Genomic DNA, 55008 nt, shown 5'->3' on the forward strand with positions numbered 1-55008 from the left:
CCAGGCCATCGGGAACGGCAGGGCGGCCACTCCTTCGGAACCACCCAACGGCAAGAAACCATCAGCCACACCCCACCGTCCCGGGCATCCGGGGCATCAACCCCAGACAATCAACAACCTTATGGAGGATCCATGGAGTTGACGGCCACGACAACCATTCGTAAACCCGCGTCTGAGGTGTACGCGTTCTGGCGCGATCTGGAGAACCTGCCGACGTTCATGGCGCATCTCGAACAGGTCCGCACCACAGGCGACAGGACGAGTCGGTGGACCGCCGCCGCCCCGTTCGGCAAGGACGTCGGGTGGGACGCGGAGATCGTCGACGAGACGCCCGGCGAGAAGATCGCGTGGCGCTCGACCGGCAACGCCGACGTGCCGAACGCCGGCACGGTCCGGTTCCTGCCGGCCCCGGACGGGGTGAGCACCGAGGTACACGTCCTGCTGACCTACGAGATTCCGGGCGGCGCGGTCGGCAAGGCGGTCGCGAAGTATTTCGGTGAGGAGCCGCATCAGCAGCTCGACGACGACCTGCGCCGGCTCAAGCAGGTCCTGGAGACCGGGGAGGTGGTCCGCTCCGACGGCGCCCCGTGGGGCAAACGGGCCCGCAAGGAGTTCCCGCAGCGCCCGGCGCAACCGCTGTCGGACGCCGACCTCGCGAAGGGAGCCGACCAGTGAGAGCGAACACCTGGGCCGGCCGCAACAAGGTCGAGGTCCGTGACGTGCCGGACCCGAAGATCCTCAACAAGCGAGATGCCATCGTACGGATCACCTCCACCGCGATCTGCGGCTCGGACCTGCACCTGGTCGACGGGTACGTGCCCACGATGCAGGACGGCGACGTCATGGGCCATGAGTTCATGGGCGAGGTGATCGAGGTCGGTTCGGGCGTGGCCGCAGACAGGTTGCGCGTCGGTGACCGGGTGGTCGTGCCGTTCCCGATCGCGTGCGGTGGCTGCGCGGCCTGCGCTGCCGACATGTACTCCTGCTGCGAGAACTCGAACCCCAACGCCGGGATCGCGGAGAAGATGTTCGGCCACCCGGTCGCCGGGATCTTCGGCTATTCGCATCTGACCGGCGGCTTCGCGGGCGGTCAGGCCCAGTACGCGCGGGTGCCGTTCGCCGACGTCGGCCCGCTGAGGATCGAATCCGACCTCACCGACGAGCAGGTGCTGTTCCTGTCCGACATCCTGCCCACCGGCTACATGGGCGCCGAGATGTGCGACATCCAGCCCAGCGACGTGGTCGCGGTATGGGGCGCCGGCCCCGTCGGCCAGTTCGCCATGGACAGTGCCCGGGTGCTCGGCGCCGCGAAGGTCATCGCCATCGACAAGGAACCGTACCGGCTGCAGATGGCCGAGCAGGCCGGCTACATCCCAGTGAACTTCGACGAGGTCGACGTTCGGTCGCGGCTGCTGGAGCTCACCGGCGGCCGGGGGCCGGACAAATGCATCGACGCGGTCGGCATGGAAGCCAGCCACGGCAGCGCCCATATCGCCGCCTACGATCGGATCAAGCAGGCCGTACGGTCCGAGACCGAACGCCCGCACGCCCTACGCCAGGCGATCATGTCGTGCCGCAGCGGCGGCGTGGTCTCGGTCATCGGCGTGTACGGCGGCTTCCTCGACAAGTTCCCGGCCGGCGCCTGGATGAACCGGTCGCTGACCCTGCGCACCGGCCAATGCCACGTCCAGCGCTACATGAAGCCGCTGCTGCAGCGCATCGAACGCGGCGAGATCGACCCGACCCGGATCATCACCCACACCCTGCCGCTCGACCAGGCGGAACACGGCTTCGAGATGTTCAAGAACAAGCAGGACGACTGCGAGAAGGTCGTCCTCAAACCCTGACGGCCGCACGTTTCCGGCCACCGCAGCGGCGGAGGCCGGATACGTGGCCGTAGCGATCAGATCGCACGAGCGTCATGATCGCGCGAACCCGGACCACAGAGGACGGAGGCTGTCCGATCACCGTCTCCGCGTCAGAGCCGTCATCTGACGATCCCGCCCATGCCGGGTCAGCACCCCGCGGCGCCGGCCCACAGGATCCGGAAAGGTTCCGCAGGCGAGCGCAGCGAAAGCGTTGACCGCTCGGCATGCGGTGCTGGTGGCCGCCGGCCGAGATCACGTTCATCGCATGGTGGCGTCCTGCAGGCCGGGGTGCGCCTGGCCGACGACGGCGGCCGTCGTCATGCCGCCGGTTGTGGTGGGCCTTCGGCCGAAATCGGGCTCGGCGAGTGGACGGCTGAAGTGGTAGCCCTGCAGCAGGGTGTAGCCGAGCTGGTGGAGCGCGTCGGCCTGCTCGGCGGTCTCGACGCCTTCGGCGACGGCGGTCATGCCGAGTTCGGTGCTGATCTGAATGAGCGCCTCCGCTATCACGCTGTGCCGGCCGGCCTCCGTGACGTTGTCGACGAACGACTTGTCGACTTTGAGGATGTCGACCGGCACCGTCTGCAACAGGCCGAGTGACGAGTGTCCGGTGCCGAAATCGTCCAGCGCGATCTGTACGCCGATCTTCCGCAGTTCGTGCAGCGTTGTCACAGCCTGGCCGCCCTCGAAGACGGAGGTCTCGGTGACCTCGACGGCGAGGTGGTGTGGAGGAAGTCCCGTCTCGGCCAAGATGTCGGCGACGGTCGTGGCGAATCCGGGCCCGGCGAGTTGACGGGCGGAGACGTTGACGCTGACCTTGTCGGGTGCGCTGCCACCGAGTTCAGCCCGCCACCGTGCCATTCGCCGGCAGGCCGTCCGAAGGATCCACGCACCGAGTTCGATGATGAGGCCGTTCTGTTCGGCCACCGGAACGAATTGTGCGGGGCTGACCGTGCCTCGCTGTGGGTGTTCCCAGCGCACCAGCGCCTCGACGGCGGCGACACGGCCCTCCGGGTAGGCCACGATCGGCTGGTAGACGACCTGGAACTGGCCGGTGTCCAGCGCGATCCGCATCTCGGCGCCGAGCCTGGCGTGCCCCGTCGACTGCTCGTCCAGGGCCGGATCCCAGCGTCGGTACGCCTGCCCGGCCCGCTTGGCGGCATACATCGCCGCCTCGGCCCGGCGCAGCACCTCCATCGGGTCGTCGCGCTCGCCGCCGGCGACACCTATACCGGCGCCCACGAGCAGATCGTGGCCGCACGCGTGAACGGGTTCACGCAGTTGGGCGGCGAGTTGCGTGGCCAGCGATCCGGATTCCGAGGAACTCCTGCCGGGCAGCAGGACAGCGAATTCGTCGCCGCCTATCCGGGCGAGCAGAGCGCCGTCCGGGACCGTCCGCGCCAGTCGCTGGGCAAGAGAGGCGAGGGCATGGTCGCCGACCGGCCGCCCGAGTTCGTCGTTGACGTTCTTGAAGCCGTTCAACCCGAGCAACGCCACCTGTGCTGATCCGCCGGCCATCGCGGTGCGCAATGCGTTCTCGAATCGACGCCGATTGGCCAGACCTGTCATTTCGTCCTGCATGGCGAGCGTTTCCATGTCGTGTGACTGCGTTTTCAGCTGCGTCAGGATCATGGCCATCCGAGCGACGGTGAGCATGATGAGGACGATGGTGCCGTAGGCGATGACCGTGCTGTTCAGGGTGTTCTTCCCGGCGTACGGGGTAAGAAGCAGCGCCGGTCCGAGTAGTGAGCACGCGGCGGGTACGCACAAGCGGGCCACACTGTGCTCGGTGCTCGGGAGCCGTACCACGCCGGTGTCCGCCGCCATCGAAGGGTGCAAGGCGGCCGCAGCCCAGAGCAGGGAGGAGGCGATGAACATCGCGTCCAGAGGAAACGGGTCGGCATTGAAGTAGACGATCGCCACGGAGTAGCTGGTGTCCGCGGCCAGCAGTGTCGCTGCGGCGGCGTTGAGCAGCCTGCTGCTGGGAGTGCGGCCGCGCCGATCGGTGAACATCCACGCCAGCATCACCAGGAGCAACAGGTCCGCCACGGGATACACGGTGCTGATCACACGTTCCAGAGCCGGGGCCGAGCCGTCGGCCACGGTCGGGTGCAGGACGAACGTCCACAGCACCAGGCCGAGCCCAATGGCGGCGATGGCTGCGTCGATCAGGCGGCCGGTCTCGCCGCCCGGCTGCCGGCGGCGCGACAGCAGCAGCAGACCCGTGAATCGCAAAGGGTAGGAGGCAAGGTAGAAGGCATCAGCGATCGAGGGGTACGGCTCGTCGCCCAAGCCGTACAGGTAGTAGTCGTACGTGATGTCGCCGAGCACCGCCAGCACCTGCCCGGCCGCGAACCAGTACCACAAGCCGGGGCGCCGCGGCTGGTACAGCCGCACACCGACGAGGAGGGCCACCGCGGACGCCAAGCCGATCGCGTTGTAGCAGATCCTCGCCGTGATTGATGAGGCAGGCAGCAGGAAGCACCCGGTCGTCGCCAGCACACCGGCCGCGAGCCACCAGCACCATATCCGCGTAAGTCGCACGACCAGCCATCGGCCTTATGACGACGGCATCTGAGCCCGAAAACGAATTATCGCCATTCTGTAGAACAGCTCACTACGGGAAATGGATCGAAGCCTTCGGTATCCGGATAGCCAAATGATCCACGACTTGAAGGTGGCCCCGGCAGCTCATGAGAATCACGATCCGAGCACGGGATACGAAGGTGACGAGGTGATGCCGTGTGTCCGGATACGAAACCGATGACGGAGCCCGCCCTGTCACCCTGCACAGCTCTGATCTGGACGAGACCCGGCTGGTGCTCGCCGAGCACTTCTACTCCAATTTCGTCGACATGCTGGAGCCGGCCCAGAGCCTCGACACCCATCTGAGGGTCACCAACCTCGGCCCGGTCACGATCGGAGACGTGCGTTTCGGTACGGACCTCAAGCTGAGGCTGCACGAGCTCGGCGCGTACCACGTCGACGTGATCCTGTCCGGCCGGCTCGAATGGCAGCAGGGCCGCGATGAACCCCAGGTGGCCACCGACACCTGCGGGGCGTTGTTCCAGCCGGTCGGCGACACGGTCCTTCACCGGTGGACCGGCGACTGCCGGCTGCTGGCAGTGAAGATCGACCGCGGCGCCCTCGAAACGCAGCTGGAACGCATGCTCGACACCCCCGTCCGGTCACCGATTCCGCTCAGCCGTCAGCTGGACCAATCCCACGCACCGGGCCGGACATGGACCGAGATGATCCGTGCGCTCGCCGCGGACGCTCTGGGGGAGAACCGTGGCCTGACACAGAACCCGCTGCTCGCCGAACACCTGCAGGAAGTAATCCTGCGCGGTCTGCTGCTCGCCGGCGACCACCCGTACCGGGAACGGCTGGCCACGCCCGGCGGACCCTATCCAGCGCCCCGCGCGATACGTCAGGCGATCGACCTCCTGCACAGCCATCCCCAGCAGCCGATCACCATCGCTGCACTCGCCGACACCACCGGCGTGAGCGAACGGGCACTGCAGGCGGGCTTCCAGCGATACGTCGGCATGTCGCCCACCGCGTACCTGCGGCAGGTCCGCCTTGACCGCGCCCACGAGGAGCTTCGGCGGGCGGCGCCCGGCCAGACGACGGTGGCGGCCGTCGCGCACCGCTGGGGTTTCACACATCTGGGACGTTTCGCGAATTCCTACCGTGCAAGATTCGGCGTGTCACCGTCCCAGACCCTCAACGCCTCCGCATTACCCGATTTCACAGTCTCTCCGATCTCGGCTTGACCGGGATTTCAATGGTGAAGGTGGCGCCCGGGCCCTCATGGTCGCTGAGGGTAATGGTTCCTTGGTGGCTTTCGATGATGGTGCGGGCGATGACCAGGCCGAGGCCGGTGCCGGGAATACATCGGTCCAGCGCACTGGAGGCGCGGTAGAAACGGCGGAAGAGGCGGGGTCGTTCAGCGGCGGGAATCCCGATACCGGTGTCGGCGACGGACCAGGTGATGGTCCGGCCGGTGTCGTCGAGGGCGGCGGTGATGGTGATCGTGCCGCCGGCCGGCGTGTACTTGACGGCGTTCGACACCAGGTTGTCGGCGACTTGGCGTAGCCGATCCGGGTCGGCGTGCAACTCGAGGTGTTCAGGCAGCTGGGTGGTGATGGTGAGGCCTTTGCCGGCGGCCGGTGAGGCGGCGGCGTCCACCGCTTGCCGGATGATGGCGCCCAGATCGGTGCTGGTGGGGTTGATGGCGAGGTGCCCGGACTCCAGCCGGGCCAGGTCGAGCAGATCGTCGGCCATGACGGACAGCCGTTCGGCGTTACGGGTGACGATGCGCAGATAGTGCCGTTGTTCGTCGTGGGTCAGGTCGTCGAATGCCTCTTGCAGGAGAGTGGCGGTGCCGGTGATCGCGGCGAGCGGGTTGCGTAGTTCGTGGGTGACCATGGCGAGGAACTCGTCCTTGGTGCGGGCCAGTTCGATGGCGAGCTCTTCGGCGCGGCGCCGTTCCACGTACTGCCCGATCTGGGCGGCGAGGCCGCTGAACAGGCCCAACAGGGTGTCTTCCGGATCTTCGACGCGGTCCCCGTAGACGCACAGAGCGCCGATGACACGGCCGGCCGCGCACAACGGGACCCCGACGGCGACACGTAGTCCGATCCGGGCTGCGGCCCGGCTGCGCGGGGACTTGGTGTCGGCGCCCAGGTCGGTGATCCAGTGTGCCGTGCCGTCGGCGCATACCCGGCCGGGCAGCGTGACGCCCGGCTCCACGGTGTCGACGGCGAAGTCGTGCAGCCGCCGGCCGGGTTCGACGTAGCGGGCGGCGCAGGTCAGCAGCTGCCGGTCGTCGTCGACGACCCACAGCTCGGTGACCGGCCAGCCCATCTTGACGCCGAGGGCCTCGACGACCCGGGCTGCGGCGATGGTGCTGGACTCGGCTTCGGCCAGGCCGCGGGCGACGGCGGCTTCGGCTGCGGCGAAGCGGCTGGCCCGCTGGGTGGTGGTGATGTCGTGGGCGAAGACGTGGAACACCCTGCCGGTGGGCTCGTCGGTGGCGGTTATCGTCATCTCGGTCGGGACCTCGTGACCATTGGCGTGCCAGGCGGTCCGCTGCAGCCGCAGGGCCTGCTTCTGCCCGGGCAGGCTGCTGGTCAGTGCCGCGAGTTCGGCCCGGCCGGCGGCCCGCGCTTCGGGAGGCATGATCAACTCCACCACAGACCGGCTGCACGCCTGCGCTGAGGTGTAGCCGAACGTGGTCTCCGCGGCGGGGTTCCAGGCGAGCACCCGCCCGCTGGCGTCGAAGGCGAGATAGGCGTCCAACGCCGCGGCAAGCACCGCCGGGAGGCGGGGCAGCGCGGTATCGGGGTTGCCGGAACATTCGAATTCTGCTGGCATTCGCTTTCCATCTGGTGAATGCGGTGCGATTGAGCTGGCCGCATCGCCGCGTACCAGACCGGGCCGGGCCCGGTAAGGGCTCGTGCCTGGGCGGTATCGGCTGTCGGCTCCCAGTCCGCGCTCGGCCTCTCGGCGTGGCAGCGGTGAAAGAAATCTTGCGGTGATCAAATCTCCGATCCCTATGGTTAGGGGCGACCTTGCCGACCATCGCTTCGAGGGTGCTGAGCAGGGAAGACCCGTATGCCGAATGCCATGACGACAAGTCTTCGCCCGATCGGCCATGATTGACACCGGCAGCGGCGCCATACATCTTCGAAATCCTGCCAACCGCGATAGGCTGCGTCCCATGGTCCGTAACGTGGCCGTGATCGCCCTTCCCGAGGTCGCAGCTTTCGAGTTGGGCGTGCTCTGCGAGTTGTTCGGATATGACCGCAGAGACGAGGGCCTGCCCGGCTACGATTTCGCCGTCTGCTCGCTCGACGGGCGTCCGGTGCCCACCCACACCGGCTTCGACATCAGCGTCCAGAACGACCTATCGCGCGTCGAGGCGGCAGACCTGGTCGCCGTTGCGCGCTATTGCCACAACGGCTACTCGGTGGCCCCCGCGGTGATCGGGGCGCTGCGCCGGGCGCACGAGCGGGGCGCCTGGGTGATGAGCGTGTGCACCGGCGCGTTCGCGCTCGGCGAGGCCGGCCTGCTCGACGGCCGCCGCTGCACCACGCACTGGCGGCACACCGACGAGCTGGCGCTACGTTACCCGGCCGCCAAGGTCGACCCGGATGTGCTCTACGTCCAGGACGGCAAGATCCTGACCAGCGCGGGCACGGCTGCGAGCCTGGACGCGGGGCTGCATCTCGTACGTCAGGAGTACGGCATCGCGATCGCCACCGCCCTCGCACGGCGGCTGGTCGTGCCGCCGCATCGGGACGGCGGCCAGGCGCAGTTCATCGAGACCCCGCTGCAACCGGTTCAGTGCGAGACGCTGCAGCCGGTGCTCACCCAGGTGCTCGGCACGCTGGACCAGCCGCACAGCGTCGACACGATGGCCGGGTTCGCCCACATGGCGCCGCGCACGTTCGCCCGCAAGTTCCGCAAAGAGACCGGCGCCACCCCACACGACTGGCTCACCAACCAGCGGCTGCTTCTCGCCCGCCGGCTGCTCGAGGACTCCGACCTCGGCATGGACGCGATCGCCGCGCGGACTGGCTTCGGCAGCGCGGCCAGCCTGCGGCATCACTTCGCCCAGCGATTGAGCACCACCCCGCAGGCGTACCGCGGAACGTTCCGGTCACACGCGGCGTGAGAGCCCGAGGCCGCTGCCAGGATCTTGCCGACCTTGGTGGCCGTCGGAATTGTAGAAGACGATCTCGCCGGTGGTGCTGCAGTCGACCATGCGCACACACCGAAGTTGATCCAGTACGCGGTGCAGCCGCCGCACGTGGCCGACCCGCCGAACCGTACCGGGTCCACGGGGGTGGTGGTCGCGGAGCTGGTGACCCTCGCGCGCGAACCGCACGTTCAGAGGCCACACTCTATCTCGGGGGTCCTATCGAACCGCCATTTGTCAGGGTATCGAGGCTGATGCAGCCACTCGGCCAATGCCTCGCACTGACCGCGACGCGTCCGGGCCCACGCCGACAACCCCGAAGGCATCACGGCGCGGATTATCGAGGTGGGCCGTCATCGTCGGACAACAGATCCTGCAGCTTCGCATGGCGGAACTGGTGACCCGTGCCCGCCTGCCGAAGAAGCTTGTGCCGAACGGCCGTCTTCGGCAGCGGAGGATGCACCATGCAAATCTGGGGCTTGCCGCGGCTTTGGGTTCTCAACCTGCGCGCCGACGCGCGCCGCGCGCATGGCCCTGGCGACGTCTTCGTCGCGACGTCCTGGCTATGCTCTGCACCCGATGGAAAGCAGCCCTTCGTATCGCCAAGCCAGCCGGGCACGGCTTCGTGACATCCTGATCGGTGCCGCTCGGGATCTCGCTGTGGAGCGCGGCTGGGAGAACGTGCGTATGGCTGACGTGGCTCGCGCCGCCGGAGTCAGCCGGCAGACGGTTTACAACGAGTTCGACGGCCGCGGCGGGCTCGCCGAAGCGCTGGCGCTGCGCGAGATCAATCAATTCGCTGCAGAGGTACGGAGCCGGCTCTTCGACCACGGCGGCGACGTACGCGCCGCCGGACATGCCGCCATTCTGCACACCCTGCAGGAAGCTGCCCGCAATCCGCTGGTCCATGCCATCCTGACCGGCGCGCGAGGCGGAGCCGACGAGTTGCTCCCCTACCTCACCACCCGCTCCGGCGCTGTGCTGGCAACCGCCGGAGCGGTCATTGAGGACTGGGCGGGGGTTCATGTACCTGGCCTCGAACCCACAACGGTCACGCTGGCCGCCGAGTCCATCGTGCGGCTTACCGTCAGCCACATCCTCCTGCCGCTCGCGTCCCCGCCCGAGTCCGCCGACGCGCTCGCTGACGTGTTCGTACGCCTGATGCGCTGACAAACAGTCAAGCAGAGCGGATCGGAAGACGTCCCGGCACAACGGGGGCGATGGGGTGGGACGCCTTCCGATACCGAAGCGGACTGTACATCACCCTAACCCGTGTCAACTATATCGACACCCTTCGAGCCGATGTCAACACTCCCGTGTCGACGCCTCCGGGGTGCTTCATTCACGCTTGACTGGACAACGAACTATGTCCATTTACTTGACACCACAGCCATCAATGTAAAGCATCGAGGCATGGACACCGCCATAACGCCGTGGCGCGACGCCAAACGCCCGCTCTGGCCACTTGCGCTCGTCGTGCCCGCGCTGCCGTTCGCCGCAGTGCTGCTCGCCGTGGTCACCGGCTCCAAGTGGGCCTGGTGGCTGACCCCGATCTTCATCCTCGGTGTCATCCCGCTCATCGACGTCGTCATCGGCGACGACCGGGCGAACCCACCCGACGAGGCGGTGCCCGCGCTGCAGGCCTCGCCGTACTATCGCTGGATCACCTACCTCTTCCTGCCCGCTCAATACGCCGCCCTCGCTGTCACCTGCGCGGCCTGGGCCGCCGGTCCAGGACCGATCGGCGGCATCGGGCTCGTGCTCACCGCGGGACTGGTCAACGGCATCGCCATCAACACCGCCCACGAACTGGGCCACAAGCGGGAGGCGGTGGAACGCTGGCTTTCCAAAATCGCTCTGGCACCGACCGGGTACGGGCACTTCTTCGTCGAACACAACCGCGGGCACCACGTACGCGTCGCCACGCCTGAGGACCCGGCCAGTTCCCGGCTCGGCGAGTCCTTCTGGCGATTCTGGCCGCGTACCGTGCTCGGCGGCCTGCGCTCGTCCTGGCATCTGGAGAGCAACCGCCACCGGCTGCGCGAGCGCAGCCGGTGGCATCCCCGCAACGACATCCTCAACGCCTGGGCGATGACGGTCGTGCTGTTCGCCGCGCTGGCGCTGGCCTTCGGCCCAGCCGTCCTTACCTTCTTGGCCCTGCAGGCCGTGGTCGGATTCTCCGTGCTGGAGGCGGTCAACTACCTCGAACACTACGGGCTGCTCCGGCAGCGTAACGCCGCCGGCCGCTACGAGAAGGTCGATCCGCGGCACAGTTGGAACAGCGACCGGCTCACCACCAATGTGTTCCTCTTCCAGCTTCAGAGGCACAGCGACCATCACGCCAACCCGCTGCGCCGCTATCAGACCCTGCGCTCCTTCGACGTCTCGCCGCAACTGCCCGCCGGGTACGCCGCCATGCTCCTGCTGGCCCTGGTCCCGCCGCTGTGGCGCCGTGTGATGGACCACCGAGTGCTCGCGCACTACGGAGGAGATGCGTCGCTGGCCAACACCGCACCCGGACATCGGCATCGATGACGACGGCCGGGCACACATCAACGCGGTGCGTTCCAGGTCGCCGGCACACGGAACACCTCCAGCGGCGACATGGCCAGCACCCCCGCCCCACCGATTCTGTTCTGCTCGCCGGCGAGCCGCTCAGTTCAACTGGAAGCGCGCAACGATGGCGCGTAGTTCTCCGCCCATGCGGGCCAAATCCGCGGCAGCCTGCTGGGAGTCGCTCACACCGGTCGTGGTGATCTCCGCTGCCTGAGCCACCGCGGCGATCGTGGCCGCGATGTCGCGACTGCTGTCCGCGGCCTCGACGACGCTGCGGCTCATCTCACCCGTGGTAGCTGTTTGCTCCTCCACCGCGGCAGCGATCCGGGTCTGATACTCACTGATCCGCTCGATGATCTCAGTGATCCGTTCGATCGCGCTCACCGCGCTCGCCGTATCGGCCTGGATCGCCTCCACCCGCTGCGAGATGTCGCCGGTCGCCTTCGCGGTCTCCTGTGCAAGATCCTTGACCTCACTGGCGACGACCGCGAAGCCCTTGCCCGCCTCGCCCGCACGGGCAGCCTCGATCGTGGCGTTGAGCGCGAGCAGGTTGGTCTGCTCCGCGATGGCATTGATCAGTTTGACCACGTTGCCGACCTCGGCCGAGGAGGCGCCGAGCTTGCCGACCGTCTCATTGGTCGACTGAGCCACGCTGACCGCCTCGGACGCGACGGCGGCAGCCTCGCTGGCATTCTGCGCGATCTCCCGGATCGCGGCGCCGAGCTCGGTGCTTCCAGCAGCGACGACGTCGACGTTCGACGACACCTGCGCGGCCGCCCGGGTGACCTCCTGAGCCTGTGCGCTCGTCTCGTCGGCCGACGCAGCGATCTGTTCAGCCGTGCGAGACAGATCGTCCGAGGAGCCGGCAAGCGAGTCGGCGTGCCCGGACACCGCACCGACCGTACCCCGTAGGGATTGGACGGTCTCGTTCAACGCCGTCCCCAACTGACCGAGCTGGTCCTCGCGCCTGACATCGACTTCCACGGTCAAGTCTCCCTTGGCAAGCCTGCCGAGCGCGGCGACGACGACCGACAGCGGCCGGACGACGGAGCGCGTGACCACAATGGCGAGCACGACGGCCAGGGCCAGCCCGACGAGCAGAGCACCACCGAGGGCGTACCGGCTCACCCGTTCGGCGTCCTGGCTCTGCTTGCGGGCCTCATCGATCCGCTTGTCCACGGACTTCCCCAGGGCGTCGGCCGTGTCGTAGATCGTGCCGAGGGAATCCGCCGCGGGACCATCGTTGATGGCGTCCATCGCCTTGGCCTTGCCGGCCTTGCTGTCATCCGCGATCCAGTCCATCACCTTGGTGTCCCAGGCGAAGAAGTCGTCCCAGGCTGGCTTCAGCTTCGCGTACAGCGCCCGTTCCGTGGCCGTCATGTGGCCGGTGTGCGCCTTCTCGAAGCTCTCGTACATCTCGTCGCGGGCCTCGAGCTCCGCCGTACGGTTGTAACCATCCTCGCCGAGAGCGAACGTCGCCCCGTACGCCGCGACATCGGAAATGACGAGTCCCTGCCAGCCCGAGATGTCCGCCATCTGATAAAGAGCGAGATCCACATCCTCCTGCACCAACTGCAGGTCGGTGAGCTTCTGCTGGGTCTGCTGCTGCTGGGACATCGCCCACCAGTTCGCTCCCGCAGACACCACCATCAACACCATCAGCACGGAGAACGCACCCCCGAGCCGTCGTCCCACACTAGGCCGACCGAAACCCAACGATTTGTCCCTTGCTCGAAATGATCTGACCTCAGACCTATCGACCGGGACCCGGGCTCAACAAGCCCTGACGTCATGAGACGCCCATCACCGACTTCGCAGCCGCCCGAAACCGATGCGGCAGCCGTCAACCAGCAGACGGCGGGTGAGCAGCGTCCCGCACCGTGGCCGCCAGCCCCATCGGTTGCTCCTCGGCCGAGCCCAACCTCGACTTGGACGTTGCCCCGCCATCCGGGCAGGCCGGAAGCCGAGCGACGTTGGTGGCGAGCCCGCGGGCCTGCCAGGGACTAGTAACCCGGCAAGAAGATGCCGAGCGACGGGAAAGCCCTGGACTACTTCCGGCAGGCCATGCTCATAACCCGGGAGATCGGCGACCAGGCTGGCGAAGCGGTCACTCGGTACAACATCGCGACGATCCACCGGGACGAGGGCAACCTCGCCCTGGCCGTTATCGAACTCGAACACGTCGTCGACCTCGGCCAGCAGGTCGAACACCTCGGCCTGGCCGACGACATCGCCCTGCTTGAGCAGTTACGCCAGGAGCTGGCACAGAGCCACACCGAGTCCTGATCCGTTACCCCGTGGCCAAATTCGGCTCCAGCGCACCCTCCCGCTCCTACTGGCATGATCGCGCGGCGGCTGTCACCAGCTGGCCGGCCTCCACTGCGAACGCCAAGCGGCGCCACGGCCGATGCGTGGCTGGACGTCGCGGGCGCATCCGTTCGTCATCGTCCAAGGCCGGTGACGACCTGCTCCCGAGTGGCCAAGAGGCAGGAACACCGCGAAGGTACCCGCCCCCTCCTGGCGGCTCGCTACCACGTCGGGTAGCCCCCGGCAAAGGTGATCACCATCCCCCTCAACCAGGCCCGCCACAATCTGTCCAATAGGGATCGACGGTGCTCCGACACGCGATCACCACGGTCCCATTAGATGGGATTCTGGGCGGCGAATTTGGGAAAGAAGAACGCCGCTGCCTGCATTTCCACAGGTCACGGCGTTAATCGCCTGTGCGCCCGAAGGGACGAACCCCTGACCTTTTGATCTGTATTCAGATGATCCGGGACCCTCCCTACCACAATTACACTCTTATACCCCGCGCCGACTTCTGGACCGGTACCCGCGGACCAGGGTGCTGCTGACCCGCCGGCTCAACCTCGACCTGATCACGAGCATGTGAGACGACCTGCTGCGCGTCGCCGCGAGTGTGCAGGGTGGGCACGCCACCGCCCGGCCACTGCGCCTACCCGTCGGCGGAGCCGTCGGATAGCGGCGTATCAGCAAGCCGCACACCTCACCGGTGCTGCTTCGGCCGGGTGCGATGCAGGTCACCATGGACGCTCCGTATACCCCTGGGGGTATATTACCTACGCCGTTGGGATACCCCCTGGGGTATATTTCGCGGTGGAGGTGGGTACCCATGGAGATGAGTCCGGTCCTACTCAAGGACGCGCTGACCCGCTTGAAGCGGGCGCAGGGGCAGCTTGGCGCGGTGATCGCCATGATCGAGAACGGTGAGGACTGCAGGCGGGTGCTCACGCAGTTGTCCGCGGTGTCCAGCGCCGTCGATCGGGCAGGCTTCAAGATCATCGCGACCGGGATGCGGGAGTGCCAGACCGCCCGCCAGCGCGGCGAGGAGCCGCCGATGAGCGAGGAAGAGCTCGAGAAGTTGTTCATGTCGCTGTCCTGAGCCTGGGATCGCGCCCCCACGAGGGGGCGCGAGTTCAGCTCTGCTTCATGGCCGAACCGCGTCTTTCATATACCCCCTGGGGTATTTACGTGTTGGAGTTTTGAAATGACTTTTAGTGAGATCTCTGTTGATCGGCTGGGTCGCGGCGGGTTTTCCGGCGCGCTGCTCGACGTGCGCAGTCCAGGAGAGTACGCCGGCGGTCATCTGCCGGGTGCGGTGAATGTGCCGCTCGACGAGGTGGATGCGGTCGCCGCCCGGTATGCCGGGCAGGACGTGGTGACGGTGTGCCACTCCGGTGCCCGCAGTCTCGCCGCCGCCCGGCTGCTGTCCGCCGCGGGCGCCCGGGTGCAGTCGCTGGCCGGCGGCACCGAGGCCTGGCGGCAGGCCGGACATCCGGTCGAGACCAGCCACTGACCAGCCCGAACAAACGAGGAGATGACCAGCGATGACTGAGGTGAGCGTGGAGGTCGTGCAGACTTCGTCCCTGGGTGACCGCAGCTACCTGGCCCACGACGGGCGGGTCGCGATCGTGGTGGACCCGCAACGCGACATCGACCGGATTCTGGCCCTGGCCGGCCGGCTCGGCGTGCGGATCACCCACGTTGCCGAAACCCACGTGCACAACGACTATGTCTCCGGCGGCCTTGCCCTGGCCAGGCTGACCGGCGCCGCCTATCTGGTGGCAGCCGACGACGAGGTCGGATTCGAGCGGCGGCCGGTGACCGACGGCGATGAGATCAGCGTGTCGGCGCGGATACGGCTGCGGGTAGTGGCCACGCCCGGCCACACCTTCCACCACCTGTCCTACGTCCTGGACGACACCGGCGTGCCGGTCGGGGTGTTCACCGGCGGGTCGTTGCTGTTCGGCACCACCGGCCGCACCGACCTGCTCGGCAAGCAGCACGCCCACACCCTGGCCGAGCACCAGCACGCCTCGGTACGGCGCCTCGCCGACCTGCTGCCCGACGGCGCGCAGGTGTGGCCGACCCACGGCTTCGGCAGCTTCTGCTCCGCGACGCAGTCGGACGCTCCGGAGTCGACCATCGGCCGGGAACGCACCGCCAACCCGGCCCTGCGCCTGGAGACCGACGACTTCGTCGAGCAGAACCTCGCCGCCCTGGACGCCTACCCGGCGTACTACGCGCACATGGGCGCCCGCAACACCGCCGGCGCCGACCTGATCGACCTCACCCCGGTCACCGCCGCCGACCCGGCCGAACTCGCGGCCCGGATCGCGGCGGGTGAGTGGGTCGTCGACCTCCGCTCGCGCAAGGCGTTCGCGCACCGGCACCTGACCGGCACGCTCAGCTTCGGCCTGGACGGCCCGATGTCCACCTGGCTGGCGTGGATGGCCCCGTGGGGTGCGCCGATCACTCTGCTCGGCGACAATCCAGAACAGGTGGCGGACGCTCAGCGAGAACTGGCCCGCATCGGCATCGACCGGCCTGCCGCCGCGGCCACCGGCGACCCCGGGCAGTGGGCCGGCGGCCACGAGGCTCGCCTCGCCGCCCTCGCCACCGCTACCTTCGCCGACCTCGCCGCCGCTCGCACCGGTACCCCGCCGCACGGCCTTCCCGCCGTCGACGTGCTGCTCGACGTCCGGATGAGCAACGAGTGGCGCACCGACCACATCGACGGTGCGATCCACATTCCGCTGCCCGACCTACCCGCCCGGCTCGCCGACGTGCCCGCCGGCACGGTCTGGGTGCACTGCGGCTCCGGCTACCGTGCCGCAGCCGCCACCAGCCTGCTGCAACGCGCCGGCCGCCAGGTCGTGCACATCGACGACGCCTACCCGACCGCGGCCGACGCCGGTCTGCCCATCGTTGCCGGAACCTGAAACAGGAGGACCCCGCACCCCATGACCACGCCCACCGGCACCCCCGCCGCGCTCGACGTCCCCGCCCTGCAACACCTGCTTACCACCGGCCACGCGCCACGGCTGATCGACGTGCGCACCCCGGCCGAGTTCGAGACCGCGCACATCCCCGGCTCCTACAACGTGCCCCTCGACCTGCTGCGCGAGCACCGCGACGAACTCCGTGCCCACCTTGACGAGCAGATTGTCCTGGTCTGCCGCTCCGGACAGCGCGCCGCCCAGGCCGAACAAGCCCTGGCCGCGGCCGGGCCGCCGAACCTGCGGGTGCTCACCGGCGGCATCACCGCCTGGCAGACCGCCCATGCACCGGTCACCACCGGCACCCCACGCTGGGACCTGGAACGCCAGGTCCGCCTCGTCGCCGGCAGCATCGTCCTGACCGCGGTGCTCGCCAGCACCCTGCTCGAACCGGTCAAGTGGGTGGCCGCATTCATCGGCGCCGGGCTGACGTTCGCGGCGCTGACCAACACCTGCGCGATGGGCATGCTTCTGGCGAAGCTGTCCTACAACCGCGGCCCGCGCACCGACCTCGACCAGGTCCTCACCGCGCTGACCGGCGATCGGCGGTAGTCCGTGCCGTGTCACCGCTGTATCCGTATCCGGCCCCAGTCATGATCGCCGCGATCGGGTTCGGCGCGCTCATCGGGGTCCTGCTCGGCCTGCTCGGCGGCGGCGGCTCGATCCTCGCCGTCCCCGCTCTGGTCTACGGCGCCGGCCTCACCCTGGCCACCGCCGTGCCCACCTCCCTGTTGGTGGTCGGCATCTCGTCGGCTACCGCCCTGCTCCCGCGGCTGCGGGACGGGCTGGTGCAGCTGCGCATCGCCGCCATCGTCGGCGGCACCGGCGCCGCCGCAGCGTTCGCCGGCGCCGCCGTCAACCGGCTGCTCGACCCGCGTCTGGTCCTGATCGGCTTCGCCGTCCTGATGGTCATCGCCGGGTGGCGGATGCTGCGCGGCACCGACGACTCCGGTGGCGACTGCGCCCTGCCCGGTGGAGGCATCAACTGGCGCGGTTGCCTGCCCAAATCCATCGTCGCCGGCCTCGGCGTCGGCTTCCTTACCGGCCTGTTCGGCGTCGGCGGTGGCTTCCTCATCATCCCCGCCCTCGTCCTGTTGCTCGGCCTGAGCATGCCCGCCGCCGTCGCCACCTCGCTGGTCATCATCGTGGTCAACTCCGCCGCCGGGTTCGCCGCGCACGCCGGCGACGCGAGCATCGGCTATGGCATCGCCGCGGCGTTCACCCTCGCCGCGATCATCGGATCCCTCGCCGCCGGTCGGCTCGCCACCCGGCTGCCCACCCCAAGGCTGCAACGCGCCTTCGCCTGGCTCGTCTTCGCCATCGCCGCGTTCGTCGCCATCCAGGCGATCATCAACCCCGCCACGGCCTGAACAGCCCTCTCGCCGGCCACCCACGACGGCGACACACACCACACCCGCCATACTCATATACCCCCGGGCGTATATGAGCAGAAGAGTGCCGCCTGCGGGCGCGGCCATCACCACACTCAGCCAGGATCAGGGGGAACCAATGGTTGTGAACCAGCAGCTCACCACGCCGTACCACCATGTAGATCCGCAGCAGGCCGTCGCACGGACCGCCGACGGCGCGGTGCTGCTCGACGTTCGGGACCCGGCCGAATGGCACGCCGGGCATGCCCGATGGGCGTGGCGCATCCCTCTCGGACAGCTCGCCGAGGTGCCGACCGACCGGCCCGTGATCACCGCCTGCCGGTCCAGGGCCCGCTCGCGGCAGGCCACCGCCCTACTCGCCCGCGAAGGCCGACAGATCCACGACCTGACCGGCGGTATGCGTGCCTGGACGAGCGCCGCGCTCCCGTTGCACGCCATCGGTGGCCAGCCCGGCCGGGTCTCCTGACTCCTCCCACCGACTCAACCACCGACAAAGGGAAGTAGAAAGCATGCTGTTCACCTTCCCTGAACTCATTTGATCTTGAGCCGAGCGATAATCACCGGCCCGCCGAATGGTTCCGTGCAAGGATCTGGTTCGTCCCTTCAACAGGTGCTCGGCCGGGGCGCCCGAGGTCGCGAGACCGAACTGGTGGAAGTAAGAGGCGGCTCAAGGGGCGGTCGCACGCGTGGCACTCGAACGGTGTCCTGAGTAGACGCCACCGGACCCGGCCTTCATCGGGGCCCCGCGACTCTGGAAGCCCCAGGTTGACCGTTTGTGCCCGGTGCGCCCGTTCGTCGATCTGCGCCAGCTTGTCGTTGGCGCCGGCGAGGCTGATGTGCATTCCTTCGACTTCGCCGAGCCAACCTTCGCGTTCGGTTTCGGCGATGCCGGCGACGAGGTTGTCGCGGATCTCGGCGAGTCGGTCGTGTTGTGTGGGGTCGGACCAGAGCATCGAGCAGCGGCTGCATGCATGTTCGTGGCCTGCGCCGGCGAGGCCGATGGCCAGGACCGGCGGGCTGGCCCGGCGCAGCCACGGTGGTATCCGCCGGTGCGGGATGCGTGGCGCGGTGAACGCGACGAGCGCTGCGCTGGCGGCGATGGGGACGGCCGCGGTAAGGGTGGCTTTGAGGTAGGCCTCGTGGACAGGTCGTTGGCGCTGGCGGATCCGGCGCCGTGAGCACTCGCCGCCGGCACGTTCGCGGCTTTCGCATCGATCGGGATGCCAGACGTCTCGCCCTCCCTCTCTTTGCCGACATGATGTCGGCATAGTTCCCGACACCGTGTCGGCAAGATCTTGGAGGGGTCATGTTCCTGGCGTTGCGTGAGCTGCGGTTCGCGCGTTCGAGGTTCGCGTTGATGGCCGCGGTGGTGGCGCTGATCGCGGTGCTCATGGTGCTGCTGTCCGGTCTGTCGTCCGGGCTGGTCAACGACGGTGTGTCCGGGCTGCGGCGACTGCCGGTCACCGCGTTCGCGTTCGCGGATGGGACCCGGGCGGACGGCGCGTTCTCGCGCAGTGTCATCGATTCCGGGCAGGTGGAGGCCTGGCGTGGACAACCGGGTGTGGAGGCGGCCGAGCCGTTCGGCAACACGCTGGTGAACGCGCACAGCGGCGCCGGTGCGCCGATCGACCTCGCGCTGTTCGGTGTCCGGCCCGGCTCGTTCCTGGACCCGGTGCCCGCCGGTGGGACGCGGCTGGGCGGCGAGGATGGGATCGTCGTGTCCAGCACGCTGCTCGACGCCGGTCTGCGCCTCGGTGACACGGTCACCGTCGACCGGCTCGGCGTCGAACTCACGGTGGTCGGGGCGACCGCCGATCAGCGTACGTTCGGGCACGTAGACGTGGCCTACCTGCCGCTGGACACCTGGCGCCGGATCCACAACGCCGCCGATGGGGAGGCGACCGCGGTCGCGATCAAGGCACGTGCCGGCGCCGCACCGGACCTCGCCGCCGGCGACGCCGCCGCGGGCACGACCAGCATGACGCTCGCCGACGCGTTTGCGACCTCGCCCGGCTACACCGCCGAGACGTCGACCCTCACGCTCATCCAGGTCTTCCTCTACGCCATCTCGGCGCTGGTCGTGGGCGCGTTCTTCACGGTGTGGACCATTCATCGCACTCACGAACTGGCGGTCCTGCGGGCGATCGGCGCGTCCCGGGCGTACCTGCTGCGTGACGGCCTCGCCCAGGCGCTGCTCATTCTGGTGGCCGCTTGCGGCACCGGAGTGCTGGCCGGCGTGGGCGTGGGCGCTCTCGTGGCCGACGGCGACGTCCCGTTCGCCCTGGAGACGCCCGCCGTCCTGACCGCGGCCGGACTGCTGATCACGCTCGGCCTGCTCGGCGCGGCCACCGCCATCGTCCGTATCGCCGCGGTGAACCCGCTGGCCGCCCTGGGAGCACAGCGATGACACTCGACACCACCACCCGCACCGGACTGCACCTGGCCGGCGTGACGCTGCGCCTCGGCGATGGCGACGACACCGTCACGGCGCTAGACGAGGTCAGCCTGACCGTCGCGCCCGGCGAGCTGGTGGCCGTGGTCGGGCCGTCCGGCGCCGGCAAGTCCAGCCTGCTCGCCGTCGCCGGCGGGCTGACCGTGCCGGACGAGGGCAGCAACACCGTCGACGGCAACGATCTGGCCGCCATGAAGCCTGCGGCGCGCACCGCCTACCGGCGTCAGCACATCGGGTTCGTCTTCCAGAGCGGCAACCTCATCCCCGCGCTGACCGCGATCGACCAGCTGCGCCTCATCCACCACCTTCACCGGCGGCGAGCCGAGCCACGCGAGGCCGAGCAGCGGCTCGCCGATGTCGGCATGGCGGGCAAGGCGCACCGACGGCCGCACCAGCTCTCCGGCGGCGAACGCCAGCGCGTCGGCATCGCCCGGGCACTGATGGGCGGCCCGTCGCTGCTGCTGGCCGACGAGCCCACGGCGGCGCTCGACCGGGCCCGCAGCCACGAGGTGGTCGAGCTGCTGGCCCGTGAGACCAGGCGCGCCGGGGTGGCGACCGTGATGGTCACCCACGACACCGACGTGCTGCGGCACTGTGACCGGGTGGTAGAAATGGTCGACGGAAAGCTGTCCGGCTAGCCGACGTGAAGGAGGCACGGTGCCGCGCATCTCGGCGCCCACGGTCGCCGAGCACCGCGCCGCCAAGCATCGCGCGCTGCTCGACGCGGCCCGTGCCATCCTCGCCGAGGAACCGGGCACCGCCCCGTCGCTCGCGGCGGTCGCCGGCCGCGCCGGTCTGGCACGCTCCTCGGCGTACGAGTATTTCCGTTCGAGCCAGAACCTGCTCGAAGCCCTCATCCAGGACGTCTTTCCCCGCTGGTCGGCCCGGGTGACCGACGCGATGACCGCCGCCGGTGCGCCGGCCGCGCAGGTGCTGGCATACGTCGACACCAACCTGGAGCTGGTCGCCGAGGGCGAGCACGCGGTAGCCCGGGCCCTCGCCGCGATCGCACCCGGTCAACAGCTGGACGACAGCAGCCGCGTCATGCACGAGCAACTGTCCCACCCGCTGCTCGACGCGCTCCGGGCGATGGACCTGCCCGACCCCGCCACGACCGCCGAAATGATCAACGCGGTCGTCTACAGCGCGTCCAGCCTCATCGAGACGGGTGGTGACCCCATGGGCATCCGCACCCGCGCCGGTGAGCTGCTCGAGCCCTTTCTTCGCGTCCATGACAAGGGCCGGTGAGCCACGATCCGGCGCACTCACGGATCCGGTGGTCAGGAGATCCAAGCTAGGTAGTACTGCAACGGCACTTGAATCGCCCACCCGGCCCGATGGACCTTCAAGGTCACACCCGCCGATCGGGCCGTGCTCGACAACCCGATGACCCACTGCGTGACGACGTCGCGCAGCGAACTGGTCGCCACCGCCCGGCAACACGCCTACCCGCCGGGACGTAGACCCGGTCGGCCATGTATCGCGGGAACAGATGAGCAGGTGTTCCGCCGTTTGGCGACCGCCTGAGACCGACCGATTCTTCGGAAGCCGGGACCATCCGTCAATGCCGCCCGGGAAGCCGATCCGAAATCCGGTTCGTCCGTATATGTTCTCATTTCTCGTTGCCGCTTCCCTGCTTGAGGTGTTCATGTTGCGCCCGTCCCGGTCCGTCCTTCTGGCGACCACCGCGTCACTGACCATTGGCCTGCTCGCCGCACCCGGTGCCGCGTACGCGACGGACACGACCACGAACCTGTCCAAGGAACAGATGGTCGCCGAGCTCAAGACCGTCGCCGACGCGTCGACCGTCGCGGCCGAGAAGGGCTGGAAAGCCAACATCGTCTTCACCGAGTGGGCGACCGACGCGGCCGCCACCGGCTGGAAGGCAGATGTGGCCGCCGCCGGGAAAGCCGCGATAACCGCCGCCGGCGGGAAAGCTACGGCGGCCGGCAGCGGTGAGACCACCGTGACCGGCACCGACGATATGTCAATGTCGATGTTCTACGCCGTCGACCCGGTGCACGGGCGAGCACTCCACCGCTACCGCTACGGCACCATTACCGGAGCGGCCTACTCGGTCGAGGGCAGGGGCAGGTACGACGCCCTCAACGACCCCACCTCACGGTCGGCGCTAAAGATGATGCGCCGCCCGCAGGTGCGCTACGTGTTCATCGCGGATCCGTCGCTCGACTTCGACGAAGCCGTTCCGGCGCCGGCGGCCGTGCTGACCGAGGGCATCCAGGCCGGCACGAAGACCGTCCACGATGACGGGTCCGCCGACTACACCTTCCACCCCGAGGCCGACACGACCATCACCATGCGGGTCAACTCGGCCGGCACCCTGACCGGCGCGCGGGCCGGCCTCGACGATTCGGCCATGACCCTCACCTACGCGTACGCCCCACAGCAGGTGACCCTGCCATCCCGCTCGGCCACGATCAGCTGGGCCGAGCTGGCCAAGGGTCAGGCATACCTCGACATGCGGACGTTCGTGGCCTCGGCCGCCAACCAGGGCGCGGCGGAAACCCTCCGGACCGCGGCCGGCCGCACCGTCAAGGTGGCCTCACTGCGCAAGCACGTCCGTCAGCAGGCCGCCGTGTTCAACTCCTACGCGAGCACCAAAATGATCAAACCCAAGGACATCCGCGGCGGCATACGAGTACACGCGACCAACCCCTGGACGCATAAGACCGTCTCCTACACGGTCAAGGCATCCGGCAAGAAGATCACCGTCCGAGGCTGACCGAACCGCACACCCGGCCGGCAAGGGACCATCGACAGCGACGGGCCCTTGCCGCAACGCATCCCGGCGCGAAACGCGCCCCGGTCGGCGGCACCCCGCCTTTCGGCGGCCGAACCCCATTCCCGGCCGCGGCGGTCCGCCGCACCGTCGGGTCGGGGGTCGCGAACAGCACGTCCTCGGTTAGCGCCGCCGCGCCGGTGAGCCGGTTCAGCAGGGCCGACTTGCCGGCGTTGGCGTAACCGGTGATCGCCACCGACGGCACCCGGTTTCGGGCGCGGCGCCGCCGCACCCGCTCCGGCCGGCGAGCCAGCTCCGCGGCGTCGGCCCGCAACCGCGAGGCCCGCTGCCGCAACCTGCGCCGCTGCACCTCCAGCCGCATCTCACCGGGACCGCGTACGCCGATGCCGGCGCCGCCCGCCATCCGCCCGCCACCGACCCGCGACCGCGCCCGGCCCTCGCCCCGCAACCGCGGCAACTGATACGCGATCTGGCCAGCTCCACCTGTAGCCGGCCCTCGCGGGAGCAGGCGTGCTCGGCGAAGATGTCCAGAATCAGCACGGTCCGGTCCACCACCGGCACCTCACCCGGTCCTGGAGATTGCGGGCCTGATCGGGTGTGAGGTCGCCATCGGCGATCACCAGCCCTGCCCCGTGCTCGGCCACCAGGCCGGCCAGCTCCTCGGCGCGGCCCGAGCCGAGGAACGTGGCGGGGTCCGGCCGGTCCCGGTTCTGCACCAGCTCGGCCACCACCGCCAGGCCGTCGGTGTCGGCGAGCCGGCGCAGCTCCGCGAGACGTTCCGGTCTCCTCCTCGCGGCGCACCGCGATCACAGCACCGGTGGCGCCCTCACACCGGACCAGCGACATGCAAGAACGGGGCCGACCACCGAGTGACCGACGCCCTGCCGAGACGGCAGCCCTGCGAGCTTCAGCAAGCACCTAGTGCTTCACCGCCCAGACGAGTGGCACCTGCGGCGGGACACCAGCCGTCCAAGCTCGTAGCAGTGTTGGCGCGTTCAGAAGCTGGAACCTCGATGGTCGTCGCCTCACGCAGGACCGTCTTCACATGCTGGCGAGCCGACGTGGGTTGTCGAGGCCGTATCACCAACGCCCGGACCAGTCGAACCGCCGGCTGAGCACGACCTGCCCTGTGATAGGCCCGATCAGCTCGTCCAGCAGCTCGCCGCATACGGCCTGTTTCCGCTCCGCCGCGTCGAAGGCCATTGGCTTTAGCAAGGAGACGACGCGGACATAACCGATATGGGCACATTGAGCCAGCCGTTTCCGCACACCAAGGCGTTCAACCCTGCCAACGGCCTGCCCGAACCACCGGACGAGGACGACTTCGAATCCAACGACTATTTCAACGCGGCCGAGGACGCCTATCGGCCGGCCGAGGGACAGCATCCGGGTGTCCAAGAGTCGAGGTCAGTGGCCGGGCACGACTCGTTCGATCTTGCTCAGATCCTCGCGCAGAAGGTCGTCGTGGGCGATGGCGAAGTCACCATTGGGTAGCAGGTCGTGGGAGAACTCGACGCCGGTGACCCGGTCCGGCAGGAATCGGCGCAGCTTGTGCCGGATGCCGGCGGGATATTCGACGGAGGTTCCCCAGCCCTCCGGCGCGGCGTCGCTGGCGAGCAGCACCCAGTGATCCGGTCTGACGAGGGAGCGAAGGTCGGGAACGCCGCCGGTGTGACAGTCCAGTGCGGGCAGTACGAGCCGGTCGGGGTCGGTGGGCGGATACCACATGAGAAGCGGCTTGGCCCGCTGTGCCTCGGCGTTGTCGAAACAGCACAACGCGATCGTGTAGCCCGGGAACGCGTCGGCGTAGAACTCGAACAGCTCGCGATTGAGCGGTGGCCGCTTGTGCGGCGGCACCTGCCGCAGCGCGGCCGGGATCTGTGTCGGGTCACTGGCCAGTACGACGGTGTAGATGTCGTGGTCGAACACCTCGACCGCCGCGGCGGCGCCCATCCACGCGATACCAGCGCTACGCGCCACCGGCTGCGCGTGGATCACCACATCGCGCATCCTGATCAGAATATCGGCGCTGTGGCCGACGGAGATGAAATTCCGCGGGGACATCCGGCCGACGGGAAGGTGCAGCAGCATGGCGTTCGGGCCATCAGCCAGATTGACCGCGGTGTTCTGGTAGCCGAGGACCTCTACCAGCCCATGCTCAGGATGCCGGCACCGGCCGGCGTACAGAATGGTCCCGGTGAACTCCGCTTGATCCACCGATACACACATCCACACAGCCTATCCGCCCAGCGGCCATGACAACGAGGCGGTCATGAATGGCTTTGGTGACCCCAGCGGTAACTGACCATCGAAGTGTCGGCCGACACCCGGAACCGAAAGACGTCCGTCATGCTGAGTCCCCGGATCGCCGCCCTCCTTGAAAACCCCACGCCGGAAGCCGTCGACCGTTTCTGGGCCGAGATCACGATGACCGGGACTCCGCTGGTCGAGCCGTACGACGAGGGCCGCAGCCTGGTCACGTTCCTCTGGCGGGGAGAGGCGACCGCCATCCGTGCATGGTTCAACATCGACGTCCCACTGGCCCGTGTGCCCGGCACGGATCTCTGGCACGGCTCCGCGGTCTACCCGTCCGACCTGCGGACCATCTACTGCCTGGTACACGATGACATCGAGCGGGTGCCGCACCTGCCGACCACGTCCGGTCCCACCCTGATCGATCCCGGCAACCCGGAACTCTTCCATCTCCCCGCGGATCCCCAGGATCCCACCGACAGCGACGCCTGGGCGTCGATCCTCGAACTGCCGGACGCCCCACCCGCGATGTGGACCAGCCCACGACCGGACACTCCGGCCGGCCTGCTCCAGACGGACACCTTCACCAGCGCCGTACGGGGCACCGACGTGCGCGCGACCGTATGTCTACCTCCCGGCGCCGACCCCGCCGAGCTGCCCGTCATCGTCGTCTTCGACGGCTATGCCGGTCAGACGATGATGCGCATGCCGGTCATCCTGGACAACCTGATCGCCGCCGGCCGGATCGCGCCGATGGCGGCGCTGTTCGTCCACGGCCGCGACGAGAACCGGAACAACGACTTGGCTCCCGGGGCACCGATCGAGCAGTTCGTCGCCGAAGAACTTCTGCCCTGGGCCCGCGACACGTGGAAGATCGGCTCTCCCCGGGGCGGCAACGTGGTCGCCGGCATGTCCCGTGGCGGTCTGGTCGCCGCGTCTCTCGCCCTGCGCCGCCCGGACCTGTTCCGGGCGGCGATCGCCCACTCCGGCAGCTTCTGGTGGCCGTCCCCCGACGCCGGCAAACCGGGCGCCCTGATACGCGGCGTCGCCCATACGGCCCCCGGTGACGTACGGTTCTAACTCGACGTCGGGCTTCTGGAGACCATGGCCGGGCCGGGCGGCGCACCATCACAACTGGACGCCTGCCGCGACATGCACGCCGCATTGCTGGACCGGGGGTTTCCGGTCACCTTCCGCGAGTTTTCCGGCGGCCACGACTACGTGAACTGGCAACACAACTTCGCCGAAGCGATCCTTGCCACCTGCGCCTGAATGGACAGACGCTGACCCGGACGGCGTGCGCGGGCGCGGGAATTCGCTCGCGGCGACGTTGACGCGTTTCTTACGGTGGCCTCGTGGGACTCGATGCATTCGTCTATTGCCGGTGTTGGCAGGACGGCCTGACACCGCCAGCACCGGTGGGACCCGTCGGCTTCGACGAGGAGGGCTATCTGAGCCTGCTGGTTGCTGGGGATGGGTACACCGAGGCGGAGGCCGTCTTTGACGGCTGGATGGCGAGCGCCTGCCCGCACGAGCTGATGGAACAGGCCAGCGAGCACCTGGCCAACTGGACGGGATACCGCCTGTTCCAGCAGGCGCTGGGGGCGGCGGGATGGTCGCACTTCCCTACCCTGCGCGCTGAACTGCCCAGCGCCAACGGCGGTCGGATGCCGGCCGAGGCAGCCGCCCGCGTTCTCGGCGAGCTGGACCACTTCGAGCGGCAGGCTGTCATCGACGATGAGGTCGTGCTGGTCGACGAGGCGACCGAAGCGGTGGCGTTGAGGTACGTCGCCGCGTACCAGGGGGTGCTGATGCTGGGCCCCGGCTACCGGGCCGGGGTGGACCAGGAGGGCTTCTTCGTCCTGGACCCCGACTCTGATCCGCCGGCCACGCTTTTTCGGTCGGCTCGGTTCCGGCAGCGGGTACTTCCCGGCGGGCAGGTGCAGTTCAGCGACGAGGAGAAGAGCGTTCGGATCGCGATGTCGCCGGTCGGGGGCGCGGGAACGCCGCCGGAGCAGCTTTGCGTGAAAACGCGGCCCCAGTTGCCGGCTGAGTTCGACTACATCGTGGAGCCGTTACGCCGGTTGTGTCAGGCCGCTGTGGCGACCGGCAATCCCGTGATGTGGTGCTGACCGACCGCAGAGGTGGACGGCTGCTGGCCGCCTTCACCGCATGCGTGGTGATGGTCAACTTCGCTACGGCGGCACCGTGGGCAGGGAAACCTGTGATCGGAACCGGCTACCCCTAGCTCGCGGCGCTGCCGTGGCAGGGTGCCCGACGTTCTTCTGCTCCCATCGACCGCCTCGCCGGACCGAAACTTCCGCTCGCGTTACCGGTCGGACGGTGGGCCGCGCTGGTGTGCCGTTTCGGACTCGGCGGCATCCGACTGGGCACCGCGCTGGCTTGCACCGGCGTCCGGACCCGGGCCGCGCTCGGCGAGCAGCTGGGCCGAGAGCGGGTCGTCTGCGGGCCGCTACCCGGGAACGCATTGACATTCATCGAATATTAACCCTAGCCTTCGGTCGAAGTTCCGGATGTTCATCGAAACTTTCGAAACGTCTTCGCGCTCGGAGGAGGACCGCAGATGTCCGAACTCGCCCTACTCGGGGCCGAACTTCTGGCCGTCACCGTGCTGGTGTTCGGGCTCTACTTCCCGCGGCACCGGCGCCGCGACCTGGTGGTGGCCTACTTCGCCGTCAACATCGGGGTGCTCGCCGTCGCCGACGCGCTGCGCACCAGCGGCGCCGGGGCGGGCCTCGGGTTGGGGTTCGCGCTGTTCGGCGTGCTCTCCATCATCCGGCTGCGGTCCACCGAGCTGGACCAGCACGAGGTCGCGTACTTCTTCTCGGCGCTCGCGCTGGGTCTGCTGGGCGCCCTGGAGACCAGCTCGATCTGGCGCAACATCGCGCTGATGGGCCTGATCCTCGTGGTGCTGGCGATCGTCGACAACCGGTGGGTGCTGGGCCGTTACCGCCAGCAGATCATCGTCCTCGACTCGATCGTGACCCGTGAGGACGAGCTGATCCGCCGGCTCGAGGACCTGCTCGGGGCCAAGGTGTACTCCGGCCGGCTGCTGCGGGTGGACCTGATCAACGACTCCACCGTGGTCGACGTCCGGTACGCCGGCCGGCCCGGCAAGTTGATCGCCCCGGTCAGCCCGCCGACCTACGTGGGGCACCGATGACCGCGGCCGTCGCGTTCGACACGCTGGGCGCGTTGCCCGCCGTCAGCCTGGCCGAGATGGATCAGCGGGCCGCACTGCAGTGCCGGTTCGACCGCAAGTACCTCCTGCCGGCCGGCGACGCGCGCCGGCTGCTCACCGAGCTCGCGCCGGTGGCCCGGGTACTGGAGATCGACGGGATCCGCCACTTCACCTACGAGTCGGTCTACCTCGACACTCCCGATCTGGTCAGCTACCTGCGCACCGCGTACCGGCATCGGCGCCGATTCAAGATCAGAATGCGGACGTATGTGGACTCCGGCTCGTGCTGGCTGGAGGCGAAGGTGCCGGGCCCGCGCGGCAGCACGGTCAAGTACCGGGCGCCGCACGTACCCGGGCAGCCGCACCCGACCGAAACCGGGCTCGCCTTCCTCGACGAGGTCTTCGCCCGGCACGGCCTGTCGCCCGCCGACCGGGCCGGCCTCACCCCCGTGCTGCGCACCGCCTATCTGCGGTTCGCGCTGCTCATGCCGGGCGACAGCCGGGTCACCGTGGACACCGACCTGCGCTGGATCGCCGACGGCCGCGAGCTGCGGCTGCCCGGCGTCGCGATCGTGGAGACGAAAACCGGCTCGACCGCCGCCGAGGCCGACCGCCGGCTGTGGCGCCGCGGCCACCGTCCCGTCGCCATCTCCAAGTACGCCACCGGCCTCGCCGCGCTCCGCGCCGACCTGCCGGCGGCGCCGTGGCGCCGGATCCTCCGACAGCACTTCACCCTCAGCAGAGAGGACCTGCTCCATGGGTAGGCATACGATCCGGACCGTCACCCTGATCATCCTGGCGATGTTGCTCACCACGGCCGGCGTCCCGGCCGCGGCGGCCGCCGACGAGCTCGCCGGGGACATCACGTTCTCGGTTCCCAGCGGCACCTTCCAGGGCTCGGTGTCGGTGGCGCTGGGCACCGCGATCGCCGGTGCGGAAATCCGCTACACCACGGACGGCACCCGGCCGGCGACCGCCTCGGCCGTCTACCCGGGCCGGCCGCTGACCCTGACCGGCACCACCCAACTGCGGGCGCAGGCCTTCCTGAACGGCGCGGCCACCGGCGCCCCGGGCGCCGCGCTCTACGTGGCCCGCGCCGTGGACACCCAGCACGACCTGCCGCTGCTGCTGATCGACAACTACGGCAAGGGCAAGCCGGGCCGCGACTACATGGACGCCGCCGCGATGGTCTTCGACACCACGGCCGGCCGGACCTCGTTGTCCGCCGCACCGGCCGTCGCCACCCGCACCGGCATCCACCTGCGCGGCCAGTCGTCGGCCATGTTCGAGAAGGCGCCCTACCGGCTCGAGTTCCGCGACGACGCCGACGACGACGCCGACCACCCGGTGCTCGGCATGCCGGCCGACTCGGACTGGGTGCTGCGCGGGCCGTTCAGCGACAAGTCGCTGATCCGCGAGGCCCTGGTCTACGACCTCGGCCGGGAGATGGGTTTGGCGACGCCGCGCTACCGCTTCGTCGAGCTCTACCTGAACACCGACTCCACGCCGGTGGCGGCCGCCGACTACCAGGGCGTCTACATGCTGGTCGAGACGATCAAGAACAGCAAGGACCGGCTCGACCTCAAGCAACTCGAGGAAGAGGACACCACGCTGCCGAAGATCGCCGGCGGCTACATCTTCAAGTTCGAGTGGCTGGCCGCCGAAGAACCCATCCTCACCTGCACCGGCGCCGCCGCGACCTGCTGGAACTTCCTCGAGGTCGAGGACCCGTCCCCGCTGAACACTTCTCAGCGTGCCTGGCTGACGCAGTACCTCCAGCAGTTCCACGACATGCTGCACAGCCCGCGGCTCACCGACCCGCAGACCGGCTACCGGACCTGGATCGACGTCCGCTCCTGGGTCGACCTGATCATCCTCAACGAGCTGAGCCGGGAGATGGACTCCTATCTGCGCAGCACCTACTTCTACAAGGACCGGGAAGGCCCGATCGTGGCCGGGCCGCTGTGGGACTACGACCTGACCTTCGGTGTCGGCGGCTTCTTCGGCAACGAGCAGACCGCCGGCTGGCAGTACCAGCAGACCCGCAGCCCGCAGGCCAACGACTGGTTCCAGATCCTGCTCGCCGACCCGGCGTTCCAGAACGACCTCAAGACCCGGTGGCAGTCACTGCGCCGCGGCCTGCTCGCCACCACCTCACTGACCAGCCGGGTGGACGCGCTGGCCGCGCCGCTGACCGCCGCCGCCCAGCGCAACTTCCAGCGCTGGCCGAACCTGGGCAGCCGGATGGTCGGGCCGTTCATCACCGACACCACCCCGACCTGGGCCGGTCAAGTGCAGGTGATGCGCACCTGGATGACCCAGCGCGCGGCCTGGCTGGACGGCCCGTCGGCGTGGGGCGGCGCCACCACCTCGCCGTCCACGCCCCCGTCACCGTCGCCGTCGGCCTCCACACCGCCGCCCGGAGGTGGGTGCACCGCGACCTACGCCCAGACCGGACAGTGGACCGGCGGCTTCCAGGGCGAGGTCCGGGTCACCGCCGGAACGAGGAGGATCAACGGCTGGACCGTCACGCTGTCGTTCGCGAACGGCCAGCGGGTCAGCCAGGTCTGGAACGGGACGATGAGCACCGGCGAGACGGGGGTGACTGTCCGCAACGCCAGCTACAACGGTGGCCTGGACGCCGGGGCGACCACGACCTTCGGTCTGCTCGGTTCCTGGAGCGGCAGCAACAGCCCGCCAGCGGTCACGTGCGCCGCCGGCAGCGTTGGGTGATCACGACGACGAGGCCGGCTACCGGCGGCCCCGGACGGGTTCCTCGTGTGTCGATGTTCGAACACAAACGGCCAGTTCGCGTACGCCGGAGCGCAGACGGGACTCGGTCATCTGTGAGTAGCCGAGGATCAGGGTGGGCGGATGGCCGCCGCCGCTGCGGTAGTCGCTCATGGTGGCGAGGGCGATGCCGCGGGATCGGGCGTGTGCTGCGATGGCAGTCTCGTCGGCGGTGTCCGGCAGTCGCACCGTGACGTGCAGTCCGGCGGCGATGCCTCGGACGGTCGCCTCCGGCAGCGACTCGGCCAGAGCCGCGATCATCGCGTCGCGGCGGCGCCGGTAGCGCAGGCGCATCCGCCGCAGGTGGCGGTCCAGGTCGCCACGCCGCAGGAAGTGCGCGAGCGCCAGCTGCTCGATACGGGCGGTGCCCTGGTCGTGCAGCCGCTTCTCCTCGCGCACGTGATCGACCAGGGCCGGCGGGAGCACCATCCAGCCGAGCCGCAGGGCGGGAGCGAGGACCTTGCTGAGCGTTCCGGCGTACACCACATGGTTTTGATCGAGGCCTTGCAGCGCGCCCACCGCCGGCCGGTCGTAGCGGTACTCGGCGTCGTAATCGTCCTCGATGGCGATCGCGCCGCAGGCGCGCAGCCAGGCGACCAGTGCGGTGCGGCGCTCCGGCGCCAGCACCACCCCGGTGGGGTGCTGATGCGCTGGGGTGAGGATCACCGCGTCGGCCCGGGCCGCGGCGAGCAGGTCGGTCCTCAGACCGAGATCATCCACCGGTACGCGCACCGGCTCCAGCCCCGCGCGGGCGACGATCCGGTCCTGCTCCTGGTTGCCGGGATCCTCGCACGCGATCCGCCGGGCACCACGCGCGGCCAGCGCACGGCAGATCAGGCCCAGACTCTGCTGAAAGCCGCTGGTGACCATGATCTGGTCGCGGCCGGCCACCACCCCGCGGACCCGGCCCAGGTAGTCGGCCAGCCCGTCGCGTAACGCCGCGACACCGAAGACGTCACCGTAACCGAGATCGTCCACGGTGATCTCGTTGACCGCATCGCGCAGACAGCGGGTCCAGGCGGCACGGGGGAACGACGAGACGTCGGGACGTGCGGGCATGAAATCGAAGCGGGCCGGAGGCACGGTGACCGGCCCGGGTGCTGGTGCGGCGTCCGGGAACGGGCCGGGCGCGACCCGCGGCTGGGCGCCCTGCCGCAGGGCGAGGTAGCCCTCGGCGGCCAGTTGCGCGTACGCGTCCACGGTCACCTTGCGCGAGACACCCAGCTGCCGGGCCAGGTCGCGGGTCGACGGCACCGGCGCGCCGGCGCGAAGGCTCCCGTTGCGCACAGCGTCGCGGATCCGGCTCTGTATCTGCGCGGTGAGGGTTCCGGGACGGTCTCTCGAGACGGTCAGCAGGAACTCCACTGGTCCCCTTTTCGGTAGCTGCACTGGATCTGTTCTTTGTACCAGTCAGGCGGAACCGTGAAGACATGCTTTTCACCGCCTCGATCCTCGCCCGCCTACCGATCGCCACCCTCAGCATCTGCCTGCTGGTGCACGTCGAGCAGCTGTCCGGTTCGTACACCGCGGCCGGTGCGGTCGCCGGCGCCCTCGCCGTCGCGCAGGGCGTGGGCGGCCCGTTGCTGGGCCGCCTCGTCGACCGGCGCGGCCAGACCGTGGTGCTGCTGAGCTCCGCTTTCGTCGCCGGTGCCGCGCTCATCGTGATGGCGATGATGCCCGCCGGTACGCCGCTGCCGGCGCTGCTCACACTGGCCGTTCTCATCGGGCTCACCACCCCGCCGGTCGGGGCGTGTATGCGCACGCTGATCCCGGCTCTGCGTCCCGGCGAGCAGAGCCGCCGCCGGGCGTACGCCGCGGACGCCGCCGCCACCGAACTGACCTGGGTGTCCGGTCCCCCGCTCGCCATCGGCCTGGGCGCGCTGGCCGGCACCGGCACGGCGCTCTCCGCCGCCGGTCTGGTCCTGATCGCGGCCACCGCCCTCTTCGCCTGCTCACCGGCCTCCCGCAACTGGCGGCCCACCGGCGCCCGGCGGGCGAAGGCCAACGCCCTCGCCTCACCAAACATGCGCACCCTGGTGACCGTGCTGGCCGGTGTCGGGGTGATATTCGGCGCCACCGAGGTCGCGGTGGCCGCCTCGGCCGGTCCGGCCGCCGGGCTGCTGCTCGGTCTCTGGGGTGCCGGATCGCTGGCCGGCGGGGTCGTCGCCACCCGGCTCGGCGGCGGCGCCGGCGGCGGGCGCGGCTTCGCCCTGCTGCTGGCCGCGCTGGGCGTAGGTCATCTGCTCCTGGTCACCACGGCCGACAACGTGATCGCGGCCGCCGTGCTGATCGCCGTGGCGGGTTCCATGATCGCCCCGGTCCTGGCGAGTTCCTATGCGATGGTCGACCGGGCCGCACCGGCCGGCACGGCCACCGAGGCGTTCGCCTGGCTGGCCACCGCGACCGCGATCGGCACCGCGGCCGGTGCGGCGGCCGGTGGCGCACTCGCCGATCTGGCCGGACCCGCATCCGGTTTCGTCCTCGGCGGCGCCGCCGGACTGGCCGCGGCCGTCGTCGCCATGACCCGCATCAGCGCGTCGCCGCAACGTCAGCCGACCGCAGCGGTCTGACCGCCGCGTCCTGAAACGGGGAGGACATCGACGGCATCAACTGAGCCGGGGCGAGGATGCGTGACACGCCGTCACGCATCCTCGTCGTCATCCGGCCAGGACGGTTGGTCCGAGATCTTCCACAACTGCAACCGGTACGCCTCGAAACGGCCCGGGAAGGGCCCGGCGTCCTCCGGCGCGAACCCGCCGGAGACGCCGCGGTTGTACGCCGCGATCCGGGCGCCGTACGTGCCGGCGCCGGTCGGCAGCTCCACTCCGACGTGGACGGCCCGCTCCAAGGCCTGGATCGAACTGAACCGGCCGCCGGGCAGGGCCAGCCCGGCCACCGCGATCTCGTCCGGCGCTCCCCCGGGCGTACCCGGAAGGTCGTCCCAGACCTCGACCACGACGGACGCCGTGCCGGTGTCGATCGCGCGCGCGACGACGGCGTTGGGCCCCCACGCGAAGAACCCGTGCCCGAGAGCCCGCCGGGCCGCCACGACGTTCTCACCCTCGTCGCACGTCGGGTCGAAGATCGTGAAGAGCCGATACTGCGGATTCACGGTGAACGAATACTCGAACACAACCGGCATGCCGCCGAATGTTAGCGGCCGGTGCCGGCTCGGCGCAGACTCCGCGGGCATCGGTGATCATCTAGGCTTCGCGGGTGGGATACTCGGGATCCATCGTGGTGGCACGGACACATCGACCGCTCAGCATGCAGGACGGCGTGCAGGGCGTCGGCCCACAGCACAACTACCTGCGGGAACTCGGGGACGGCTGGCAGCTGATGGAGAGCCTCTCGGTCACACCGTCGCCCGACCTGGCCGAGGTGTCGGCGGCGGTCGCGGCGTCCACCGGGCAGCCCGCGCTGTCACTCGACGTCATCGACAGCGATTGCGCGGCGATGTGCGTGGCTACGCCCGGATGGACCGGGCCATTGACCCATCTGTGGGACGTGAACCAGCCGTGCCCGGTCTATCACCACCAGCCTGCCGGCGAGCCGCCGCCGGCCCTCCGCAAACCTGATGAGGTGGTGGCGGAGCTGGTCGCGTGGGCAGAGACGGCAGGGCTCCGGCCGGACCCGGAACGACTGCTGGAGATCATCTCCCCGGCACACGCCTGCGCCGACCGTGACCAACTGTTCGCCCTGGTCACCGCGGTCGGTGTGGAACGGATCGGAGCACCCCGGCCGTGGTCGGTGCCGGTGGCGTCGTGGCCGTTCAGCCGGGTCGTCGGCGGCCCGGTGAGCTTGAGCGCCGTGGCACGCTCCTATGCACGCCAACGCGCGGAGGATCCGGCAGACTGGGCCGACGAACCCGAACAATCGTGGGAAGCGCCGGCCATCGCACTCGAAGCCGAGGTGTGGGCATCCCTGTTCCAGGACGGCGTGGACGTGATCGCACTCGCACGCCGGGCCTTCGCGGTGCACCAGGACTACATGAGCCACACCTTCCCGGGCAGGGACCTCGCGAAGTACCAGGAGTGGCTCGACAGGTTCGAGGCCGAGATCTCCGCCGGTGGCGCCCGGGCCGCGATGATGTTCGACCCTGAACGGTATTAGCTGCTGGCGCCTGCTCCGGCTGCGCGAGCGTGCCACCACCGACGGCGACAGCGATGTGCGCAGGCGGCGGCGCTGGCGGTCCCGGCCGGCTGGCCCGCGCCACCTGGACGGTCATGCTGCGCTGTCTCGATCACCGGGCCCGCTGATCTTTCTCGCGGACCGGATCGACCCCCGTTTGCTGGCCGAACCCGGTGCAGACAGGCACGGGGTTTAGTGACGCTTCCTCAGGCTAGTTCGAGCTGGACGCCGTCCTCGACGAGGTAGCGGACCAGATCATCGAAGGTCACGGCGGGCAGCCAGCTCTTGCGGTCGTAGCCGGAGACCAGGTGGGTGCGCGCGACCTCGGAGTTGTGCCAGATCATGCGGAAACCGGGGGTCGCCCCACCGTCGCCGGCGGCGGCGTTCTCATGCAGCCAGAACAGGTCACCGCCAAACCAGCCACCGGGGCCGTTGATCGCCTCACCCATTGCGCAGAAGAAGGCGTCATAGTCGGTGACGTAGCGGCCGTCCAGGTGATAGACCGTGCCCGCGGGAAGGCGGCGGCTTTGATCCGGCGCTCGGAACGACGCCGGGCCCGGTCGTCGCATTCGCAATCAAGAGTTCGGCGAGGAAGCCGCGAATGCGCTGGCGACTGCTTCGTATGCTGCGCCCGGGAGGCGCACATGACGAACGCTGGATTGATCGAACGATTGATCGATGAGGCAGCCCATGCATCTGACTGGCGCAGCGGTTGCGCGAACTCGGGACGACTCCCTGTCTTCAACCTATGGGGACCAGTCATGTACCTGACCACGGCCGGCGAGGTCGTCATAGACCACGAAGAAGACAGCAAGGCTCGGCTGGCCGAGCCAGCCGAACGCGACTTCGCGCTTGCTCGAGCAGCTGAGCGATATCCCGAACTTGCTCACCTGATGCCGTCCAAGCCTCGGGACGCGGTCACGTGCAACCTATGCAGCGGACGTGGCCGGATGACCCACATCCAAGGGAAGATCCTGCCTTGGCAGGACGCAGACCGATCCAAGCCGTTCATCTACTGCCCGGAGTGCAACAGCCTCGGTTGGACCGTGATCACCTGACTCCGACCGCCTCGCCGCCCCTGACTGGCAGCACAGGGCTGAACGCGGGTACACGTGCTCCCCGCATATGGCGGGGGCACCGACTCGAAACCCCGTGGCGCTGCAACCGACTGACAGCCGGCTCCCCATGAGGCCGGGCACTCGCTCCAGAAATTCTGAGGTCGGATGCAACCGTAAGGCTCAGCTATTGGTCCTTCTCGGACGAGCGTTGACGACGGGGAGAACGACTTGGATGCCGAGCACGCGGTTCACCAGGCGTACGAGGCCTACTATCGGCGGCTGGTGACCCAGATCGCCGGTCTCGTCGGTGATCTGGCCGAGGCTGAGGATGCCGTGCACGAGGCGTTCGCCCGCGTCCTGGCCGCGCCACGATCGTTCCTGCAGGCCGACGACGCCGAACGCTGGCTGCGGGTCGCCGCCCTCAACATCGCCCGCACCCGCTACCGGCGACGCTGGCTGTTCGACCGCCTGGTCCGTTCCGGCCGGGTCGAGGTCGCCCCTGCCGCGGTACCCGGGATCTCGGGCGACCGGGTCGCCGTGCTCACCGCGCTGCGCCACCTGGCCCGGCCGACCCGTGAGGCGGTGGTGCTACATCATTTGGGCGACCTATCGGTGGCCGAGGTCGCCGCCACTCTCAACGTGCCGGTGGGCACGGTCAAAGCCCGGCTGGTCCGGGGCCGGGCCGCCCTCGCTCGTTTCCTGTCCGAGGACGAGCCGACCGCGCGACCCGCGGGGACGCCGCTGGCCGAAGGGAGCCATCATGCCTGAACCGCGTTTCGCCAGGTTGCGCGAAGAGCTCAGCGATGCGGTACGCCAGCCCGACTTCGATACGGTACGGCGCAGAGCAGGCAGTATGCGCCGACGACGGGCCGTGACGGCGGCCGCCGTGTTCCTGGCAACCGTGCTGACAGCGACAGGCCTCGTCGCGACCGCCCGCGACGTCCCAGACGAACGGGACCTGTTCGACACCGCGCCGACCGTCACCGAAGCCCCGGACGCCGGTTGGCCCCGGACGACCTCGGCCGCCTACACCGGCACCGAGGTCTACGCCGTCCACACCCGGTGCCGGGAGTGCAACGCGGAGCTGTACGTCTCGTCCGACGAAGGTGATTCCTGGCAGCGCCGCACCATGCCACCGGCGCCGGAAAACGCGCTGCGCCCACGCGAAGCCTCACTGAGGGCGCTGGCCCCCGGGGTGATCATCTGGCGCGAGGCCACCTTCGTGCCCTTCCCCACGGCCGAGACTCCCGCAGCGGAGAGCCCTCGGGTCATGGCGGGGCCGACCGTCGTACCGTGGATCACCCGTGACGGCGGCCGGAGCTGGCACCGAGCTGAGATCAGCACCCAACCGGTGGCCGTCATCCCGGACGGGGTCAGCCCGATCGAATGCAGCGTCTGGGGCATATCGACCTGCACGGTCGGCGTGGTCGACCCGGCCACCGGCAGGTTCGCTCCGCTGGCCTCCCAACCGACCGGCATCACCGTCGAGGACGGGTGGACTTCGCAGATCAACGTGCCGCTCGGCGGGCGCCCGTGGATTCCGGGCCTGGATCCGGTCACGAGAAAACCCGCGGTGGCGACCAGCGCCGACGGCGGCCGGACCTGGCACACCCACGTCTTCACCGACGGCGTGGCAGCCGTCTACCACGAGGTCATCGGGGTCGCCGCCATGTACCTGCCGCGGATCGCCGCCGGCCCCGGCGCAGCAGCGTACGTATTGACTCACCGGGCCGACCATGTGGTCGACGTCCGCTACACCACCGACGGTGGGGAAACCTGGAACACCGGCGACACGATTGCCGACGGCGATACCACCGGGTACGTCACCGCCGACGGCACGCACATCCTCACCACCACCGATGACCGCACCACGACAAGTGCCGGCCACGGCACCGGGAAGTACACACCGGTCACTCTGCCCGGCTACCCGGAATCTCCCTCGACGGCTCAGTTCACCGGGCAGTACCTGGTGACCGCAGAGGATGGCATGCACCTCTCCGCCGACGGCCGGACCTGGCGGCGGATCAGCCCGCCCTGACTCGGCAGAACACCCGCAAGTCCCCGTTCACAGGAGCAGAACTCCCTCACCCTGACCGCGAGGCCCGGCCGCTACCGCCCCACCGACAAGATGCTCGCATTCTCGACGGCCTATGAACACCGGCAGGTCGGGCCTCCGCGGGCGGCTACAGCTCCCACCACTGGCCCAAACGACGGGGTGACCCCGTCCGGACGAAGCTGCGAACACGATCCCACGCCTGATCCACATCAAGGACGAAGTCGCCGGTGAACACCGCCGCGTCATCGATGACCGGGACCTCAACCTCAGCAATCGAGTCAACAGTGCCGTCCCCTCCAAGGAGAAACACCTGATCAGCGTTGCGGAAGAGATGGATGACCGCGTGGTTCCCTCGGAACCCAACGGTCAAGAGCGGGTACTCCCGGTCCGGCAATCCGACTTCGAGATGTCCCTGCCCATGGCGCCGCAGCTCAGCCAAGCGATGTGAAAGCGCCGCCAAGCCCGATCGTTTCTCCATGGGGTGGAATCGTCCTGAGCCTGGTTCCGTTGCCGCCCACACGACAATCGCCAACGCCTCGGCGTTCGGCTCTCGATCGGCTGGATCCATTGACACAGCAGTCATCGTCGTTCCCCAGCAGAGCCCGAAGCCGAATTCATCGGGGATCTTAAACCGTCAAGATCGCCAAGGTGCGACCGGCCAGCGTGGACATGTGGCCGCACGCACGGATACTCGATGATCGATACGATGTTGATCATGATCGCGAGCCGAAAGACACTCGCCGCCGGTGTGGCTGTGATGCTCACCGTACTGCTGGGCTGGTCAGCGCCGGTCCAGGCGGCGACAAGCCCGCCCACTCCACGCGAGACACTGCTCAACTACCTGTACGGATACGCCAACGGCCGCACCGTCAGCGGCATGCATCACAAGTGGGAGGTCTACGGCGCCGACCGGACTGACTGGCCCACTTACTGGGACGATCAGATCTTCGCGGTCACCGGTGAGCGGCCGGGGCTTTGGGGTGGCGACTTCACCTGGTACAAGGATCCGGCAGATCTGGTCGGCCCCGCCGAGGCGGCGTGGAAGGCCGGACAGCTGGTGACGCTGTCGTGGCATTCCTGCCGTCCGAAGGTGCCACGGACCACGAAGTGCGACAAGAGCGCCACGTCCGGCACCCCGAACGAGAAGCTCACCGAAGCCGAGTGGACGGAGGTGCTCACCGAGGGCACGCCGCTCAACACCTCCTGGTATCAGGATCTGGACAAGGTCGCGGATGCCTTGGCACAGCTACGGGACCACGGCGTCGGAGTGCTGTGGCGGCCGCTGCACGAGATCAACTCTGCCTGGGCGTGGTGGGGTGGACACCCGCAGTCCTACCGCCTGTACGAGATGATGCGCACTCACTTCGACGCCCGAGGGCTGACGAACCTGGTCTGGGTCTGGAACGTCACCGACCAGGACCCGGAGCGGTTCCCCGACTACCCGGAGCAGTTCGCCGACTATCTGCCGGGCGACGCGTATGTGGACGTGCTCTCCCTGGACGTCTGGAACAAGGGCTACGCGGACGGGAACGACGAGCCCAGCACCGTGGACTACACCACCCTGGTGAATCTCGCGAAGGGACGCCCGGTCGCGCTCGGCGAGGTCAAGAAGGTGCCGTCGCCGGCCCTGCTGGCCCGCCAGCCGCGTTGGTCGTGGTTCATGCTCTGGCCCGACCCGTTGGAGAACCAGCCGGAGATCAACACCCCGGCGGTGCTCCGGGCGACCTACCAGGCGCCGGCGGTGTTCAACCTCGGTGACCTCAATCGCCCGGTCCCGGATCCGGCGCTCGGCGCAGATCTCGCGCAAAGTCGCCCGATCTGGGCCAAGACCAGCGAGAACACGTGGTTGGATGCCCGCTGGGCAGTGGACGGGAACAGCCGGACCCGGTGGAGCAGCACGTACGCGGACAGTCAATGGATCTACCTGCAGCTGGCCCGGCCGACCGTGGTGCGGAAGATCCGCCTCGACTGGGAGGCGGCATACGCCCGCAAGTTCCAGGTGCAGGTCTCGGCCGACGGCACGACATGGCGCAACGCCTGCCCGGACCAGGCGGGCGTCCCCGGCGTGCAGATCGTCCAGCTCGACGACACGCAGCCGGTTCACTACGTCAAGATCTACGCCTGGGAACGGGCCACGAATTATGGGTACTCGCTCTGGTCGCTCAACGTGTACGCCTGAGCGTTCTCGGCAGGCCGGGGGCCGGCGCGGCGCGATCATCCATCACGCGAATAGTGATCAGTGCCTGTGAAACCGATACGGCAGGTTGGTGAGCGGGATCCTTGGTGTGACCTTGCCGAACGGCCGGTTTTCGACACCCGGGCCCGCGAGCCCGGTGGACGGGCCGCGGGTCCGGGGGTACGGCATCCGGGTCAGCCGTTGAAGGTGGCCGGGTGGGGCCCGGTGCGGCCGTCACGGTCGAGGGCGTCGATCGCGGCCAGTTCGCCGGCGGTGAGCTCGAAGCCGAAGACGTCGAGGTTGGCGGCGATGCGCGCGGGTGTCACCGACTTGGGGATCACGATGCGGCCCTGCTGCACGTGCCACCGCAGGATGACCTGGGCCGGGGTGACGCCGTGTGCCCGTGCGGCCGCGACGACCGGGGCCTCGGTGAGGACGGCGCCCTGCGCGAGCGGGCTCCACGCCTCGGTGGCGACGCCGCGGGCGTGGCCGGCGGCGGCCGTCTCGCGGTTCTGCAGGGCCGGGTGCAGTTCGATCTGGTTGACGGCGGGTACGGTGCCGCCCAGCGCGATCACGCGGTCCAGGTGTTCCGGGAGGAAGTTGGAGACGCCGATCGCGCGGGTCAGGCCGTCGGCGTACAGGTCCTCGAGGCCTTGCCAGGCGTCCAGGTAGGCATCGGTGGCGGGGGCGGGCCAGTGGATCAGGTACAGGTCGACCCGGTCCAGGGCGAGCCGCTCCAGGCTGGCGTGCAGAGCGTCGCGGGCGGATGTACGGCCCAGGTCGGCGATCCACAGCTTGGTGGTGACGAACAGGTCGTCGCGGGGCAGGCCGGATGCGGCGATCGCCCGGCCGACGCCGGTCTCGTTGCCGTAGACGGCGGCGGTGTCGATGCTGCGGTAGCCGGTTTCCAGGGCGGTGGCGACGGCGGCCTGGGTCTGCGCGTCGGGGATCTGCCAGACGCCGAAGCCGACCTGCGGGACGGTGACGCCGTTGTTGAGAGTGACGGCGGGGATGTGGGTCATCGGTTCCTCGTTCGGGTCAGGTGTGGTCAGCGCGCGGCGGTTGCCGGCGCGGGGGTGGTGCGGCCGGCGAATTCGCCGCCGGGCAGGCGGGTCGCCAGCAGGTAGACGAGCAGGGCCGCGGTGGTGACGGCGGCGCCGGCCCACAGCGGTGAGGTGTAGCCCAGACCCGCGTCGATGGTGCTGCCGCCCAGCCAGGCGCCGAAGGCGTTGCCGACGTTGAAGGCGGCGATGTTCGCGCCGGAGGCCAGGGCCGGCGCCTGGGCGGCGTGGCCGAGGATGCGCATTTGCAGGCCGGGCACGGTGGCGAAGCCGAATCCGCCCATCAGCAGCAGGGCGACGACGGTGGCGACCTGGTTGCCGGCGGTCAGGGCGAATCCGGCGAGGACGGCGGCGAGCCCGGTGAGCAGCACGATCAGGGTGACGGGCAGGTTGTGGTCGGCTGCCCGGCCGCCTGCGATGTTGCCGGCGAACAGGCCGAGCCCGAACACGATGAGCAGCCACGGTACGGCGGTGGTGGGGAAGCCGCCGACCGCGGTCAGGGTGTAGGCGAGGTAGCTGAACGCGCCGAACATGCCGCCGTACCCGAGGATCGTCACCAGGATCGACAGCCAGACCTGCCCGCTGGTGAAGACGCGGAACTCGCCGAGCAGGCTGCCGCCGGCCGGGGCGGGGGTGGCCGGGATCAGGGCGGCGATGCCGGCGAGAGCGAGCACGCCGATGACCGCGATCGCCCAGAACGTGGAGCGCCAGCCCGCGGACTGGCCGAGGAAGGTGCCGAACGGAACGCCGAGCACGTTGGCGACGGTCAGCCCGGCGAACATGATCGAGATGGCCGCGGCCCTCTTCTCGGCCGGCACGAGGTCGGCCGCCACGACGGAGCCGATGCCGAAGAAGGCGCCGTGGCACAGCGCGGCGAGGACGCGGCCGAGCATCATGAGGCCGTAGTCGGGGGCGATCGCGGAGAGCAGGTTGCCGGCGATGAACAGCACCATCAGTCCCAGGAGGGCGCGCCGGCGGTCGACGCGGCCCAGCGCGGCGGTGAGCCCGATGGCCCCGATCGCGACGGCCAGGGCGTACCCGGAGATGAGACCTCCGGCGACCGCTTCCGTCACCTGGAAGTCGGCGGCGACCTCGGGTAACAGGCCGGCGATCACGAATTCGGTCAGGCCGATGCCGAACCCGCCGATGGCGAGCGCGTACAGAGCGAGGGGCACGGAGAACTCCTTCTGGCGTGCAATAACAAGCGTGTGCACTAGTTGCATGTGCAACGAGTAGATAGTTGCAGGCGCGCTATATCGGCGCAAGACGGTGTAGGGTGAGCAGCATCTCCGCGGAAGGGACCGACATGGGGATTGGCAACGACGCGGTCGAGATCCGCGCCCAGGGCTGGCGCCGACTGGCCGCGCTGCACGGGCTCATCGAAGCGGCCCTGGAGAAGGAGCTTCAGGCCGCACACCGGCTCTCGGTGGTGGAGTACACCGTGCTCGACGCGCTCAGCCGCCAGGACGGCTGGCACATGCGCATGCAGCAACTCGCCCGGGCAGCCGCACTGTCCAGCAGCGCGACCACCCGCCTGGTCACCCGCCTGGAGGATCGCGGGCTGCTCACCCGCGTCCTGTGCGCCGACGACCGGCGCGGGATCTACACCGAGCTGACCCCCGCCGGGCAACAGCTGCTCGACCAGGCACGCCCCACCCACGACCGGGCGCTCGAGGAGTCACTGACCCACGCCGAGAAACTGCCCGAGCTGGAGAGCCTGGTCGCAGCGCTGCACGTGACCTGAGCCGCCCGGCCGGCGCCGGGCACCTTCTTGCCAGCAAGCCAATAGCCAACCGGGCGCGCCCAGGCATGGAATACGCGACAGTGGAATAGGCGGCCTCACCGGACCGCCAGGAGGGCTTTCAAGGAGCAGAAGTCCATGAAGGCGCGGATTCCACTCGCCGGGGCAGCCGTCTTGCCCCTGATCCTGACCATCACCGGTTGCAGCGCAGGCGACGACACGGCGGCCACCGGCGACGCCACCGCCCGCGGCGCCATCGACGTGTGGTTCTCGAACAACGCGCAGGAGGTCGCCTGGGGAAGACAGGTGGTGCAGGCGTGGAATGCCGCCCATCCGGACGAGCAGGTCACGGCCCAGCAGATCCCGGCCGGTCAGACGTCGGAAGCGGTCATCTCGGCCAGCATCATCGCCGGGAACGCCCCGTGCTTGATCTACAACACGTCACCTGCCGCCGTCCCGGCCTTCCAGGCGCAGGGCGGTCTGGTGCCGCTCGACGACTTCGCCGACGGCACGAGCTACGTGACCGCGCGCTCGGGTGAGCTCGGCGCCCAGTACAAATCCCCGAACGGCAAGATCTACCAACTGCCGTGGAAGTCGAACCCGGTGATGCTGTTCTACAACAAGACGGCGTTCGCCAAGGCAGGCATCAGCACCACCGCTCCCCCGCTGGCCACGTACACCGACTTCCTGGCCACCGCACAGAAGGTGGTGTCGAGCGGCGCCGCCAGGTACGCCATCTTCCCGTCGCCGTCGAGCCAGTTCTTCCAATCATGGTTCGACTTCTACCCGATGTTCGTGGCGGAAAGCGGTCGGCAACTCGTCGTCGACGCCAAGGCCACGTTCGACTCCGACGCGGGCCGGGCGGTCGCCGGCCTCTGGCGGCAGTTGTACGCCCAGAACCTGGCGGGCAAGGAGGCGTACACCGGTGACGCGTTCGCCGACGGCACCGCCGCCATGGCCAGTGTCGGCCCCTGGGCCGTCACCGCGTACCAGGACAAGGTCGAGTGGGGCGTCACCGCGGTACCGACGCGAACCGGCTCGGCAGAGAATCAGTCCACGTTCAGCGACGCGAAAGACGTCGCCCTCTACACCGCCTGCACCAACCGCGGTACGGCCTGGGACTTTCTGAAGTTCTCCACCAGCTCCGAGCAGGACGGCGAACTGCTCGCGATGACCGGCCAGATGCCGCTGCGGCAGGACCTGGTGCGGGAGTATCCGGCGTATTTCGCGGCGAATCCGCAGTACAAGGTGTTCGCGGCCAAGGCGGCCCACGTGATCGACGTGCCGAACACGCCGGCTTCCGTCGAGGTGTGGCAGACCTTCCGGGACGCCTGGACGAACTCGGTGATCTTCGGCAAGGAGGATCCGGACAAGGCTCTGGCGGACGCGGCCGCGACGATCGACGACCTGGTGCATCGATCACGGAGGTGATCCGTTGACCGCTGTCACGCCCGCGGCGAGACCGGCCCCCAGGCGGCACCGGATGACGGCCTCAATCCTCGGCCGTCATCCGGTCGGGCTGCTACTGAGCGCCCCGTACGCGGTGTACATCGCCGCCGTCTTCGCGTACCCGCTGGGTATGGCCGTGTGGATCTCCTTCCACGACTACATCTTCACCGCGCCCGGGGTGAGCGTCCCCCGGCCGTTCGTGGGCACCGACAACTACACCACCGCGCTGGCCGACCCGGCCGTACGCCAATCGTTCGTCAACATCCTGATCTTCCTCGTCATCAACGTGCCGCTGACCGTGGTGCTGTCGCTGCTGCTGGCCACCGCCCTCAACGCGGCGATCCCGTTCCGCACGTTCTTCCGGGTCGGCTTCTACGTCCCGTACGTGACCGCGAGCGTGGCCGTGGTCGGCGTGTGGCTGTTTCTGTTCAGCTCCGACGGGCTGGTCAACCAGGTGCTCGGCGATCTGGCTCCGGACCCGTCGTGGCTGATCAACGAGAAGTGGGCGATGCCGTCGATCGCCCTCTTCGTGACGTGGAAGCAGCTCGGCTTCTTCATCCTGCTGTACCTGGCCGCGTTGCAGAACGTGCCGAGCGAACTCTACGAGTCGGCGGCGGTCGACGGCGCGGGCCGCTGGCGCAGCTTCCGGGCGGTCACGATTCCGGGCGTACGGCCGGCCACGACCCTGGTCACCCTGCTGGCGATCATCACCGGCGCGAATCTGTTCACCGAGCCGTACCTGCTGACCAACGGCGGCGGCCCGAGCGGCAGGTCCGCGTCGCCGGTGCTGCTGATGTATCAACGCGGCATCGAGCAGCAGCACCCCGACGTCGCCGCGGCGATCGGTGTACTCCTGGTCGCCGGCGTCCTGCTCCTCGCCGGGGCGCAGCGACTGCTGGAACGGAGCCGAGAATGACCCGGGGCCGCTCGTGGTGGCGCACGATCGCCTTGACTCTCGGCGCGATCGTGTTCCTGTTCCCGTTCTACTACATGATCGTCGGCTCGCTGCAGGCAACGCCGGACACGTCGCTGAGCGGCGCGCTGCCGAGGCCGGACAACCTCAGCCTCGACAACTATCGCGAGATCAACGCCGCCATCGGCCTGTGGCGGTCACTGCTCAACTCGGTGATCGTCACCGCGGGCGTGGTCGTCGGCACCCTGGTCTTCGGGGTGCTGGCCGGCTATGCGCTCGCCCAGTTGCGGTATCGCGGCCGCGGCACCCTCTTCGCCGCCATGCTGCTGCTCCAGGTCATCCCGTTCCAGCTGCTCGTCATCCCGCTGTACGTACAGGTCGTGCGCGGCTACGGCCTCGCCGACTCGTACCTCGGCATGATCCTGCCCTTCGTGATCAATTCCGTCGCGGTGTTCGTGTTCCGGCAGTTCTTCCTGCAACTGCCGGTCGAGCTGTTCGAGGCGGCACGGCTCGACGGAGCGAGCGAGATCCGCGTACTGCGCTCCGTCGCCCTTCCGCTCGTCCGTCCCGCCCTGCTCACCGCGACGCTGCTGACGTTCATCGGGCCGTGGAACGAGTTCCTGTGGCCGTTCCTGATCACGAAAGAGACCGGTATGCAGCCGCTCGCGGTGGCGCTCGCCAACTACATGAGCACGGTCGCGTCGGCCGCCAGCAACCCGTACGGCGCGATCCTGGCCGGCGCCTGTGTGCTGGCCGCCCCGGCGGTCCTGCTCTTCATCGCGTTCCAGCGGCACTTCGTCTCGTCCGACCTGGGTTCCGGGGTGAAGGGGTGAAGGGGTGAAGGGGTGAAAAGCATGCCGATGATCCGGCCCGCTCTCACCGCGGCGCTGACCATCGCCGTGCTGCTGGCCGGCCCGGTCCACGCCGTCGCCGCGCCCGCCGTGCCGACGGACCCGGCCGTGCTGAGCAACCTGGACCACCTCGACTTCCTCACCGACACGGTGCGGCCGCCGGCCCAAGCCGGGCACACCACCTACCGGCTCGACGACGAACCGTCCATCGGTGTGCTCTGGGTCTACGCCGACGACCTGCCCGACGGCGGCTACCACCGGGTGGGCGGCGGCACCTACGACGCGCGTACCGGCACGTACGGGCAAGGCGCGTACGACGCCGACGATGTCGCCCGTGCCGCGGTGGTCTACCTGCGCCACTGGCGGCAGTTCGGTGACCGGGCCAGCCGCGATCAGGCCTACCAGCAGCTGCGCGGCCTGACCTACATGCAGACGGCCTCCGGCCCGAACGCCGGCAACGTCGTGCTCTGGATGCAACCCGACGGGACGCTGAACCCGAGCCCGGTCCCGGTCGAGACGCCGGACCCGTCCGACACCGCGGCGTCGTACTGGCTCGCGCGCACGATCTGGGCGCTGGGCGAGGGCTACGCCGCCTTCCGTACCGCCGACCCGCCGTTCGCCGCATTCCTCTCCGAGCGCCTCGACCTGTCCATCGCCGCCCTCGACCGGCAGGTGCTCGGCCGCTTCGGTGACTATCAGGTCGTCGACGGCAAGCGGATGCCCGCGTGGCTGATGGCCGACGGCGCGGACGCCAGCGCCGAGGCGGTGCTGGGGCTGAGCGCGTACGTCCGCGCGGGCGGACCGCCCACCGCACGGGTCGCCCTGGCCCGGCTGGCCGACGGCATCGCCGACATGGGCGGCGGCACCGGCGTCTGGCCGTACGGCGCCGTCCTGCCCTGGGCCCGGTCGCGGTCGCTGTGGCACGCCCGGGGCGCGCAGATGCCGTCGGCGCTGGCCGAGGCCTCGATCACCCTCCGCGACCCACGGCTGCTGGCACCGGCGCTGGCCGACGCCGCCGGCTTCACGCCGGGCCTGCTCACCGCGACCGGCCCGATCAACGGCCTGCTGCCCGCCCCGATCGACAATTCCCAGATCGCGTACGGGGCCGACGCCCGCGTACAGAGTCTGCTGTCGGTGTCGAGGGCCGCCGGCTCGGCCGGCCTCCGTCGACTCGCCGGTGTCGCGGCGGGCTGGTTCTTCGGCCAGAATCCGGCCAACGTCCCCCTGTACCACCCGGGCACCGGCGCCACCGACGACGGCGTGAACGGCGACGGCACGGTCAACTCCAACTCCGGCGCCGAGTCGACGATCCACGGCCTGCTCACGATGCTCGCCCTGGACGCGGCTCCCGATCTGGCCGCGCTCGCGAAGGCGGCCGGTCCGGTGGTGGAGCGCGATGGCCGGCATACGGTCGAGGCCGAGTCCGGACGGCTCGACGGCCCGGTCTCTGTGGTGACCCCGGCATCGGCGTGGACCGGCGAGTCGCAGTGGAGTGGTGACGCCTACCTGCGGGTCAGGGCTGGTGGCCGAGTCAGGTGGACCGTGCCCGCGGCCGCCCAGCCCAGGCTCGTGGCAGCGGTGATCAACCGGGTGCCCGGCCCGGGCGGCGTGACGACCTTCGCCTCACTCGGCAGTGTCAGCCACGGGGGCGGCGGTGCGCAGGGCGCGTCCCCCGCCCCCGGCGTGCTGCTCCCGGTGGCGGTCACCGGGCACCTCCCGGCGGGTGCGACCGAACTGACGGCGACCGGCGTACGCGGAAGCGGCGACCTCGACGCTCTCCTGCTGACACCGCTCGTGTCCGTCCTGGTCACCCGGCGGGCCGTACTGCTCTCCAGCGCGGCCCGGACATCACGGCGCGTGACGGTCGACGTGCCGGGCACCGGACCCGCGGTCGCTCACAGTTACGACCACCTCGGCCGGGCGGCCGGCATCACCGGTGGGCGGGGCCCCATCACGCTCGACGTGCCCGCGGGCGGCTTCGTGGTGGCCGCCGAACCGTGGCCCGATCCGGTCTGCACCCTCGAGGGCGCCGGGCTCGCCGCGCCGGCTCGGCGAGAGACCGAGGGCCGGATGTTCTGGTTGAGCCGGAACAGGTTCGCCGGGTCGTAGCGGTCCTCGACCGCCACCAACCGCTCGTACGTGTCCTTCGGGTAGGACGCCCGGACGCGGTCCTCGCCGGCCTCACCGGTGAATCCGCCTCATCGACCCGGCCCGATGTGGTCAACAGGCGGCGGTAGCGGCTCTCAAGCTCGAACGCTTGGCCGGGGCGTCGCATGGACGCCTCGGCCGGTGCCCAGCATGGCCGGGGTCATCGTGCGTAGGGATACCACCGCTGATCGTCGCCGCCGCCGAGGCAGTTCCAGATGATGACCTGTGCTCTCGGAACGATGTATGCGTTGCCGCCACCCGCGACGGCGAGACACATGTTTTCTGCGCCGACATTCCTGAATCCCCGTACGTCGCCGTAGTAGATCGGCGCCCACTGCTCGTACTCGTTGTCCTCGTCGAACCACCACTGGATCACTTTCGTGCCGTTGGTGTGGCCGTTGCCCTGAACGGAGAGCGCGAACGGGCTCGCGGGGTTACGGAGGTAGACGTAATTGCTGACGCCGACGGGCTGCTGCGTCCACAGTTGGTCAGCAACCCCAGTCCCGCCCTCGTTGAATGACTGCCAGAACATGATGGCGTCGGCGCCCGCGCCGGCGCCGGAGCCGCCGCGGATGGACAGGTACATCACCGCGCCGTTCTCGGTGCGCTTCAGGTTCTCGAGCAATCCGTACCCGGCAGCCTGGCCAGCCGACGGAGTCACCGCCACCAGCGCCGCCGACGCGATGAGCGCCGCCGTGAACGCGTGGAGAACTCGCCGTAGTCTCATCCTCTGAACCCCGCCCCTTAGATCATCTTCCATGGGTTGGTCATCCTGTCAGCTGTTTGCATGCCGGTAAAGATCCCGATCGATCACCCTGCGGACTCAAAGCTCCATTCAGGACGACTCCCCTGCCCAAGGCGAACGTCAGCCCTGAGAACGGATCGCGAGATGCGGGCGTCGGCAGGGTCGGTCGGCGTCTTGTCTGGAAGGTCCGCCGATGAAGTCGCTCACTGAGCCATTTCAACGGGACGGTGCAGCTCACGGTAAGTACGGCGACCCGGTGTCTACGCGACCGCGCGGCGGTGGCCGGCTCTTCGGCGTCGGTCACCGCCGTTGGCGGTGCCAGCGTGGTCAGCCGCCGTTGACCGGGTGGAACGGCTTGGGCAGGGTGCGGGGCACCGCCGAGCGGGCCGTGACCGCGGGGACCACCGGCAGGCTGTTCATCAGAGCGCGGCCGATCTTGGCGTGCGCCTCCACGGCCGGATGGGTGGCGCCGTAGTTCTCCGGATCGCCCAGCCCTTCGGCGAACATCGCGTACGTCAGCAGCGGCAGACCGTCGACGCCGAACATGATGCCGACCTCGTGCCGGGACTCGCCGAGGCTGTTGAAGTCGGCGCCGTACTTGGTGGCGACGCGCTCCCGTTCCCGCGACGACATCACCCGCCGGACACCGTCGTGGTAGCCGTTGAGCCACCGGGTGACGCTGAGCAGGAAGTCGCAGGACTCCGGCTTGAGCAGCGTCTTGGTGGCCAGCCGCCACAGCAGGTCGTGCATCTCGCGCGGCGTCGTCGTACCCAGGTAGAAGCGGTTCGGATTGGCGACCGGCTCGACCCGGGTGTGCACGAACCCCTTGGCCGCCAGAATCTCGTTGATCTCCAGGGCCGGCACGACACGACCACACATCCGTACGGCCGTGTTGTCGGACACCAGCAGCATCGCGGTGAGGAAGTTCGCGACCGTGATCTCGTCACCCCACACCCGGTGCAGATGGTAGATGCCGGAGCCGCCGAGGATGATGTCGGCCGGCAGGTCCAGCTTGGTGCCCAGACTCAGCAGACCCCGGTCGATCTTGTCCAGGACGGCCGTGGCGACCGCCAGCTTCTGCACGCTGTACCCGTTGGTGACGTGGTCGGCGTCGTCCTGCACGATGGGCCGCAGCGCGCCGGTCGAGTTCACCGCGGCGATGTGGGTACGCCAGAGGCCGCCGGCCTTGGACTTCTCCCGCTCGTACACCTTCCGGATGTGATCGCGTCCGGAGGGTGCGGCGTCGGCGGGGCCGCCCACGCCCGCGCCGGTGACCGCCGCGGCGCCGATCCCGAGCACCGAACGACGGGACAGGCTCGATGACATCGCGTCTCCTCAGTGGATGGACGGTGAATCACGGCGCAACGTACACCATGCCCGCTCCGCCGGCGGGCTGCTTGGCTTTCCGGCTCTCGCCGGTGACACTGGCTCCAACGCATTGAACTCTATGAATGTGGTGGGCGATGCCGCGACCGGAACGTTCGCTGGATCCCGCCGCCGGCCCGGTACAACTGCTGGCGGCCGAGCTTCGTGACCTGCGCCGTCAGGCCGGAAACCCGGGATACCGGGCGCTCGCCGCCGCGAGTGGCTACTCGGTCGCGACGCTGGCCAACGCCGCGGGCGGCCGGCAGTTGCCGAGCCTTCCGGTGACCCTGGCGTTCGTCCGGGCCTGCGGCGGCGACCCCACGGTGTGGGAACGGCGGTGGCGGCAGGCGTCCGCCGAGCTTGCCGCATCCCAGCCCGGCAACGGAAAGCCGCAGGCGAAAGCCACCGATGAACGGCCGCCCTACCTCGGACTGCTCAGCTACGGCGCCGATGACGGGGATCGGCTGTTCGGACGGCAGCGGATCCTCGCACAGCTGCTCGACATGCTCGACCGCAACCGTTTCGTGGCCGTGTTCGGCGCCTCCGGCAGCGGCAAGTCGTCGCTGCTGCGGGCCGGCCTGATCCCCGCATGGCTCCGCCACGGCACCCGAGGCCCCGCCACGGTGATCACCCCCGGCGCCGAGCCGCGCCGCAGTCTGCGGCAGGCCCTGCCACAGGGTCCGTCGCTGCTGGTCGTGGATCAGTTCGAAGAGGTGTTCACGCTCTGCCAAGACCCGGCCGAACGAGACGACTTCATAGCCCGGCTCGCTGCCGCCGACGAGCCGGGCAGGCATGTCGTGATCGGGGTCCGCGCCGACTTCTACGGCCGATGTGCCGAGTCCGCGCCGCTGGCCTGCCTGCTCGCGGGCGCCAACATCCCCGTGGGCCCGCTGACGGCCGACGAACTGCGGGAGGTGGTCACCGAACCGGCCCGGCGCGCCGGGCTGAGCGCCGAACGGGCATTGGTCACCAAGATCGTGGCCGATGCCGAGGGCCAGCCGGGCGCCCTGCCGCTGGTCTCGCACGCGTTGCTGGAGACCTGGCGGCAACGCCGCGGTGAGGTTCTGACGGTGGCCGGCTACGAGGCCGCCGGCGGGATGAGCGGCGCGATCGCCCAGACGGCGGAATCGGTCTATCAGGGGCTCGCCGCGCCCGACCGGGAGACGGTCCATCAGGTACTGACCCGGCTGGTCGCCCTCGGCGAGGGCGTGCCGGACACCCGCCGCCGGGTCCAGCGTTCCGAGTTGGACCAGCCCGAGGTGAACAGGGTTCTGGACGCGCTGGCCGAGGCCCGGCTGCTGGTGCTCGGCGCCGACACCGTCGAGATCGCCCACGAAGCCCTCATCGAGGCCTGGCCCCGGCTGGACGACTGGCTGCACACCAGCCGCGACGACCTGCATCTGCATCGCCGTCTCACCGAGGCCAGCCAGATCTGGCGATCACATGACCGCGACAGCGGCGCGCTGTACCGGGGAGCGCCGTTGACCGCGTGGGACGGCCGTAGCCTTCAGCGGCTCAACGCCCTGGAACTGGAGTTCCTGACGGCCAGCCGCGACCGGCAGGCCCGGGAAAGAAACGCCCGGCGGCGCCGCATCAGGTTCGCCCTGACCGCTCTGGCCGCCGGGATGGCGGTGATGACGGTGCTGGCGGCCGTCGCCGGCACGCAGGCGTCGCGGGCCAACAACCAGCGTGATCTGGCACGGTCCAGTCAGCTGGTGGCCCACTCCCGTGCGCAGGCTCAGGTCGATCAGGAGGTCGCCCTGCTGCTGGCCATCGAGGCATACGACACCCAGCCGACCGAGGAGGCGCAGACGGCGCTGCGCCAGGCGGTGACCGATTCCCGGGTACGAGCGATCGTTCCCACCGGCCAGGGGCAGGTCCTCGCGGTGGCGTTCCAGCCCGACGGCTCCGCTGTCGCCAGCGCGGGCACCGACGGCACCGTCCGGCTGTGGCAGCGCGCCGAACCCGACGGGCTACAGCCCACGCCACGTGTCTTCCGCCTCGGCGACACGGTGCTCAACGACCTCGCGTTCAGCCCGGACGGGCGGCTGGTCGCGGTGGGCGGCGCCGACGGCCTGGTCACGGTGATCGATGTGGCCCGTCGGGGGATGACCGTCCTGCGTATGCCGGCGGACGACACCGTGCACGCGATCGCGTTCAGCCCGGACGGCCGGCGGGTGGCCGCCGCCATCAGCGACGGCACGGTACGGGTCTGGGAGGTCGCGGGACAGCGGCCCCCGGTGACGTTAAACCTGGGCAGCCCAGCGCTCGGCGTGGCTTTCAGTCCGGACGGCCGGCTGGTCGCCGGCAGTGGCACCGCCACGATCCGCATCTGGGACACGACCGGCACGGGTACGCCGAGGACGCTGACCGGACACGAGGGCACGGTCAAGAAGCTGCATTTCAGCCCCGACGGCCGGCTGCTGGCAAGCTCCGGCAGCGACGGCACCGTACGGATCTGGCCCGTCACCGCGGCCGGGGCGCCGGTGGTCCTGAGAGGCAACGACTCCTACGTCGAGACCGTACGGTTCAGCCCGGACGGCCGGCGGGTGGCCAGCAGCCACAGCGGCAGCAACACCATCCGCATCTGGAGCGTCACCGGCGACCACGATCCGGTGGTGCTGCGCGGACACGACGGCGCGGTGTGGAGCCTCGCGTTCAGCCCCGACGGCCGGCGGCTGGTCAGCTCGAGCACCGACGGCACCCTGCGGTTCTGGGATCCCGGCGTCGCCGCCGACCCGCTGATCCTGCGCGGCGACGACGGGCCGGTGTGGGCGGTCGCCGCCGGTGGCCGGACGCTGGCCGGCGGCGGGGCCGACGGCAGGGTCCGTGTCTGGCGGGATCCGTGGACCGCGGGCCCGGCGATCCTGCCGGGCCATCTGGAGGAGGTCTCCACGGTCGCGGTCAGCTCCGACGGGCGGTGGGTGGCCGGCGGCGGCAGGGACCGGACCGTCCGCGTCTGGGACGCGCAGACCGGTGACGTGCGAGCGGTGCTACGTGGCCACACCGAGCCGGTGTCGAGTCTGGCCTTCAGCCCGGACCGGCAACGGCTGGCCAGCGCCGGCAACGACGGCACCGTACGGATCTGGCCACTGGACGGCGGGCCGGCCCTGGTGCTGCACGGACACGTCGGCGGCGTCGGCGGCGTCGCGTTCAGCCCCGACGGGCAGCACGTGGCCAGCGTGGGCGCTGACGGCGCCGTCCGTATCCGGCTCGCCGACGGCACCGGCGCCCCCGTACACATCCAGGATCAACCGCCCGGCCGGCAACTCTGGTCGGTCGCGTTCAGCCCGGACGGCGGCCACGTGGCCGTCAGTGGCCAGGACGGCGCCGTACGCATCTGGCGGATCGACGGCCAGGGACCTCCGACAGCGCTGCTCGGTCACCGCGACGCGGTCTGGAGCGTCGCTTTCAGCCCGGACGGGCGGCTGCTCGCCAGCGGCGGCCAGGACGGCGACGGCGTACGGATCTGGCAGGCTTCGACCGGGCGGGAACTGGTCACCGTCCGCGGGCACGGCGCCACGGTCGAGCAGGCCCGGTTCCTTCCCGATGGCCGGCTGATCACCGCGCACGGCGACGGCACGGTACGGGTCTGGCAGTGCCACGTCTGCGGCCCGGACTCCGACGTTCGCCGCCGAGCCGGCACGCTGGTCACCCGCGCTCTCACCGCGGCCGAACGTGACGCGTTCGGCGTTCCCGCACGCTGACCCGCGATCGTCTGACGCCGTCCTGCCCGGCATCGATCCGGTGCGGCGCCGGAAGTCGGTCCACATCAGAGGCCCGAATCAGTCGACGGCTCCCTTGCACTGCTGTGACCTGCGGTTGTTTACCTGCGCGCGGGGCTACTAAACAACCTGGCCGTCGGTTTCGCTGAGAGCCGGCACCTGCGCTGTGCCGGTGGATTCGAGAAAGGAGTTTCAATGACCATGTCAAGCCGCGTACGGCGTGATCGGCGGTGAGGGATGGAACTCACGGCCGTCTCGCAGCAGGGCCCAGATGACGTCGATCAGGCGGCGGGCCAGGGCGATCAAGGCTTGG

At 69.3% G+C, this 55008-nt stretch carries 51 protein-coding genes; 35 read left to right on the forward strand and 16 right to left on the reverse strand.

All coding sequences use genetic code 11. The features are described from left to right. Positions 1-132 precede the first annotated feature (132 nt). Both J5X75_RS40840 and J5X75_RS40845 read left to right on the forward strand, forming a co-directional pair. Positions 133-675, forward strand: a complete 543-nt coding sequence (locus tag J5X75_RS40840) for an SRPBCC family protein (RefSeq protein ID WP_208473099.1) — start codon at positions 133-135, stop codon at positions 673-675. Next, a complete protein-coding gene (locus J5X75_RS40845) occupies positions 672-1847 on the forward strand; it encodes a zinc-dependent alcohol dehydrogenase (protein ID WP_208473100.1) in 1176 nt (391 codons plus the stop codon). Before J5X75_RS40840 ends, J5X75_RS40845 begins: the two co-directional genes overlap by 4 nt. Positions 1848-2126: 279 nt before the next feature. Here the strand turns inward: J5X75_RS40845 and J5X75_RS40850 are convergent, their stop codons facing one another. Beyond that, positions 2127-4292 carry a putative bifunctional diguanylate cyclase/phosphodiesterase gene (locus J5X75_RS40850; protein ID WP_238490871.1) on the reverse strand — a complete coding sequence of 722 codons (2166 nt, stop codon included), beginning with the start codon at positions 4290-4292 and terminating at the stop codon, positions 2127-2129. Between the two features lie 317 nt (positions 4293-4609). Here J5X75_RS40850 and J5X75_RS40855 point away from each other — a divergent pair, with 317 nt between their 5' ends. Beyond that, on the forward strand, positions 4610-5641 hold the full coding sequence (locus J5X75_RS40855; RefSeq protein ID WP_208473102.1) for an AraC family transcriptional regulator: 1032 nt from the start codon (positions 4610-4612) through the stop codon (positions 5639-5641). Here J5X75_RS40855 and J5X75_RS40860 read toward each other — a convergent pair. Beyond that, the gene (locus tag J5X75_RS40860) at positions 5616-7244 is read right to left on the reverse strand and encodes a sensor histidine kinase (RefSeq protein WP_208473103.1); all 1629 of its coding nucleotides are present in this window, start codon (positions 7242-7244) and stop codon (positions 5616-5618) included. The two genes, J5X75_RS40855 and J5X75_RS40860, sit on opposite strands and share 26 nt — an antisense overlap. Positions 7245-7590: 346 nt before the next feature. On the opposite strand from J5X75_RS40860, the gene J5X75_RS40865 reads away from it, so the two are divergent. The 3 genes from J5X75_RS40865 (at position 7591) to J5X75_RS40875 (ending at position 11106) form a co-directional block, all read left to right on the forward strand. Continuing rightward, on the forward strand, positions 7591-8547 hold the full coding sequence (locus tag J5X75_RS40865) for a GlxA family transcriptional regulator (protein WP_208473104.1): 957 nt from the start codon (positions 7591-7593) through the stop codon (positions 8545-8547). Between the two features lie 603 nt (positions 8548-9150). Continuing rightward, complete coding sequence (locus tag J5X75_RS40870) at positions 9151-9741, forward strand: TetR/AcrR family transcriptional regulator (RefSeq protein ID WP_208473105.1); 591 nt, start codon at positions 9151-9153, stop codon at positions 9739-9741. 243 nt (positions 9742-9984) lie between these two features. Beyond that, positions 9985-11106: an alkane 1-monooxygenase gene (locus J5X75_RS40875; RefSeq protein ID WP_208473106.1), complete on the forward strand. Its 1122-nt coding sequence runs from the start codon at positions 9985-9987 to the stop codon at positions 11104-11106. Between the two features lie 120 nt (positions 11107-11226). On the opposite strand, the gene J5X75_RS40880 is transcribed toward J5X75_RS40875, so the two are convergent. Next, positions 11227-12786, reverse strand: coding sequence for a methyl-accepting chemotaxis protein (locus J5X75_RS40880; protein WP_208473145.1), 1560 nt, complete (start codon positions 12784-12786; stop codon positions 11227-11229). Positions 12787-13149: 363 nt separating this feature from the next. On the opposite strand from J5X75_RS40880, the gene J5X75_RS40885 reads away from it, so the two are divergent. The 12 genes from J5X75_RS40885 to J5X75_RS40940 all read left to right on the forward strand — a co-directional run bounded on the left by J5X75_RS40885 (position 13150) and on the right by J5X75_RS40940 (position 23013). After that, positions 13150-13413, forward strand: a complete 264-nt coding sequence (locus J5X75_RS40885) for a hypothetical protein (protein ID WP_208473107.1) — start codon at positions 13150-13152, stop codon at positions 13411-13413. A gap of 847 nt (positions 13414-14260) precedes the next feature. After that, positions 14261-14530, forward strand: a complete 270-nt coding sequence (locus tag J5X75_RS40890; protein ID WP_208473108.1) for a metal-sensitive transcriptional regulator — start codon at positions 14261-14263, stop codon at positions 14528-14530. 105 nt (positions 14531-14635) lie between these two features. Continuing rightward, positions 14636-14944 carry a rhodanese-like domain-containing protein gene (locus J5X75_RS40895; RefSeq protein WP_208473109.1) on the forward strand — a complete coding sequence of 103 codons (309 nt, stop codon included), beginning with the start codon at positions 14636-14638 and terminating at the stop codon, positions 14942-14944. Positions 14945-14975: 31 nt separating this feature from the next. After that, positions 14976-16370, forward strand: a complete 1395-nt coding sequence (locus tag J5X75_RS40900; RefSeq protein ID WP_208473110.1) for an MBL fold metallo-hydrolase — start codon at positions 14976-14978, stop codon at positions 16368-16370. A 21-nt stretch (positions 16371-16391) separates the two neighbouring features. After that, positions 16392-16979 (forward strand): rhodanese-like domain-containing protein, encoded by a 588-nt coding sequence (locus J5X75_RS40905; RefSeq protein WP_208473111.1) that lies wholly within the window; start codon positions 16392-16394, stop codon positions 16977-16979. Between the two features lie 41 nt (positions 16980-17020). Next, the gene (locus J5X75_RS40910; RefSeq protein WP_208473112.1) at positions 17021-17797 is read left to right on the forward strand and encodes a sulfite exporter TauE/SafE family protein; all 777 of its coding nucleotides are present in this window, start codon (positions 17021-17023) and stop codon (positions 17795-17797) included. A gap of 139 nt (positions 17798-17936) precedes the next feature. Continuing rightward, positions 17937-18284, forward strand: coding sequence for a rhodanese-like domain-containing protein (locus J5X75_RS40915; RefSeq protein ID WP_208473113.1), 348 nt, complete (start codon positions 17937-17939; stop codon positions 18282-18284). Between the two features lie 316 nt (positions 18285-18600). Then, complete coding sequence (locus J5X75_RS40920) at positions 18601-18996, forward strand: hypothetical protein (protein ID WP_208473114.1); 396 nt, start codon at positions 18601-18603, stop codon at positions 18994-18996. 128 nt (positions 18997-19124) lie between these two features. Next, positions 19125-20225 (forward strand): ABC transporter permease, encoded by a 1101-nt coding sequence (locus J5X75_RS40925; protein WP_208473115.1) that lies wholly within the window; start codon positions 19125-19127, stop codon positions 20223-20225. After that, the gene (locus J5X75_RS40930; protein ID WP_208473116.1) at positions 20222-20908 is read left to right on the forward strand and encodes an ABC transporter ATP-binding protein; all 687 of its coding nucleotides are present in this window, start codon (positions 20222-20224) and stop codon (positions 20906-20908) included. The genes J5X75_RS40925 and J5X75_RS40930 overlap by 4 nt, the downstream gene beginning before the upstream one ends. A 19-nt stretch (positions 20909-20927) precedes the next feature. After that, the gene (locus tag J5X75_RS40935; RefSeq protein WP_208473117.1) at positions 20928-21518 is read left to right on the forward strand and encodes a TetR/AcrR family transcriptional regulator; all 591 of its coding nucleotides are present in this window, start codon (positions 20928-20930) and stop codon (positions 21516-21518) included. A 394-nt stretch (positions 21519-21912) separates the two neighbouring features. After that, positions 21913-23013, forward strand: a complete 1101-nt coding sequence (locus J5X75_RS40940) for a hypothetical protein (protein ID WP_208473118.1) — start codon at positions 21913-21915, stop codon at positions 23011-23013. Here the strand turns inward: J5X75_RS40940 and J5X75_RS45135 are convergent. The 4 genes from J5X75_RS45135 to J5X75_RS40955 form a co-directional block, all read right to left on the reverse strand. Further along, positions 22997-23488, reverse strand: a complete 492-nt coding sequence (locus J5X75_RS45135; protein ID WP_238490872.1) for a GTPase — start codon at positions 23486-23488, stop codon at positions 22997-22999. The two genes, J5X75_RS40940 and J5X75_RS45135, sit on opposite strands and share 17 nt — an antisense overlap. A 76-nt stretch (positions 23489-23564) precedes the next feature. Beyond that, on the reverse strand, positions 23565-23759 hold the full coding sequence (locus J5X75_RS45140) for an HflX-like GTP-binding protein (RefSeq protein ID WP_307798607.1): 195 nt from the start codon (positions 23757-23759) through the stop codon (positions 23565-23567). Between the two features lie 352 nt (positions 23760-24111). Further along, positions 24112-24417, reverse strand: coding sequence for a hypothetical protein (locus tag J5X75_RS40950; RefSeq protein WP_208473119.1), 306 nt, complete (start codon positions 24415-24417; stop codon positions 24112-24114). A 21-nt stretch (positions 24418-24438) separates the two neighbouring features. Next, positions 24439-25041, reverse strand: coding sequence for a hypothetical protein (locus J5X75_RS40955; RefSeq protein WP_208473120.1), 603 nt, complete (start codon positions 25039-25041; stop codon positions 24439-24441). Positions 25042-25380: 339 nt separating this feature from the next. Between J5X75_RS40955 and J5X75_RS40960 the strand changes: the two genes are divergently transcribed. The 6 genes from J5X75_RS40960 (at position 25381) to J5X75_RS40985 (ending at position 31219) form a co-directional block, all read left to right on the forward strand. Further along, the gene (locus J5X75_RS40960; protein ID WP_208473121.1) at positions 25381-26364 is read left to right on the forward strand and encodes an alpha/beta hydrolase; all 984 of its coding nucleotides are present in this window, start codon (positions 25381-25383) and stop codon (positions 26362-26364) included. 24 nt (positions 26365-26388) lie between these two features. Then, positions 26389-26556, forward strand: coding sequence for a hypothetical protein (locus tag J5X75_RS40965; RefSeq protein ID WP_208473122.1), 168 nt, complete (start codon positions 26389-26391; stop codon positions 26554-26556). A gap of 83 nt (positions 26557-26639) precedes the next feature. Continuing rightward, the gene (locus J5X75_RS40970) at positions 26640-27416 is read left to right on the forward strand and encodes a hypothetical protein (protein WP_208473123.1); all 777 of its coding nucleotides are present in this window, start codon (positions 26640-26642) and stop codon (positions 27414-27416) included. 452 nt (positions 27417-27868) lie between these two features. Next, the gene (locus J5X75_RS40975) at positions 27869-28468 is read left to right on the forward strand and encodes a DUF4956 domain-containing protein (protein WP_208473124.1); all 600 of its coding nucleotides are present in this window, start codon (positions 27869-27871) and stop codon (positions 28466-28468) included. Continuing rightward, positions 28465-29250 carry a polyphosphate polymerase domain-containing protein gene (locus tag J5X75_RS40980; RefSeq protein WP_208473125.1) on the forward strand — a complete coding sequence of 262 codons (786 nt, stop codon included), beginning with the start codon at positions 28465-28467 and terminating at the stop codon, positions 29248-29250. The genes J5X75_RS40975 and J5X75_RS40980 overlap by 4 nt, the downstream gene beginning before the upstream one ends. Then, the gene (locus J5X75_RS40985) at positions 29243-31219 is read left to right on the forward strand and encodes a CotH kinase family protein (RefSeq protein ID WP_238490873.1); all 1977 of its coding nucleotides are present in this window, start codon (positions 29243-29245) and stop codon (positions 31217-31219) included. The genes J5X75_RS40980 and J5X75_RS40985 overlap by 8 nt, the downstream gene beginning before the upstream one ends. Before the next feature lie 18 nt (positions 31220-31237). Here J5X75_RS40985 and pdxR read toward each other — a convergent pair whose 3' ends face one another. Next, positions 31238-32641 (reverse strand): MocR-like pyridoxine biosynthesis transcription factor PdxR, encoded by a 1404-nt coding sequence (gene pdxR, locus J5X75_RS40990; RefSeq protein WP_208473126.1) that lies wholly within the window; start codon positions 32639-32641, stop codon positions 31238-31240. 65 nt (positions 32642-32706) lie between these two features. On the opposite strand from pdxR, the gene J5X75_RS40995 reads away from it, so the two are divergent. Beyond that, positions 32707-33846, forward strand: a complete 1140-nt coding sequence (locus J5X75_RS40995) for an MFS transporter (protein WP_208473127.1) — start codon at positions 32707-32709, stop codon at positions 33844-33846. 71 nt (positions 33847-33917) lie between these two features. Here J5X75_RS40995 and J5X75_RS41000 read toward each other — a convergent pair whose 3' ends face one another. After that, positions 33918-34418, reverse strand: a complete 501-nt coding sequence (locus tag J5X75_RS41000; RefSeq protein WP_208473128.1) for a hypothetical protein — start codon at positions 34416-34418, stop codon at positions 33918-33920. Positions 34419-34492: 74 nt separating this feature from the next. On the opposite strand from J5X75_RS41000, the gene J5X75_RS41005 reads away from it, so the two are divergent. Further along, on the forward strand, positions 34493-35389 hold the full coding sequence (locus J5X75_RS41005) for a hypothetical protein (RefSeq protein WP_208473129.1): 897 nt from the start codon (positions 34493-34495) through the stop codon (positions 35387-35389). Positions 35390-35613: 224 nt separating this feature from the next. Here the strand turns inward: J5X75_RS41005 and J5X75_RS41010 are convergent, their stop codons facing one another. Then, entirely contained in the window at positions 35614-35976 is a 363-nt protein-coding gene (locus J5X75_RS41010) for a barstar family protein (RefSeq protein ID WP_208473130.1), read from the reverse strand. 192 nt (positions 35977-36168) lie between these two features. On the opposite strand from J5X75_RS41010, the gene J5X75_RS41015 reads away from it, so the two are divergent. The 3 genes from J5X75_RS41015 to J5X75_RS41025 all read left to right on the forward strand — a co-directional run bounded on the left by J5X75_RS41015 (position 36169) and on the right by J5X75_RS41025 (position 38503). After that, positions 36169-36465 (forward strand): zinc finger-like domain-containing protein, encoded by a 297-nt coding sequence (locus J5X75_RS41015; RefSeq protein WP_208473131.1) that lies wholly within the window; start codon positions 36169-36171, stop codon positions 36463-36465. A 228-nt stretch (positions 36466-36693) separates the two neighbouring features. Beyond that, complete coding sequence (locus J5X75_RS41020; RefSeq protein WP_208473132.1) at positions 36694-37233, forward strand: RNA polymerase sigma factor; 540 nt, start codon at positions 36694-36696, stop codon at positions 37231-37233. An 85-nt stretch (positions 37234-37318) separates the two neighbouring features. Further along, a complete protein-coding gene (locus tag J5X75_RS41025; protein WP_208473133.1) occupies positions 37319-38503 on the forward strand; it encodes a sialidase family protein in 1185 nt (394 codons plus the stop codon). A 145-nt stretch (positions 38504-38648) separates the two neighbouring features. Here J5X75_RS41025 and J5X75_RS41030 read toward each other — a convergent pair whose 3' ends face one another. Beyond that, a complete protein-coding gene (locus J5X75_RS41030) occupies positions 38649-38999 on the reverse strand; it encodes a hypothetical protein (RefSeq protein ID WP_208473134.1) in 351 nt (116 codons plus the stop codon). Positions 39000-39236: 237 nt separating this feature from the next. Here J5X75_RS41030 and J5X75_RS41035 point away from each other — a divergent pair, with 237 nt between their 5' ends. Continuing rightward, positions 39237-40700, forward strand: coding sequence for a glycosyl hydrolase (locus tag J5X75_RS41035; RefSeq protein WP_208473135.1), 1464 nt, complete (start codon positions 39237-39239; stop codon positions 40698-40700). A 191-nt stretch (positions 40701-40891) separates the two neighbouring features. Here the strand turns inward: J5X75_RS41035 and J5X75_RS41040 are convergent, their stop codons facing one another. Continuing rightward, entirely contained in the window at positions 40892-41719 is an 828-nt protein-coding gene (locus J5X75_RS41040) for an aldo/keto reductase (protein ID WP_208473136.1), read from the reverse strand. Positions 41720-41745: 26 nt separating this feature from the next. Next, the gene (locus tag J5X75_RS41045; RefSeq protein WP_208473137.1) at positions 41746-42933 is read right to left on the reverse strand and encodes an MFS transporter; all 1188 of its coding nucleotides are present in this window, start codon (positions 42931-42933) and stop codon (positions 41746-41748) included. 131 nt (positions 42934-43064) lie between these two features. On the opposite strand from J5X75_RS41045, the gene J5X75_RS41050 reads away from it, so the two are divergent. The 4 genes from J5X75_RS41050 (at position 43065) to J5X75_RS41065 (ending at position 46694) form a co-directional block, all read left to right on the forward strand. After that, on the forward strand, positions 43065-43502 hold the full coding sequence (locus J5X75_RS41050; RefSeq protein ID WP_208473138.1) for a MarR family winged helix-turn-helix transcriptional regulator: 438 nt from the start codon (positions 43065-43067) through the stop codon (positions 43500-43502). 135 nt (positions 43503-43637) lie between these two features. After that, a complete protein-coding gene (locus J5X75_RS41055; RefSeq protein ID WP_208473139.1) occupies positions 43638-44930 on the forward strand; it encodes an extracellular solute-binding protein in 1293 nt (430 codons plus the stop codon). 52 nt (positions 44931-44982) lie between these two features. Then, a complete protein-coding gene (locus tag J5X75_RS41060; protein WP_208473140.1) occupies positions 44983-45864 on the forward strand; it encodes a carbohydrate ABC transporter permease in 882 nt (293 codons plus the stop codon). Next, entirely contained in the window at positions 45861-46694 is an 834-nt protein-coding gene (locus J5X75_RS41065; RefSeq protein WP_208473141.1) for a carbohydrate ABC transporter permease, read from the forward strand. Before J5X75_RS41060 ends, J5X75_RS41065 begins: the two co-directional genes overlap by 4 nt. A gap of 1919 nt (positions 46695-48613) precedes the next feature. On the opposite strand, the gene J5X75_RS46615 is transcribed toward J5X75_RS41065, so the two are convergent. From J5X75_RS46615 to J5X75_RS41080, 3 genes are all read right to left on the reverse strand, one after another. Continuing rightward, positions 48614-48838, reverse strand: coding sequence for a hypothetical protein (locus J5X75_RS46615; RefSeq protein WP_504739695.1), 225 nt, complete (start codon positions 48836-48838; stop codon positions 48614-48616). A 182-nt stretch (positions 48839-49020) separates the two neighbouring features. Further along, the gene (locus J5X75_RS41075) at positions 49021-49587 is read right to left on the reverse strand and encodes an RICIN domain-containing protein (RefSeq protein WP_208473142.1); all 567 of its coding nucleotides are present in this window, start codon (positions 49585-49587) and stop codon (positions 49021-49023) included. A 345-nt stretch (positions 49588-49932) separates the two neighbouring features. Beyond that, positions 49933-50931 carry a serine hydrolase gene (locus J5X75_RS41080; RefSeq protein ID WP_208473143.1) on the reverse strand — a complete coding sequence of 333 codons (999 nt, stop codon included), beginning with the start codon at positions 50929-50931 and terminating at the stop codon, positions 49933-49935. Positions 50932-51068: 137 nt separating this feature from the next. Here J5X75_RS41080 and J5X75_RS41085 point away from each other — a divergent pair, with 137 nt between their 5' ends. Further along, on the forward strand, positions 51069-54677 hold the full coding sequence (locus tag J5X75_RS41085; protein ID WP_208473144.1) for an nSTAND1 domain-containing NTPase: 3609 nt from the start codon (positions 51069-51071) through the stop codon (positions 54675-54677). The last annotated feature ends 331 nt before the right edge of the window (positions 54678-55008 follow it).

This window comes from Actinoplanes flavus (assembly GCF_017592555.1).
Classification (GTDB): domain Bacteria; phylum Actinomycetota; class Actinomycetes; order Mycobacteriales; family Micromonosporaceae; genus Actinoplanes; species Actinoplanes flavus.

Excerpts from the sequence above, each read along its gene's own strand:
- J5X75_RS41085 (WP_208473144.1), top strand. The coding sequence starts at position 51,069 with ATGCCGCGACCGGAACGTTCGCTGGATCCCGCCGCCGGCCCGGTACAA.
- J5X75_RS40905 (WP_208473111.1), top strand. The coding sequence starts at position 16,392 with ATGACCACGCCCACCGGCACCCCCGCCGCGCTCGACGTCCCCGCCCTG.
- J5X75_RS40890 (WP_208473108.1), top strand. The coding sequence starts at position 14,261 with ATGGAGATGAGTCCGGTCCTACTCAAGGACGCGCTGACCCGCTTGAAG.
- J5X75_RS40955 (WP_208473120.1), bottom strand. The coding sequence starts at position 25,041 with ATGCGCGATGTGGTGATCCACGCGCAGCCGGTGGCGCGTAGCGCTGGT.
- J5X75_RS40840 (WP_208473099.1), top strand. The coding sequence starts at position 133 with ATGGAGTTGACGGCCACGACAACCATTCGTAAACCCGCGTCTGAGGTG.
- J5X75_RS41000 (WP_208473128.1), bottom strand. The coding sequence starts at position 34,418 with ATGCCGGTTGTGTTCGAGTATTCGTTCACCGTGAATCCGCAGTATCGG.
- J5X75_RS40910 (WP_208473112.1), top strand. The coding sequence starts at position 17,021 with ATGATCGCCGCGATCGGGTTCGGCGCGCTCATCGGGGTCCTGCTCGGC.
- J5X75_RS40880 (WP_208473145.1), bottom strand. The coding sequence starts at position 12,786 with ATGGTGTTGATGGTGGTGTCTGCGGGAGCGAACTGGTGGGCGATGTCC.
- J5X75_RS41015 (WP_208473131.1), top strand. The coding sequence starts at position 36,169 with ATGTACCTGACCACGGCCGGCGAGGTCGTCATAGACCACGAAGAAGAC.
- J5X75_RS40930 (WP_208473116.1), top strand. The coding sequence starts at position 20,222 with ATGACACTCGACACCACCACCCGCACCGGACTGCACCTGGCCGGCGTG.
- J5X75_RS40915 (WP_208473113.1), top strand. The coding sequence starts at position 17,937 with ATGGTTGTGAACCAGCAGCTCACCACGCCGTACCACCATGTAGATCCG.
- J5X75_RS40960 (WP_208473121.1), top strand. The coding sequence starts at position 25,381 with ATGCTGAGTCCCCGGATCGCCGCCCTCCTTGAAAACCCCACGCCGGAA.
- J5X75_RS40900 (WP_208473110.1), top strand. The coding sequence starts at position 14,976 with ATGACTGAGGTGAGCGTGGAGGTCGTGCAGACTTCGTCCCTGGGTGAC.
- J5X75_RS41060 (WP_208473140.1), top strand. The coding sequence starts at position 44,983 with ATGACGGCCTCAATCCTCGGCCGTCATCCGGTCGGGCTGCTACTGAGC.
- J5X75_RS41025 (WP_208473133.1), top strand. The coding sequence starts at position 37,319 with ATGCGCCGACGACGGGCCGTGACGGCGGCCGCCGTGTTCCTGGCAACC.
- J5X75_RS40870 (WP_208473105.1), top strand. The coding sequence starts at position 9,151 with ATGGAAAGCAGCCCTTCGTATCGCCAAGCCAGCCGGGCACGGCTTCGT.
- J5X75_RS40885 (WP_208473107.1), top strand. The coding sequence starts at position 13,150 with ATGCCGAGCGACGGGAAAGCCCTGGACTACTTCCGGCAGGCCATGCTC.
- J5X75_RS41050 (WP_208473138.1), top strand. The coding sequence starts at position 43,065 with ATGGGGATTGGCAACGACGCGGTCGAGATCCGCGCCCAGGGCTGGCGC.
- J5X75_RS41065 (WP_208473141.1), top strand. The coding sequence starts at position 45,861 with ATGACCCGGGGCCGCTCGTGGTGGCGCACGATCGCCTTGACTCTCGGC.
- J5X75_RS40950 (WP_208473119.1), bottom strand. The coding sequence starts at position 24,417 with ATGCTGTCCCTCGGCCGGCCGATAGGCGTCCTCGGCCGCGTTGAAATA.
- J5X75_RS40980 (WP_208473125.1), top strand. The coding sequence starts at position 28,465 with ATGACCGCGGCCGTCGCGTTCGACACGCTGGGCGCGTTGCCCGCCGTC.
- J5X75_RS40925 (WP_208473115.1), top strand. The coding sequence starts at position 19,125 with ATGTTCCTGGCGTTGCGTGAGCTGCGGTTCGCGCGTTCGAGGTTCGCG.
- J5X75_RS41030 (WP_208473134.1), bottom strand. The coding sequence starts at position 38,999 with ATGGAGAAACGATCGGGCTTGGCGGCGCTTTCACATCGCTTGGCTGAG.
- J5X75_RS41075 (WP_208473142.1), bottom strand. The coding sequence starts at position 49,587 with ATGAGACTACGGCGAGTTCTCCACGCGTTCACGGCGGCGCTCATCGCG.
- J5X75_RS41035 (WP_208473135.1), top strand. The coding sequence starts at position 39,237 with ATGATCGCGAGCCGAAAGACACTCGCCGCCGGTGTGGCTGTGATGCTC.
- J5X75_RS40895 (WP_208473109.1), top strand. The coding sequence starts at position 14,636 with ATGACTTTTAGTGAGATCTCTGTTGATCGGCTGGGTCGCGGCGGGTTT.
- J5X75_RS41010 (WP_208473130.1), bottom strand. The coding sequence starts at position 35,976 with ATGCGACGACCGGGCCCGGCGTCGTTCCGAGCGCCGGATCAAAGCCGC.
- J5X75_RS41055 (WP_208473139.1), top strand. The coding sequence starts at position 43,638 with ATGAAGGCGCGGATTCCACTCGCCGGGGCAGCCGTCTTGCCCCTGATC.
- J5X75_RS41040 (WP_208473136.1), bottom strand. The coding sequence starts at position 41,719 with ATGACCCACATCCCCGCCGTCACTCTCAACAACGGCGTCACCGTCCCG.
- J5X75_RS41080 (WP_208473143.1), bottom strand. The coding sequence starts at position 50,931 with ATGTCATCGAGCCTGTCCCGTCGTTCGGTGCTCGGGATCGGCGCCGCG.
- J5X75_RS40965 (WP_208473122.1), top strand. The coding sequence starts at position 26,389 with ATGGCCGGGCCGGGCGGCGCACCATCACAACTGGACGCCTGCCGCGAC.
- J5X75_RS40865 (WP_208473104.1), top strand. The coding sequence starts at position 7,591 with ATGGTCCGTAACGTGGCCGTGATCGCCCTTCCCGAGGTCGCAGCTTTC.
- J5X75_RS40860 (WP_208473103.1), bottom strand. The coding sequence starts at position 7,244 with ATGCCAGCAGAATTCGAATGTTCCGGCAACCCCGATACCGCGCTGCCC.
- J5X75_RS40975 (WP_208473124.1), top strand. The coding sequence starts at position 27,869 with ATGTCCGAACTCGCCCTACTCGGGGCCGAACTTCTGGCCGTCACCGTG.
- J5X75_RS40995 (WP_208473127.1), top strand. The coding sequence starts at position 32,707 with ATGCTTTTCACCGCCTCGATCCTCGCCCGCCTACCGATCGCCACCCTC.
- J5X75_RS40875 (WP_208473106.1), top strand. The coding sequence starts at position 9,985 with ATGGACACCGCCATAACGCCGTGGCGCGACGCCAAACGCCCGCTCTGG.
- J5X75_RS40985 (WP_238490873.1), top strand. The coding sequence starts at position 29,243 with ATGGGTAGGCATACGATCCGGACCGTCACCCTGATCATCCTGGCGATG.